The 56,458-nt window shown below is 71.0% G+C and carries 56 protein-coding genes, 1 tRNA gene, 1 pseudogene and 1 riboswitch (2 of these 59 cut by a window edge); of the genes and pseudogenes, 35 read left to right on the top strand and 23 right to left on the bottom strand.

The window, feature by feature from the left end:
* The 3 genes in view from cobA to cobC are tightly spaced (each overlapping or abutting the next) and all read right to left on the bottom strand, a layout consistent with a single transcriptional unit that may run on beyond the window.
* Positions 1-1,023: the 5' portion of a uroporphyrinogen-III C-methyltransferase gene (gene cobA, locus J2S42_RS15335; protein WP_307239731.1), read on the bottom strand. 237 nt of this gene lie to the left of the window's left edge; only the first 1,023 of its 1,260 coding nucleotides appear in the window; it begins with the start codon at positions 1,021-1,023; its stop codon lies beyond the left edge, outside the window.
* Entirely contained in the window at positions 1,020-2,066 is a 1,047-nt protein-coding gene (gene cobT, locus J2S42_RS15340) for a nicotinate-nucleotide--dimethylbenzimidazole phosphoribosyltransferase (protein ID WP_307248777.1), read from the bottom strand. The genes cobA and cobT overlap by 4 nt, the downstream gene beginning before the upstream one ends.
* Positions 2,066-3,163: an Rv2231c family histidinol phosphate aminotransferase CobC gene (gene cobC, locus J2S42_RS15345; protein ID WP_370879189.1), complete on the bottom strand. Its 1,098-nt coding sequence runs from the start codon at positions 3,161-3,163 to the stop codon at positions 2,066-2,068. The genes cobT and cobC overlap by 1 nt, the downstream gene beginning before the upstream one ends.
* A 101-nt stretch (positions 3,164-3,264) precedes the next feature.
* On the opposite strand from cobC, the gene J2S42_RS15350 reads away from it, so the two are divergent.
* On the top strand, positions 3,265-5,469 hold the full coding sequence (locus tag J2S42_RS15350) for a transglycosylase domain-containing protein (RefSeq protein WP_307239735.1): 2,205 nt from the start codon (positions 3,265-3,267) through the stop codon (positions 5,467-5,469).
* A gap of 6 nt (positions 5,470-5,475) precedes the next feature.
* On the opposite strand, the gene J2S42_RS15355 is transcribed toward J2S42_RS15350, so the two are convergent.
* The gene (locus J2S42_RS15355) at positions 5,476-6,039 is read right to left on the bottom strand and encodes a GNAT family N-acetyltransferase (RefSeq protein WP_307239737.1); all 564 of its coding nucleotides are present in this window, start codon (positions 6,037-6,039) and stop codon (positions 5,476-5,478) included.
* Between the two features lie 153 nt (positions 6,040-6,192).
* On the opposite strand from J2S42_RS15355, the gene J2S42_RS15360 reads away from it, so the two are divergent.
* Complete coding sequence (locus tag J2S42_RS15360) at positions 6,193-7,014, top strand: SURF1 family cytochrome oxidase biogenesis protein (RefSeq protein ID WP_307239739.1); 822 nt, start codon at positions 6,193-6,195, stop codon at positions 7,012-7,014.
* A gap of 118 nt (positions 7,015-7,132) precedes the next feature.
* Here the strand turns inward: J2S42_RS15360 and J2S42_RS15365 are convergent, their stop codons facing one another.
* Entirely contained in the window at positions 7,133-8,731 is a 1,599-nt protein-coding gene (locus J2S42_RS15365) for a methyl-accepting chemotaxis protein (RefSeq protein WP_307239742.1), read from the bottom strand.
* A 309-nt stretch (positions 8,732-9,040) separates the two neighbouring features.
* On the opposite strand from J2S42_RS15365, the gene J2S42_RS15370 reads away from it, so the two are divergent.
* From J2S42_RS15370 to J2S42_RS15390, 5 genes are all read left to right on the top strand, one after another.
* Positions 9,041-9,676: a YceI family protein gene (locus tag J2S42_RS15370; protein WP_307239744.1), complete on the top strand. Its 636-nt coding sequence runs from the start codon at positions 9,041-9,043 to the stop codon at positions 9,674-9,676.
* A gap of 85 nt (positions 9,677-9,761) precedes the next feature.
* Positions 9,762-10,871 carry a M48 family metallopeptidase gene (locus J2S42_RS15375; RefSeq protein ID WP_307239746.1) on the top strand — a complete coding sequence of 370 codons (1,110 nt, stop codon included), beginning with the start codon at positions 9,762-9,764 and terminating at the stop codon, positions 10,869-10,871.
* Between the two features lie 10 nt (positions 10,872-10,881).
* The gene (locus tag J2S42_RS15380; RefSeq protein ID WP_307239748.1) at positions 10,882-12,246 is read left to right on the top strand and encodes a dipeptidase; all 1,365 of its coding nucleotides are present in this window, start codon (positions 10,882-10,884) and stop codon (positions 12,244-12,246) included.
* An 18-nt stretch (positions 12,247-12,264) separates the two neighbouring features.
* Entirely contained in the window at positions 12,265-12,474 is a 210-nt protein-coding gene (locus J2S42_RS15385; RefSeq protein ID WP_307239750.1) for a hypothetical protein, read from the top strand.
* A gap of 29 nt (positions 12,475-12,503) precedes the next feature.
* Positions 12,504-14,042, top strand: a complete 1,539-nt coding sequence (locus tag J2S42_RS15390) for an ATP-dependent DNA ligase (RefSeq protein WP_307239752.1) — start codon at positions 12,504-12,506, stop codon at positions 14,040-14,042.
* A 39-nt stretch (positions 14,043-14,081) separates the two neighbouring features.
* On the opposite strand, the gene J2S42_RS15395 is transcribed toward J2S42_RS15390, so the two are convergent.
* The 5 genes from J2S42_RS15395 to J2S42_RS15415 all read right to left on the bottom strand — a co-directional run bounded on the left by J2S42_RS15395 (position 14,082) and on the right by J2S42_RS15415 (position 18,710).
* Positions 14,082-14,987, bottom strand: coding sequence for a LamG domain-containing protein (locus J2S42_RS15395; protein ID WP_307239754.1), 906 nt, complete (start codon positions 14,985-14,987; stop codon positions 14,082-14,084).
* 47 nt (positions 14,988-15,034) lie between these two features.
* Positions 15,035-15,859: an IS3 family transposase gene (locus J2S42_RS15400; RefSeq protein WP_307239756.1), complete on the bottom strand. Its 825-nt coding sequence runs from the start codon at positions 15,857-15,859 to the stop codon at positions 15,035-15,037.
* A gap of 86 nt (positions 15,860-15,945) precedes the next feature.
* Positions 15,946-16,257, bottom strand: a complete 312-nt coding sequence (locus tag J2S42_RS15405; RefSeq protein WP_253244027.1) for a transposase — start codon at positions 16,255-16,257, stop codon at positions 15,946-15,948.
* Between the two features lie 765 nt (positions 16,258-17,022).
* Positions 17,023-17,096, bottom strand: a tRNA-Arg gene (locus J2S42_RS15410).
* Positions 17,097-17,654: 558 nt separating this feature from the next.
* A complete protein-coding gene (locus tag J2S42_RS15415) occupies positions 17,655-18,710 on the bottom strand; it encodes an alpha/beta hydrolase (RefSeq protein WP_307239759.1) in 1,056 nt (351 codons plus the stop codon).
* Between the two features lie 150 nt (positions 18,711-18,860).
* On the opposite strand from J2S42_RS15415, the pseudogene J2S42_RS15420 reads away from it, so the two are divergent.
* The 5 genes and pseudogenes from J2S42_RS15420 to J2S42_RS15440 all read left to right on the top strand — a co-directional run bounded on the left by J2S42_RS15420 (position 18,861) and on the right by J2S42_RS15440 (position 24,727).
* Positions 18,861-19,672: pseudogene (locus J2S42_RS15420) on the top strand (single-stranded DNA-binding protein).
* 417 nt (positions 19,673-20,089) lie between these two features.
* Positions 20,090-21,160 carry a cobalamin biosynthesis protein gene (locus J2S42_RS15425; RefSeq protein WP_370879396.1) on the top strand — a complete coding sequence of 357 codons (1,071 nt, stop codon included), beginning with the start codon at positions 20,090-20,092 and terminating at the stop codon, positions 21,158-21,160.
* A 94-nt stretch (positions 21,161-21,254) separates the two neighbouring features.
* On the top strand, positions 21,255-22,805 hold the full coding sequence (locus J2S42_RS15430) for a cobyric acid synthase (RefSeq protein WP_307239763.1): 1,551 nt from the start codon (positions 21,255-21,257) through the stop codon (positions 22,803-22,805).
* Positions 22,806-23,144: 339 nt separating this feature from the next.
* Complete coding sequence (locus J2S42_RS15435; RefSeq protein ID WP_307239765.1) at positions 23,145-24,296, top strand: serine hydrolase domain-containing protein; 1,152 nt, start codon at positions 23,145-23,147, stop codon at positions 24,294-24,296.
* 47 nt (positions 24,297-24,343) lie between these two features.
* A complete protein-coding gene (locus J2S42_RS15440; RefSeq protein ID WP_307239767.1) occupies positions 24,344-24,727 on the top strand; it encodes a DNA methyltransferase in 384 nt (127 codons plus the stop codon).
* 427 nt (positions 24,728-25,154) lie between these two features.
* Here J2S42_RS15440 and J2S42_RS15445 read toward each other — a convergent pair whose 3' ends face one another.
* Complete coding sequence (locus J2S42_RS15445) at positions 25,155-25,496, bottom strand: winged helix-turn-helix transcriptional regulator (protein ID WP_307239769.1); 342 nt, start codon at positions 25,494-25,496, stop codon at positions 25,155-25,157.
* A 76-nt stretch (positions 25,497-25,572) separates the two neighbouring features.
* Between J2S42_RS15445 and J2S42_RS15450 the strand changes: the two genes are divergently transcribed.
* The 7 genes from J2S42_RS15450 (at position 25,573) to J2S42_RS15480 (ending at position 32,539) form a co-directional block, all read left to right on the top strand.
* Positions 25,573-26,445: an alpha/beta hydrolase gene (locus J2S42_RS15450; protein ID WP_307239771.1), complete on the top strand. Its 873-nt coding sequence runs from the start codon at positions 25,573-25,575 to the stop codon at positions 26,443-26,445.
* A gap of 69 nt (positions 26,446-26,514) precedes the next feature.
* On the top strand, positions 26,515-27,216 hold the full coding sequence (locus tag J2S42_RS15455; RefSeq protein WP_307239773.1) for a YqeB family protein: 702 nt from the start codon (positions 26,515-26,517) through the stop codon (positions 27,214-27,216).
* Between the two features lie 11 nt (positions 27,217-27,227).
* Positions 27,228-28,691 carry an MFS transporter gene (locus J2S42_RS15460; RefSeq protein ID WP_307239775.1) on the top strand — a complete coding sequence of 488 codons (1,464 nt, stop codon included), beginning with the start codon at positions 27,228-27,230 and terminating at the stop codon, positions 28,689-28,691.
* 34 nt (positions 28,692-28,725) lie between these two features.
* The gene (locus J2S42_RS15465) at positions 28,726-29,307 is read left to right on the top strand and encodes a class I SAM-dependent methyltransferase (RefSeq protein WP_307239777.1); all 582 of its coding nucleotides are present in this window, start codon (positions 28,726-28,728) and stop codon (positions 29,305-29,307) included.
* Positions 29,308-29,428: 121 nt separating this feature from the next.
* On the top strand, positions 29,429-30,301 hold the full coding sequence (locus J2S42_RS15470) for a sigma-70 family RNA polymerase sigma factor (RefSeq protein ID WP_307239779.1): 873 nt from the start codon (positions 29,429-29,431) through the stop codon (positions 30,299-30,301).
* Between the two features lie 85 nt (positions 30,302-30,386).
* Positions 30,387-32,048, top strand: a complete 1,662-nt coding sequence (locus tag J2S42_RS15475; RefSeq protein ID WP_307239781.1) for an MDR family MFS transporter — start codon at positions 30,387-30,389, stop codon at positions 32,046-32,048.
* 194 nt (positions 32,049-32,242) lie between these two features.
* Positions 32,243-32,539 (top strand): antibiotic biosynthesis monooxygenase family protein, encoded by a 297-nt coding sequence (locus tag J2S42_RS15480; protein WP_307239782.1) that lies wholly within the window; start codon positions 32,243-32,245, stop codon positions 32,537-32,539.
* On the opposite strand, the gene J2S42_RS15485 is transcribed toward J2S42_RS15480, so the two are convergent.
* The gene (locus J2S42_RS15485; RefSeq protein ID WP_307239784.1) at positions 32,540-33,301 is read right to left on the bottom strand and encodes a GAF and ANTAR domain-containing protein; all 762 of its coding nucleotides are present in this window, start codon (positions 33,299-33,301) and stop codon (positions 32,540-32,542) included.
* Positions 33,302-33,702: 401 nt separating this feature from the next.
* Between J2S42_RS15485 and J2S42_RS15490 the strand changes: the two genes are divergently transcribed.
* Both J2S42_RS15490 and J2S42_RS15495 read left to right on the top strand, forming a co-directional pair.
* Positions 33,703-34,791: an S-(hydroxymethyl)mycothiol dehydrogenase gene (locus J2S42_RS15490; protein ID WP_307239786.1), complete on the top strand. Its 1,089-nt coding sequence runs from the start codon at positions 33,703-33,705 to the stop codon at positions 34,789-34,791.
* The gene (locus J2S42_RS15495; RefSeq protein ID WP_307239787.1) at positions 34,791-35,420 is read left to right on the top strand and encodes an MBL fold metallo-hydrolase; all 630 of its coding nucleotides are present in this window, start codon (positions 34,791-34,793) and stop codon (positions 35,418-35,420) included. Before J2S42_RS15490 ends, J2S42_RS15495 begins: the two co-directional genes overlap by 1 nt.
* A gap of 123 nt (positions 35,421-35,543) precedes the next feature.
* Here J2S42_RS15495 and J2S42_RS15500 read toward each other — a convergent pair whose 3' ends face one another.
* Positions 35,544-35,747, bottom strand: a complete 204-nt coding sequence (locus J2S42_RS15500) for a hypothetical protein (protein WP_307239789.1) — start codon at positions 35,745-35,747, stop codon at positions 35,544-35,546.
* Between the two features lie 285 nt (positions 35,748-36,032).
* Here J2S42_RS15500 and J2S42_RS15505 point away from each other — a divergent pair, with 285 nt between their 5' ends.
* On the top strand, positions 36,033-37,109 hold the full coding sequence (locus J2S42_RS15505) for a 3-deoxy-7-phosphoheptulonate synthase (RefSeq protein ID WP_307239792.1): 1,077 nt from the start codon (positions 36,033-36,035) through the stop codon (positions 37,107-37,109).
* A gap of 271 nt (positions 37,110-37,380) precedes the next feature.
* Here J2S42_RS15505 and J2S42_RS15510 read toward each other — a convergent pair whose 3' ends face one another.
* Together J2S42_RS15510 and J2S42_RS15515 are read right to left on the bottom strand one after the other, a co-directional pair.
* Positions 37,381-37,668, bottom strand: coding sequence for a DUF6158 family protein (locus J2S42_RS15510; RefSeq protein WP_307248779.1), 288 nt, complete (start codon positions 37,666-37,668; stop codon positions 37,381-37,383).
* 162 nt (positions 37,669-37,830) lie between these two features.
* A complete protein-coding gene (locus J2S42_RS15515) occupies positions 37,831-38,571 on the bottom strand; it encodes a MerR family transcriptional regulator (RefSeq protein ID WP_307239794.1) in 741 nt (246 codons plus the stop codon).
* Positions 38,572-38,677: 106 nt separating this feature from the next.
* On the opposite strand from J2S42_RS15515, the gene J2S42_RS15520 reads away from it, so the two are divergent.
* Positions 38,678-39,031 carry a large conductance mechanosensitive channel protein MscL gene (locus J2S42_RS15520; protein WP_307239796.1) on the top strand — a complete coding sequence of 118 codons (354 nt, stop codon included), beginning with the start codon at positions 38,678-38,680 and terminating at the stop codon, positions 39,029-39,031.
* 48 nt (positions 39,032-39,079) lie between these two features.
* Positions 39,080-39,406 (top strand): DUF3817 domain-containing protein, encoded by a 327-nt coding sequence (locus J2S42_RS15525; protein WP_307248781.1) that lies wholly within the window; start codon positions 39,080-39,082, stop codon positions 39,404-39,406.
* Between the two features lie 81 nt (positions 39,407-39,487).
* Here the strand turns inward: J2S42_RS15525 and J2S42_RS15530 are convergent, their stop codons facing one another.
* Positions 39,488-39,682: a DUF397 domain-containing protein gene (locus J2S42_RS15530; protein WP_307239798.1), complete on the bottom strand. Its 195-nt coding sequence runs from the start codon at positions 39,680-39,682 to the stop codon at positions 39,488-39,490.
* 684 nt (positions 39,683-40,366) lie between these two features.
* Between J2S42_RS15530 and J2S42_RS15535 the strand changes: the two genes are divergently transcribed.
* Together J2S42_RS15535 and J2S42_RS15540 are read left to right on the top strand one after the other, a co-directional pair.
* Complete coding sequence (locus J2S42_RS15535; RefSeq protein ID WP_307239800.1) at positions 40,367-41,233, top strand: helix-turn-helix domain-containing protein; 867 nt, start codon at positions 40,367-40,369, stop codon at positions 41,231-41,233.
* A 111-nt stretch (positions 41,234-41,344) separates the two neighbouring features.
* Positions 41,345-42,157 (top strand): helix-turn-helix domain-containing protein, encoded by an 813-nt coding sequence (locus J2S42_RS15540; RefSeq protein WP_307239802.1) that lies wholly within the window; start codon positions 41,345-41,347, stop codon positions 42,155-42,157.
* A 130-nt stretch (positions 42,158-42,287) separates the two neighbouring features.
* Here J2S42_RS15540 and J2S42_RS15545 read toward each other — a convergent pair whose 3' ends face one another.
* Positions 42,288-42,818, bottom strand: coding sequence for a DUF6232 family protein (locus J2S42_RS15545; RefSeq protein WP_307239804.1), 531 nt, complete (start codon positions 42,816-42,818; stop codon positions 42,288-42,290).
* Between the two features lie 740 nt (positions 42,819-43,558).
* Positions 43,559-43,697: riboswitch (cyclic di-AMP (ydaO/yuaA leader) on the top strand.
* A 9-nt stretch (positions 43,698-43,706) separates the two neighbouring features.
* Between J2S42_RS15545 and J2S42_RS15550 the strand changes: the two genes are divergently transcribed.
* Positions 43,707-44,720, top strand: a complete 1,014-nt coding sequence (locus J2S42_RS15550; protein ID WP_307239805.1) for a C40 family peptidase — start codon at positions 43,707-43,709, stop codon at positions 44,718-44,720.
* A gap of 46 nt (positions 44,721-44,766) precedes the next feature.
* Here the strand turns inward: J2S42_RS15550 and J2S42_RS15555 are convergent, their stop codons facing one another.
* The 4 genes from J2S42_RS15555 to J2S42_RS15570 form a co-directional block, all read right to left on the bottom strand.
* Positions 44,767-45,387: a DUF6642 family protein gene (locus tag J2S42_RS15555; protein ID WP_307248782.1), complete on the bottom strand. Its 621-nt coding sequence runs from the start codon at positions 45,385-45,387 to the stop codon at positions 44,767-44,769.
* Positions 45,388-45,573: 186 nt separating this feature from the next.
* A complete protein-coding gene (locus tag J2S42_RS15560; RefSeq protein ID WP_370879191.1) occupies positions 45,574-46,515 on the bottom strand; it encodes a sigma-70 family RNA polymerase sigma factor in 942 nt (313 codons plus the stop codon).
* A gap of 482 nt (positions 46,516-46,997) precedes the next feature.
* Positions 46,998-47,897, bottom strand: coding sequence for a MurR/RpiR family transcriptional regulator (locus tag J2S42_RS15565; protein WP_307239809.1), 900 nt, complete (start codon positions 47,895-47,897; stop codon positions 46,998-47,000).
* Positions 47,898-48,045: 148 nt separating this feature from the next.
* On the bottom strand, positions 48,046-48,753 hold the full coding sequence (locus J2S42_RS15570; protein ID WP_307239811.1) for a dTMP kinase: 708 nt from the start codon (positions 48,751-48,753) through the stop codon (positions 48,046-48,048).
* A gap of 257 nt (positions 48,754-49,010) precedes the next feature.
* Between J2S42_RS15570 and J2S42_RS15575 the strand changes: the two genes are divergently transcribed.
* From J2S42_RS15575 to J2S42_RS15600, 6 genes are all read left to right on the top strand, one after another.
* On the top strand, positions 49,011-49,715 hold the full coding sequence (locus tag J2S42_RS15575) for a SigB/SigF/SigG family RNA polymerase sigma factor (RefSeq protein ID WP_307248785.1): 705 nt from the start codon (positions 49,011-49,013) through the stop codon (positions 49,713-49,715).
* Between the two features lie 89 nt (positions 49,716-49,804).
* Entirely contained in the window at positions 49,805-50,428 is a 624-nt protein-coding gene (locus J2S42_RS15580; RefSeq protein WP_307239813.1) for a nucleotidyltransferase family protein, read from the top strand.
* Between the two features lie 15 nt (positions 50,429-50,443).
* Positions 50,444-50,728, top strand: a complete 285-nt coding sequence (locus J2S42_RS15585; protein WP_307239815.1) for a hypothetical protein — start codon at positions 50,444-50,446, stop codon at positions 50,726-50,728.
* Positions 50,725-51,483, top strand: coding sequence for a metallophosphoesterase family protein (locus J2S42_RS15590; RefSeq protein ID WP_307239817.1), 759 nt, complete (start codon positions 50,725-50,727; stop codon positions 51,481-51,483). The genes J2S42_RS15585 and J2S42_RS15590 overlap by 4 nt, the downstream gene beginning before the upstream one ends.
* A gap of 95 nt (positions 51,484-51,578) precedes the next feature.
* On the top strand, positions 51,579-51,731 hold the full coding sequence (locus J2S42_RS15595; protein ID WP_307239819.1) for a GPGG-motif small membrane protein: 153 nt from the start codon (positions 51,579-51,581) through the stop codon (positions 51,729-51,731).
* A gap of 234 nt (positions 51,732-51,965) precedes the next feature.
* A complete protein-coding gene (locus J2S42_RS15600) occupies positions 51,966-52,871 on the top strand; it encodes an MHYT domain-containing protein (protein WP_307239821.1) in 906 nt (301 codons plus the stop codon).
* A gap of 62 nt (positions 52,872-52,933) precedes the next feature.
* On the opposite strand, the gene J2S42_RS15605 is transcribed toward J2S42_RS15600, so the two are convergent.
* Together J2S42_RS15605 and J2S42_RS15610 are read right to left on the bottom strand one after the other, a co-directional pair.
* Entirely contained in the window at positions 52,934-53,422 is a 489-nt protein-coding gene (locus tag J2S42_RS15605) for a TspO/MBR family protein (protein ID WP_307239822.1), read from the bottom strand.
* A 28-nt stretch (positions 53,423-53,450) separates the two neighbouring features.
* Positions 53,451-54,182 (bottom strand): HD domain-containing protein, encoded by a 732-nt coding sequence (locus tag J2S42_RS15610; protein WP_307239824.1) that lies wholly within the window; start codon positions 54,180-54,182, stop codon positions 53,451-53,453.
* A 266-nt stretch (positions 54,183-54,448) separates the two neighbouring features.
* Here J2S42_RS15610 and J2S42_RS15615 point away from each other — a divergent pair, with 266 nt between their 5' ends.
* A complete protein-coding gene (locus J2S42_RS15615) occupies positions 54,449-55,789 on the top strand; it encodes an ABC transporter substrate-binding protein (RefSeq protein WP_307239826.1) in 1,341 nt (446 codons plus the stop codon).
* A gap of 89 nt (positions 55,790-55,878) precedes the next feature.
* On the top strand, positions 55,879-56,458 hold the 5' portion of the coding sequence (locus J2S42_RS15620) for a carbohydrate ABC transporter permease (RefSeq protein ID WP_307248787.1). 482 nt of this gene lie beyond the right edge of the window; the window shows 580 of its 1,062 coding nt (coding positions 1-580); its start codon is at positions 55,879-55,881; its stop codon lies off the right edge, out of view.

Genomic DNA, 56,458 nt, shown 5'->3' on the forward strand with positions numbered 1-56,458 from the left:
CACCGTGCCGCGCATGCCCCCCAGCGACGGCCAGTCGACCAGCGACGACGGATCATCCGGCGCCACATGCCCGGACACCACGGTGAACTCGTGCGCCACCCCCCGGTGCGTCACCGGGATCCCGGCCACCGCCGGTACCGCGATCGAGCTGGTCACACCGGGTACCACGGTGACCGGCACACCGGCCTCCGCACACGCGATCGCCTCTTCGCCGCCGCGCCCGAAGACGTACGGATCGCCACCCTTCAACCGCACCACGAACGACCCGGCGCGGGCCCGGTCCACGATGATCCGGTTGATCTCCTCCTGCGCCTTCGCCGGCCCGTACGGGATCTTGGACGCGTCGACCAGCTCCACCTCCGGCCGCAGCTCGTCCAGCAGCAGCCCGGGCACCAGACGGTCCGCGACCACCACGTCCGCGGCCGCCAGCAGCCGCCGCCCCTTGACCGTGATCAGCTCCGGGTCGCCGGGCCCGGCGCCGACCAGCACCACCCGCCCGGGCGCGGCCGCGGTCTCCGGGCCGGGCCCGCGGAACCCGGCCGGCGTCTCCGGCACGTGGCAGCCGGGCAGCGTGCCGTCGGCCAGCCCGTCCCGGATCGCGTCCCGGACGACCTGCGCGCGATGCGGGTCGCCGCCGGCCGTGACCGCCACCGTGACCTGCCCGTGCCGGGAGACCGCGGGCGTCCACGCGGTCGCCGCCTCCCGGTCGTCCGCCCGGACGCAGAACACCCGGCGTTCCAGCGCGGCCGCGCTGACCGCCGCGGCCGCGAGATTGTCGTCGACCGCGACCTGGACCAGCCAGGCCCCGTCCACGTCCTCGGGCTGGAAGCGGCGGGCGAGCCAGGTGATCCGGCCCGCGTCGACCAGGGACTGGAGTGCGGGCGTCAGGTGCGGTGAGACGAGCAGCACGCGGGCGCCCGCGGAGATCAGCGCGGGGACACGGCGGGTGGCGACCGCGCCGCCACCGACGACGAGGACCTTGCGGCCGGTCAGCCGCAGCGCGAGAGGATAGAGTTCGGTCACTTCTCGGTCACTCCGGCGGAGTCGAAGGTGGCGACGTCGTGCAGCACACGGACGGCGGCGGAGACGATCGGCAGCGCGAGCACCGCGCCGGTGCCCTCCCCGAGCCGCATGCGCAGGTCGACGAGGGGTTCGAGGCCCAGGTGGGCGAGGCCGGCGGTGGCGCCCGGCTCGACGGACCGGTGTCCGGCGACGAGCGCGGCGGTCACGCCGGGGTGCAGCGCCGCGGCGGCGAGCGCGCCCGCGACCGTGTTCACCCCGTCCAGGACCAGCGGTACGCGGTGCGCCGCCGCCCCGAGCGCGAAGCCGGCGATCGCCGCGTGTTCCAGCCCGCCGACCTCGGCCAGCACGCGCAGCGGGCCGGCATCGGCCGGCAGCCGGCGCAGCGCCGTCCGTACCACGGCGATCTTGTGGTGGTGGGTGTGGTCGTCGATGCCGGTGCCCCGCCCGGTCACCTCGCCCGCGTCCCGGCCGGTGAACGCCGCGATCAGCGCGGCCGCGGGCGTGGTGTTCGCGATGCCCATGTCGCCGGCGACCAGGATCCGCGCGCCACCGCCGACGAGCTGCCCGGCGACCCGGATGCCGGTCTCGATCGCGGCCTGCGCCTCGTCGAGCGTCATCGCGGGACCGGTGGCCAGGTCGGCGGTGCCGGGCCGGATCTTCGCCTGGATCAGACCGGGCGCGTCGTCGATGGCGGTGGCCACGCCCACGTCCACCACGTGCACGTCCGCGCCGATCTCCCGGGCGAACGCATTGATCACCGCTCCGCCGGCCAGGTAGTTCGCCACCATCTGCACGGTGACCTCCTGCGGCCACGGCGAGACGCCCTGGGCGTGCACGCCGTGGTCACCGGCGAAGACCGCGACCGCGGCCGGTGCGGGCAGCGGTGGCGGACAGGTGCCGGCCAGCCCGGCGAGGCGGATCGAGAGCTCCTCCAGCGTGCCGAGCGAGCCGGCGGGCTTGGTCAGGCGGTCGTGCCGTGCCCGCGCGGCCGCCATCGCCTCCTCGTCCAGCGGACGGATCGCGTCCAGCGTCTCGCGCATGATCAGGCCTTTCCCTCAGAACCCACGAGGATCTCGTGGAACACCGCTACGAAACGGTCCGTGGTGGCAGTGTCCCGCACCGCAACGCGTACGTAATCCGGCCCCAGCCCCGGGAACGTGTCGCCGCGCCGCACCGCGAAGCCGTTCTCCCGCAGCACCAGCCGGAGTTTGTCCGCCCCGGCCACTCGGACGAGCACGAACGCGCTGGCCGGCTCGCCGATCACGGTCACGCCCGGCAGTGCGCGGAGCCGGCGCACAAGGTATCGCCGATCGCCGGCCAGCCGTGCGGCGATCTCACGTTCGGTGGCGACCGCCACCCGGGACGCGCACGCCTCCGCGGCCGCGAGCGCGGGCGTGGAGACCGGCCAGAGCGGCTGCACGGCCCGGCACCGCGCGATCAGGTCGGCCGGTCCGAGCAGGTAGCCGACGCGCAGCCCGGCGAGGCCCCAGGTCTTGGTGAGGCTGCGGACCACGACGAGCCCGGGCAGGTCGCGCCGCTCGGCCAGCGACTCCGGTTCGCGGTCGAGCCCGGGCCGGTGCGCACTGTCCGCGAACGCCTCGTCCACCACCAGCACCCGGCCGGGCGCGGCCAGCGCGGCGATCCGCTCCGCCGGGTGCAGTACCGAGGTCGGGTTCGTCGGGTTGCCGATGAAGACCAAATCCGCCTCGGGCGGAAGCGCACAATCCGGCGGAAGGGCAAAATCACCGGAGAGTACGACCCGGCGTACGTCATGGCCGGCACCGCGCAGCGCCGCCTCCGGCTCGGTGAACTGCGGGTGCACCACGACCGGGCACCGCGCGCCGCGCAGCGCCTGGGCCAGCAGCACGAAGCCCTGGGCGGCGCCCGCGGTGAGCAGCACCTCGTCCGGCGGGCGGCGGTGCCGGGCGGCGATCGCCGCGGTGGCCGGCCCGGGGTCGGGGTACGCCGCGAGCGTGGACATCGACGCCATGATCGGTGCGGACAGCCAGTCGGGCATCGGGTCGCGGCGCACGTTCACCGCCAGGTCGACCAGCCCGGGCGCCACTTCCGCGTCGCCGTGATGGCCCAGCTCCTCGCCCAACCCGTACCCCCTTCGCCGATGCAGAGTCCACAACAGCATGCGGGACCGGTACGGCGCCCTCACAGACCGCCAGGCGAGATGTGAGGAGCGGTTCACTCCTTTCCGCCCTCACATAAGCGAATATGTCCTACTTTTGGGGTATGGAGCGCACAACCTCCGCGGTCGGCCGTCTCGCAGCCCTGCTTCGTACCGGGATCATCGTCGGGGTGATTCTGGCGGGCATGGCGTACCCGCTGGCCGCCCTCGCGGGCCTCGGGGCCAAGGCCGGCATCGAGAAGGTGCGCGAACTGCCGCACGAGCTGACCGTGCCACCCTCCGCGCAGACCAGCTACGTCTACGCCGCGGACGGCAAGACGCTGATCACGATGTTCTACGAGGAGCATCGCAAGCCGGTCGCGATCGCCGACGTCTCCGAGCACGTCCAGCACGCGATCATCGCGGCCGAGGACACACGCTTCTACGAGCACAACGGCGTCGACATGAAGGGCGCGGCCCGCGCGTTCGTGGCGAACCAGCGCGCCGGCGGCGTCTCCCAGGGCGCCTCCACGCTGACCATGCAGTACGTCCGGATGGCGCTGCGCGACGGCGCCGAGTCCCCGGTCGAGGCGCTCGCCGCCACCGAGCAGACCACCGGCCGCAAACTGCGCGAGATGCGGCTGGCGATGGAGATCGAGAAGCGGATGTCCAAGGAGCAGATCCTGGAGGGCTACCTCAACTCGGCCTATTTCGGGCACCGTGCGTACGGCATCGCGGCCGCGTCCGAGGTCTTCTTCTCCAAGGACGCGAAGTCGCTCACCGTCGCCGAGGCCGCGCTGCTGGCCGGCCTGGTCAAGGCGCCGTCCGCGTACGATCCGGCCGGCCGGGACGCGGAAGCCGCGATCGCCCGCCGGGACTACGTGATCGACCGGATGGCCGAGGCCGGCTTCATCACCGCCCGCGAGGCGGAGAAGGAGAAGAAGACGCCGATCGCTCTGAAGCTGACCGACCCGCCGAACGACTGCGTCTCGGTCGCCGAGGACGTCAACGACTGGGGCTTCTTCTGCGACTACGTCAAGAACTGGTGGATGCAGCAGGACGCGTTCGGCGCGGACCCGGCCGCGCGGCTGGACCGGCTGCGCCGCGGCGGCTACCGCATCGTGACCACGCTCGACCCGGCCGTGCAGGCCAGCGCGCTGAAGAACGTGCTGGACAAGGAGCGCACGCGCAGCCGGTTCGCGCACGGCTCGGTTGCGATCGAGCCGGGCACCGGGCACGTGCGCGCGATGGCGGTCAACCGGGTCTACTCGCTGGACCAGAAGGACAACGGCAGGCACAGCGACCCGCGGCAGCGCCGGGCCGGACTGCTCGGCAACTACCCGAACACGGTCAACCCGCTGCTCGGCGGCGGCGACATGCCCGGATACCAGGCGGGCTCCACGTTCAAGCTGTTCACCATGCTGGCCGCGCTGGACGAGGGCATGCCGCTGAGCACCAGCTACTACGCGCCGCCGCGGCTCAAGACGAAGTACCCGGCGGACTGGGGCGACCCGACCAAGTGCGGCGACCGGTGGTGCGTGCGCAACGCCAGCAGCTCGATGACCGGGCGGAAGAACATGTGGTCCGGCTTCGGCCAGTCGGTGAACACGTACTTCGTGCAGCTGGAACAGAAGGTCGGCGCGCACCGCGCGGTGCGCATGGCGGAGCGTCTCGGGCTGCGCTGGCGTACCGAGATCGACCGGGTCCAGGCCTCGCCGGAGCGGGCGCGCGGCTGGGGCGCGTTCACGCTCGGCGTCGCGGACACCACGCCGCTGGAGATGGCGAACGCGTTCGCGACCGTGGCCGCGGACGGCCGGTACTGCGAGCCGCTGCCGGTGCTGTCCGTGACGAGCCCGGACGGCACCCCGGCACGGCGGACCGTGGACGGTGCCCCGGTCGACGTGGCCGCGCCGCGCTGCCACCAGGCGATCCCGGCCGACGTCGCGCGCGCGGCGACGGACGCGGCCCGGTGCACCACCGGCTCCTCGGACAGCGGCCGGTGCGGCGGCTGGTCGACCGCGCCGGACGTGCGCGGCACCGTCGACCGCCAGGTGGCCGGCAAGTCCGGCACCACGGACAACTACCAGGCGTCCTGGTTCGTCGGGTACGTCCCGCAGCTGGCCGTGGCCGCGTTCCTGGCCGATCCGGACAATCCGCAGCACCGGGTCGGCACCAGCAACGGCTACAAGTCGCGGGTCACGGTCGCGGAGACGCTGCGCGACGCGATGAAGGACCAGCCGGTCGAGAAGTTCACCCCGCCGTCGAAGGAGCTGACCCGCGGTTCCGACTGGGACCGGGATCGCTACCGCTACCGCGACCGGTGGCGTTAGAGCGCTCTAGCGCAGGTCGGCCGCGACCAACGACCACACCTCGAGGTCGGCGCGGTCGCCGAGCACGTGCCCGGCGCTGCGCAGCACGCCCTCGTAGCTGAAGCCGGCCTTCTCCGCGACGCGCCGGGCGGCCACGTTGCCGGGCGGCACCCGGATCTCCAGCCGCGCGAAACCGTGCTCCATGATCAGGGCGAACGACACCGCGATCACCGCCTCCGCGGCCAGCCCGTAGCCACGCGCGGCCGGCTCCAGCGCCACGCTGAGCTCGGTCACCCGGCCGGCCCAGTCGGTGCGCTTCGTCCAGAGGCTGCCGATCAGCCGGTCGTCCTCGCGGCGGACGATGCCGAGGTGATCGCCGGCCCCACTGTCCCGCCGCTCCTGCGCCTCGTCCGTGCACCACTCCAGGCCGTCGATCGACTCCTCGCCGAACGGCAGCCAGCGCCGGGTCAGGCGGTCGCTGAAGACGGCCCCTATCTGCTTCGCGTCGGCGCCGGTCAGTGCGCGGACGAGCAGACGAGGGGTGGAGACGGTCAGCGCCGGGAACGTGCGCACCGCCACAAGGCCAGTCACTCGGAGGACCCTACCGGCCGGGTACGACACTTCTCCCCGAATATTCATGGCTTTTCACCGTAAACAGTCCGCTTTGATCGTGCGAAGAGGCCGAAAACCGACAGATCACCACCGCCAGGAGCGGCCTTATCATCCGCGAGTAGCCTGCGAGGTGTGTACCGCTTCCTGTTCACCCCCCGCTGGCTGGGCTACCTCGCGCTCGCCCTCGCCGCGGCCGCGGTCATGGTGCTGCTCGGCAACTGGCAGCTGAGCCGCTATCAGGAACGCACCGCGATCAACGACCGGATCGACCGGGCGGACAGCGTCGCACCGGTCCCGCTCGGCGAGACCGTGGCCGCACCCACCGCGACCGGCACCCCAGGGCCCGCGCCCGGCCAGGACGCGGAGTGGACCCGCGTCACCGTCACCGGCGTCTACGACCCGGCCCACGAGATCCTGGCCCGCAGCCGTACCGTGGCCGGTCAGGTCGGTTTCGAGGTGGTCACGCCGCTGCGGCTGGCGGACGGCACCGCGGTGCTCGTCGACCGCGGCTGGATCCCGCCGGCTGACGGCGGCGCGCTGGCCCGCCCGGCGATCCCACCGGCGCCGGCCGGCACCGTCACGGTGATCGGCAAGATCCGCCTGTCGGAGAGCAAGGCCGGTGCGGTCGAGCGGCTGGACGGCCGACTGGAGACCCGGCGGATCGGCCTGGCCATGCTCGCACCGGAGCTGCCGTACCCGATCTATGGCACGTTCTTGCAGCTCACCGAGCAGCAGCCGGCCGCCGACCCGATCTTCACGCAGATCGAGGCGCGCCACGAGAACGCCTGGCAGAACGGCGGCTACGCGGTCCAGTGGTGGCTCTTCGCCGCGCTCACGCTGGTCGGCTTCGCCTGGGCCGCCCGCCGCGAGGCCCGTGGCCCGGTCACGCCGGCCGGCAGCCGCCTCGCGGAGGACGCCGAGCACTACGCGAACGTCGCTTCCGAAAAACCCTGAAGTCGCTTTTCCCGCTTCCGGCGTGGTCACCGTCCGTACGCTCCCGCGGGCACCGGTCGGCCGCGGGCGGCCTCCCTGTCAGTTCCGTCGTGGGTCGCCGAAACCCGCGCCACGGTGATCAATACCGGAACAGCGCGAGGTTCCGCTGCAACGCGGTGGCCACCCGGGCCAGATCGGCCGACGCCTGCGCCGTGTCCGCGGCCGCGCCGGTCGTCTCGGCCGCCGCCTCCGCCACGCCGGTCACGTTCGCGCTGATCTCGGACGAGCCGGCGGCGACCTCGTTCACGTTGCGGCTCATCTCCGCCGTGGTCGCGGTCTGCTCCTCGACCGCCGCCGCGATCGCGCTCTGGGTCGCGTTGATTTGCTCGATCACGCCGCTGATGTCGGCGATCGCGGCCACCGCGGCCGCCGCGTCGCTCTGGATCGCCGCGACCCTGGTCGAGATGTCGCCGGTCGCCCGCGCGGTCTCCTGCGCCAGGTCCTTGACCTCGCTGGCCACCACCGCGAAGCCCTTGCCCGCGTCACCGGCCCGGGCCGCCTCGATCGTGGCGTTCAGTGCGAGCAGATTGGTCTGCTCCGCGATCGCGGTGATCAGCTTGACCACGTTGCCGATCTCCGCGGACGACGCGCCGAGCTGGTCGAGGATCTCGCCGGCGCGCGCGGACGCGGTCACCGCGCCGGCCGCGACGTCCGCGGCGCTGGACGTGGACCGGGCGATCTCCGAGATCGACGCGCCGATCTCGTCACTGCCGGCCGCGATCGTGGAGATGTTCACGCTGATCTGCTCCGCCGCGGACGACGCGGCCTGTGCCTGCGCGGAGGAACGCGTGGCCGAGTCGTTGACCCGGCCGGCGACCGCGGACAGCTCCTCGCTGGAGGAACCGAGCGTGCCGACGTTCGTGCCGATCTCCCGCATCGCGCCGGCGATCCGGTCCAGCGCGGTGTTCAGCGACGTGGCCATCCGGCCCACCTCGTCCCGCCCGGTCACGTCCAGCCGCTGGTCGAGACCGCCTTCGGCCAGCTCGGTCAGGACCGACACGGTACGGCCGAGCGGTCCGGCGATCATTCGGCTGATCACGATCACCACCGCCACGCTGAGCGCGATCGCCCCCGCGATCAACCCCCAGATCAGCGTGGCGGCCGCGGACGAGGCGGCGGTCGCGTCGTCCAGCGCGGTCCGCGCGGCGGCATCCTCGATGCCCTGCAGGTCGTCCAGCGCCTCGCTCATCGCGCGCTCCAGCGCCCGGCCCCGCGCGTCGTACGCGGTGAGGAACGCGTCGAAGTCGCTCGACTCGGCGGCCGGGATCAGCTCCTCGGTCCGGGCCTGCCGGAACTCGGTGAGCGCGGCGGCGAACCGGTCCCGCGCCTCCTCCCGGCCGGTCATGTCGGTGGCGGTGTAGAGTGCCCAGTTCTCGTCCAGCTCCTCGTCGGTCGCCGCCATCTCGTTCGCGACCTCGGCCGTCGCGGCCTCGGTCGGCGCCAGCGCGTAGTTGAACAGCTCCCGGCCGATCTCCTGGTTGGCCGTGTCGACCAGGCCGAGCCAGTAGATCGCCTGCAGGCTGTCCCGGTACATGCCCTGCAGCCGGTCCTGCGCCCGGTGCAGCTGCACCATCCCGACCAGGCCGATCACCAGCGACAACAGCAGGACCACCGTGAAGCTGAGCGCCAGCTTGCCCGCGACCCGCAGGTCACGGAACGCGGCCACCGGTCCCCTCATCGCCCCTCCTCAGCACCACCGTTCCGGTTCGAATATGGCATTCGCCGGGATCACGATCCGGAGTTCCGGGCAACTCGCACCGAGGTAGCGGGTGATCGATATCATGAGGAGGCCCACCGTCGCATTTGCCCCGTTTAACGATGTCCACCTATCCGACAACCCGTAAATCCACGGTTAACAGCTCGAAACATCCACGAAATAGGACAATATGGGCGACGGAATTGCTGTGGTCTAATCGGACGAAGAGTCACAGCGATTTCGGGGGTACGCGTAACCATGGCCGACAGCCCGACACGGGAGTGGAATGGCATGGTCATTCCGTCGCCCGGGACATACGAGCTGGACGAGGCGCACAAGCGGGTGGGCTTCACGGCACAGCACATGATGGTCAGTCCGGTGCGCGGCGAGTTCACCCAGGCGCGGGCCACGATTACGGTGGCGGACGACCCGCTGCAATCAACTGTGACGGCCGTCATTCAGGCGAACTCTATCGACACCACCAATCCGGAACGTGACGCGCATCTCTCCGGCACCGATTTCCTCGACGTCGAGACGTTCCCGACGCTCGAATTCCGGAGCACCGGCGTGAAATACGAGGAGCCGGACGACGCCATCTTCTCCTGGGCGAAGATGCGGGCCGGCAACAAGCTCACCCGCCGTTCCATGGCCACCGTGCCCGAGCCGGCCGGCAAGCGGTCCGGCAGGTTCGTGCTCTCCGGCGACCTGCGGATCAAGGACGTGACCCACCCGGTCGAGCTAAAGGTGGAGTTCGGCGGCGCGCGGCGCGATCCGTACGGCCGGGACATCGTGGGTTTCAGCGCGCACACCGAGATCAACCGCGAGGATTACGGCCTGCTCTGGAACGTGGCGCTGGAGAGCGGCGGCGTCCTGGTCGGCAAGAAGGTCCGGATCGAGATAGCCGGCGAGGCCATCCGCGCGGCATGATCCGCCCTAGGGGGAAGCTCAGGGTCGCCAGGCTTGCCGTGCTGGGGCACGATCGCAGGGAGTCCGGCTATCTCGGGAGCGTGACATGACGACCGACCCCACAGGCAACACCCCGGCTCGGCGACGGGTGACGCTCACCGGCATCAGCTCGCGGGCCTGGGAGCACCCGGCCGACCGGGGCGCGCTCACCGCGCTGCGCGAGCTGCGCGGCTTCGACGACGTGGTGAAGGCGTTCTTCGGCATGTGGAACGAGCGCGGTTTCCGCCTGTCGTACCTGGCCGGCGGCATCCGCGTGGACCACCGGCAGTACCCGTCGGTCTACGCGCGCTACGCGGAGGCCGGTGCCGCGCTCGACATCGAGGAGCTGCCCGAGCTGTACGTCGAGCAGAACCCGATGATCGGCGGCAAGGCGATCGGCCTGGACCGCCCGTTCATCGTGATCACCACCGGCGCGGTCCAGCAGCTCGACGACGAGGAGCTGCGCACGCTGCTCGGGCACGAGCTGGGCCACGTGCGCAGCGGCCACGCGGTCTACAAGACGATCCTGATGGTGCTGACCCGCTGGGCGACGAACATCGCCTGGCTGCCGGTCGGCGCGATCGCGATCCGGGCGATCATCGCGGCGATGTACGAGTGGTGGCGCAAGGCCGAGCTCTCCGCGGACCGGGCCGGTCTGCTCGCCGGGCAGGACCCGGCCGCGGCGCTGCGCCTGCTGATGAAGCTGGCCGGCGGCGGCGACCTCAGCCAGATCGACACCACCGCGTTCCTGGAGCAGGCCGCGGAGTACGCCGGCGGCGGCGACGTCCGGGACAGCCTGCACAAGCTGCGGATGACCGCGTGGAGCAGCCACCCGGTGCCGGTCGCGCGCGCGGCCGACCTGCGCCAGTGGACCGACTCCGGGGCGTACGCGCGGATTCTCGGCGGCGACTACCCGCACCGCGACACGGACGGCGACGCCAAGGTCAGCGACGCGGCGAAGGAGGCCGCGGAGTCGTACCGCGAATCCTTCGCGAACTCGACCGATCCGCTGGTCGGCCTGGTCCGGCGGGTCGGCGGCGGCGCGGCCGACATCGGCGAGTGGGCCGGCAGCCAGGCCGGCAAGGCACGCGACTGGGCGAGCACCGCGGCGGACTCCGCGGCCCGCGCGGCCCGGCGCCGCCCGCCGGGCACGAACGGCGGCGCCGACCAGCAATAAGATTGTCCGCATGACGGATTCGATCATGGATGAGGCGGCCCTCCGCGCGGCGATCCTGCGGGAGATGCCGGGCGTGCGCGCCGACCTGGAACGGCTCGTGCGGATTCCCGGAATCGCCTTCGAGGGCTTCGACTTCTCGCACGTGGAGGCCTCTGCCGAGGCGGTCGCCGAACTGCTCCGGGCCGAGGGCCTCCAGACCCGGATCGTGCGGGCCGGTGGTCAGCCCGCCGTGATCGGGACCAAGCCGGCCCCGCCCGGCGCGCCGACCGTGCTGCTCTACGCGCACCACGACGTGCAGCCGATCGGCGACCGGAGCATGTGGCAGAGCGACCCGTTCGAGCCGGTCGAGCGGGACGGCCGGCTCTACGGCCGGGGCGCCGCCGACGACAAGGCCGGCGTGATGGCGCACATCGCGGCGCTCCGGGCGTACGGTGACGCGCTCCCGGTCGGCGTGGTGCTGTTCATCGAGGGCGAGGAGGAGTACGGCTCCGAGTCGCTGGACGCGCTGCTCGAGGCGCACCGTGACGAGCTCTCCGCGGACGTCATCGTGATCGCCGACTCGGCTAACTGGGACGTCGGCGTGCCCGCGCTGACCACCTCGCTGCGCGGCATCGTGAACGCGTTCGTCGAGGTCCGCACGCTGGACAGCGCGGTGCACAGCGGCATGTTCGGCGGCATCGCGCCGGACGCGCTGACCGCGCTGGTCAAGCTGCTCGGCACGCTGCACACCGAGGCCGGCGACGTGGCCGTGGAGGGCCTGTTCGGCCGCGCCGCGTCCGCGCTCGACTACCCCGAGGACCGGCTGCGCGCCGAAGCCGGGATGCTCGACGGCGTGCAGTTCGTCGGCACCGACCGGCTCACCGACCGGATGTGGACCAAGCCGGCGCTGGCGATCCTCGGCATCGACGCGCCGCCGACCGCGGAGGCGCCGAACGCGCTGGTCCCGTCCGCGCGTGCGAAGCTCAACCTGCGCCTCGCGCCCGGCGACGACCCGAAGACCGCGTTCGCCGCGCTCAAGGCCCACCTGGAGAAGCACGCGCCGTGGGGCGCGCAGGTCACGGTCACGCTGGAGCAGGACGGGCACCCCTCGGTGATCGACGCGACCGGCCCGGCGTTCGACGCCGCGCGGGACGCGTTCCGTACCGCGTGGGACGGCGTCGAGCCGGTCGACGTGGGCATCGGCGGATCGATCCCGTTCATCGCCACGTTCCAGCAGCTGTTCCCGGGCGCGGCCATCCTGGTCACCGGCGTGGAGGACCCGCACTCCAAGGCGCACGGCCCGAACGAGAGCCTGCACCTGGGCGAGTTCCAGCGCGCCTGCCTCGCCGAGGCACTGCTCCTGTCGACCGTGGCGAAAGCACTCCACAAAGGGTAGATGCGCTAGCATTCGTACATGAGTACGAATGATGTGATCGCGCGGCTGGACGCCGCCGTGAGCGCGCTGGGGGACGTGGACGTCTCCGGGTGGGACGACACCGTCCTCGCCGAGCACCTCGACGACCTCTCCGCCGCCCTGGTCGCGGTGGACAGTCAGCTCGCCCGCCTCGCCGACGCGGTCCGGGCGCGCGGTCTCCGCGTCGTGGAACCGCCCGTTGCGGCATAAATGTCAGAGGTGGCTGCCAGGATGGACCCGTGAGGTTCATCGACCTGGCAGCCACCTCTTCCGCTGTCGCGGCCACCTCGGCGCGTAAGGCGAAGATCGAGCTGCTCGCCGACGCGCTGCGCCGGCTCGACCCGGGCGAGGTGACGGCCGGTGCCGCCTACCTCGCCGGTGAGCTGCGACAGCGCCAGACCGGTGTGGGCTATGCGAGCCTGCGCGACCTCCCGCCGCCCGCGACCGAGCCGACGCTGACCGTGGCCGGCGTCGACGCCGCGATCGCGGAGCTGTCCGCGGCCTCCGGCACCGGCTCGCAGGCCAAGCGCCGCGCGCTGGTCGGCGCGCTCTTCGCCGCCGCCACCGCGGAGGAGCAGCGGCTGCTCACCGGCCTGTTCAGCGGCGAGCTGCGCCAGGGTGCCCAGGCCGGCATACTCGCGGATGCGATCGCGAAGGCTGCCGACGTGCCCGCGCCCGCCGTTCGCCGCGCGCTGCTGCTCAGCGGCGACCTCAAAACCGTGGCCGCGGCCGCGCTGCACGGCGGCGCACCCGCGCTCGCCGAGTTCTCACTCCAGGTCGGCCGCCCGCTCGCCCCGATGCTGGCGCAGAGCGCACCCACGGTCGAGGCGGCGCTTGCGAGCACCGGCGTGCCCGCGATGGTCGACGTGAAGCTCGACGGCATCCGCATCCAGGTGCACCGGGCCGGCGACGACGTCTCCGTCTTCACCCGCAGCCTGGACGACATCACCGGCCGCATGCCCGAGGTGGTCGCGGCCGTCCGCTCGCTGCCGCCCGGCGACCTGGTGCTGGACGGCGAGGCGATCGCGCTGGACGCGACCGGCCGCCCGCGCCCGTTCCAGGAGACGTCCGCCCGCGCCGCCACCCGCACCGGCGGCACCGTCTCCGCGACCGGCACCGTCCTCACGCCGTACTTCTTCGATCTGCTGCATCTCGACGGCACCGATTTGCTGGACGCGCCCGGCACCACCCGCTGGGCCGCGCTCGCCGACACGCTGCCGCCGGAGCTGATCGTCGGCCGCGAACAGGCTCCTGATGCCGAGCGCGGCACCGAGCTGTTCGCCACCGCGATCCGCGCCGGCCAGGAGGGCGTGGTGATCAAGTCGCTGGACGCGCCGTACGACTCCGGCCGCCGCGGCGGCGCCTGGGTCAAGGTCAAGCCCCGGCACACGCTCGACCTGGTCGTGCTCGCGGTCGAGTGGGGCAGCGGCCGCCGCAAGGGCTGGCTGTCCAACCTGCACCTCGGCGCGCGGGACGAGGAGACCGGCGGCTTCGTCATGCTCGGCAAGACCTTCAAGGGCCTCACCGACGAGCTGCTGCGCTGGCAGACCGAGCGGTTCCTGTCGCTCGCGGTCGACCGCGGCGACTGGGTGGTCACGGTCCGCCCCGAGCAGGTGGTCGAGATCGCGTTCGACGGCGTCCAGACCAGCCCGCGCTACCCCGGCGGCGTCGCGCTGCGCTTCGCCCGCGTGCTGCGCTACCGCGACGACAAGCCCGCCTCCGAGGCCGACACGATCACCACGGTCCGCGCCATCCACGCGGGCCAGCGGTCCGCCTGATCTGCGGGAGGACCGTTCCTCCCGCAGATCAGGCGTCCGTCAGAGGTGCGTCTGTTCCGTGCGCCCGGCCAGCGACTGAACCATCGGCGTGGTCGCGACACCGGCGTATACCCGCACGTCGTCGACCACACCGGCGAAATACTGGCCATACGCGCCGCCGGTCATCGCCCGGCCCACCTGCAGACCGCCACCGGCGGCCCAGTCGGACGAGTGCGGCACAGTGGCCGCGGCGCTCAGCGCGCCATCGACGTAGAGCGAGACCGTGTTCAGGAATGCGTTGTAAACCAGTGCCCGTCCACTGCTGTTGGTGCTCACCGGGACTCCAGTGTCGATCACCGTCTCCGCCGAGCCGGTCGCATCGTCCTGCGCCAGGACCGCCTCCCAGCGGCCGGTGGCACCACACCTGATCACGAACCCACTTGCCTTGGTCCCGGCCCGCGAGATCGCCGCGCGGCCAGAGCCGCATTGCGCCGACGAAGGCAACACCCGCATGGATACGGTGAAGCTGCCGTCGGTCGCGGCGACCGGCCCGGCCGTGTACGCGTGGTCGTCGACGCCGTCCAGCACCAAGTGGCCCGCCCCGACGAGCGCCGGCATCGCGGTCGGGTCTTCATCCGTATCCGGGGCACAGAGCACCGGCCCGCCGGCCAGCGTCAGATCCTGCCCCGGCGTGGTGTCGTCGTCGCTGTAGTACGGCGACGTGTCACCAGCGGCCGAGTTCAGCGTCCAGTAGCCGACCCGGCGAGGCGACAGCTCGGCCAGTTCCCTGATCTGGTCGGGCATCACGATCCGGTCGAAGAGCGCCACATCCGCCACCTCGCCCTTGAAGAAGTCGCGGTAACCGGCCTTGTTGTACCGGCGGCCGATCTGCACCGGCCCGTCCGCGTACCAACTCGCCTTGACCGTGACGTAGCCCTGCACCACGCCATTGACGTAGAACGTCATCTTGCCCGTCGGCGGATTGAGTTCCCCCCGTTTCGACGGAGCGGTGGTTACCTGCTTCCGGTCGGGGCGGGGGTGAGGTTATCTGGCTCGGTCTGGGCGTGCCGGGCCGCCTCGTATTCGTTGGGGCTGAGGTAGCCGAGTTCGCGTTGGATGCGGCGGGTGTTGTACCAGCCGTCGATGTATTCGAAGATCGCGTTCTCGGCCTCGTCGCGGGTCCGCCAGGACGTGCGGTAGACCAGTTCGATCTTCAAGGTCGACCAGAAGTTCTCCATCAGCGCGTTGTCGTAACTGTCGCCGACCGAGCCCATCGAGGGACGGATTCCGTTGTCCTGCAGGCGTTGTGAGAAGCGGAAGCTCGTATAGTTCGACCCGCGGTCGCTGTGATGTATCAGCTCGCCGTCGCGGACGTCACGCGACCAGATACCGTACTCGAGCGCGGCCAGAATTAGATCGGTGTCGCACCGGTCGGAGGTCTTCCATCCGACGATCCGGCGGGAGAACACGTCGCGGACGGCGGCCAGCCAGAACACGCCCTCGCCGGTCGGGATGCGGGTGGCGTCAGCGACCCAGAGCCGGTTCGGACCATCAGCGGTGAACTGGCGGTTGACCAGATCCGGCGCCGGCGTGTGCCGCGGATCCTGCCGGGTTGAGCCGCCGCGCCAGCCACGCCGCAGGAAGGCCCCGTGCCAGCCCTGCCCGGCCATCAGCCGCTCGACCCGCTTGCGGCCCACCCGGATCCCGTCGCGACGCAGTTGCCGATGCACCCGGTCGGCGCCATAGGTGAACCCGGAGGCTTCCCAGATTTCATAGATGTTGGACAGCAGTCCCAGGTCGACCAGGTCCCGGTCACACGGCTGCTCAGCCTGTTTCACCCACTGCTAGTAGGTCGACTCGGCGATGTCCAGGACCCGTAGCAGGAGCGCGACCGCGAAGCGGTCACGGTGTTCGTCGATGAACCTCATGACCGTCGCCGGGTCGGGCCGAGCTCCGACGCGAAATAACTGCTGGCGGCACGCAGGATCTCGTTGACCCGGCGCAGCTCAGCAACCTCTTCACGCAGCCGGCGGTTCTCCTCGGCCATCTCGGTGGTCGGCCGGTCATGACGTTCGCCCGCGTCAGCCTCGGCTTGACGGATCCAGTTCCTGAGCGCTTCGTGATGCACGTTCAACTGCTCGGCCAGACGCCGGATGGTCGGCTTCGGGTCCGACTCGCGATACAGGCGCACAGCCCGCGCCCGTAGTTCGTCGGGGTACTTCTTCGGTGCGGCCACGGATACTTCCTCCCCATGATCAGTCGATCATGTTTGAGAAGCTCCGCCAAACCGGGGGGAACTCAACGCTGGCGCCGCCAGATGGTCGAACACGGGCGCCGACTGCTCGGCGACGCCATCGACCTGCCCTACCACATGCGCGCCCACCTCAAGCGGATCGACGTCATTCACCTAGTCGAGGAGGAACTGCTCGGCACCGAGGCCAGCCACGAACTCGACCCGCCCCACGCTCGACACCATCCGCGTGACACAGTCGCGATAACCGCCTTTGATGCGGTCAGACCAGAACGCCCCTTTCCGGAGCACCCAAGCCTCTATCATGATGCGCACTGCCTCATGCAGTCCAGCTTCGTCCGACAGCTCGCCGAACCGTCTGGCCAGGCCTTCCCCGAGGCAGTTGCCCGAGAGCTCGGCGAAATATCGAAAAGCTCCTCTCAAGGATTGCGTCGACCACCCGGCCCTTCGCCGCATCCTCAAATCCGGAACAGCCGACTCAGGGGCGCCGCATCGTCATAGAGGTCCGTCATATGACCAGTCAAATCTTCGTGAGGATAGCGCGCAAAGATTGCATAGCCGTCGTCGCCCATTTCCGACAGAAGGCCGAGTCTCTTGCCGCCGACTTCTGGAGACCTGCTGCGGCTCGCCGACGCAGACAGGCCGCGCCTGGCATGTCGCAGCGCACAGTGATCCCGTCCGTGCGCCCACGGCGAAATCCCGGGTCTGCGAAGATCCTACGCGACCACTGTTTTGGCTGGTGAATCCCGGTGCGCCCAGCAGGACTCGAACCTGCGACCGGTGGATTAGAAGTCCACTGCTCTATCCAACTGAGCTATGAGCGCGCGATGTCGACGTGTGCAGGTTACCGCCGGTGCCCGGCCCCGCGCGGGAGGGGGCATGGATCACCGTGCAGGGACATACTAGGTTTTCGAGCGTGCAGGTGACGAGTACGACCTATTTCCCGATCCTGATCTCTGCCCGGGAAGCGGAGTTTCACCCGGATTGGGTGCTGGACCGCTTCATCCCCGGCCTGGCCGTCGGGTACAGCTTCGGCCCGCCGTTCGGCGAGACGATGGTGACCTGGCCGGACCTGGAGAAGATGCGGGTCAGCCGGCGTACGGTCAAGCGGCAGGCCGAGGAGACGCTCTACTCCGCCATGTCCCAGCTGCGGATTCACGGTCAGCCGCCGTCGCTGATGCTCTCCTTCGAGGGGCTCGAGTCAACCGTCCTGCTCGTCGAGGAGTTCTGGAACGACCTGGCCGAGCAGGTCCCGGGCGAGCTCGTGATCGGCGTACCCGCGCGGGATGTGGTGATCGTCACCGGCTCCGGGTCGACGGCCGGCCTGGAGAAGACCCGCCGTGCGGTGGAGCGGATGTTCTTCGCCGGTGGCACCCAGTTGCTCATGCACGATCTGCTGGTGTGGCGAGCGGGCGGCTGGGTGCCGCTTCCGCGCCCGGAGGAGGAGACGACTCCGGAGATCCCGCTCCCCGATCTTGATCTTCCGGAGCCCGAGCCGGTACATACACCCGAGCCCATCGATCAACCTCGGTGAAAACGCGTTCCCGCACCTCCGGGCCGGACAGCGTCAGGTCGTGCAGGCCACCGTCGAAGCGCACCAGCGTGAGGTGGCCGCCGAGGTGCGTCGCCCACTGAGCGATGTGCTCGACATTGAGCACCGCGTCGGCCAGCCGGGCCGCCTCGTCCCAGCGCGCGCCCCGGAAGCTGCGGGCCGAGCAGGCCAGCAGGATCGGCGCGTCGACGTCCAGCCCGCGGCGCAACCGGGCCTGGGCATCCCGGATCGCGTTCAGCCAGCCGTACCGCACCGGGAAGCCGGCCAGCGGCTTCCACTCCAGGTTGTAGTTCCACTCGCCGCGGTGGTCGGCGTGGATGCTCTCACCGTAGATCTGGTTCAGGCTCTGCGGCAGCGTCCCGTAGGGGTTGCGCCGCGTCGCCCGGCACACCGCGGACAGCAGCGGCCGGCGCACCACCCAGGGCACGTTCAGGTCGAAGAACGGGCTGTTCAGGAACAGACCGTCGACCCAGCCACGGGTACGTCGTGCGTCCGCCCACAGCGAGGCGATCAGTCCACCGGTGGAGTGCGCCGCGACCAGCATCCGGTCGTGACCGTCCTCCTCGCGGATGATCCGGGCCGCCTCGTCCAGCTCGGGGAAGTACTCGTCCAGGCTGCGGCAGAAGTTCGGGGTCTGGTGCGGCAACAGGCTCCGGCCGTATTTGCGCAGGTCCAGCGCGTAGAAGTCCCATCCGCGGTCGGTGAAGAACTCGGCCAGGTGGGTCTGGAAGAAATAGTCCACGAACCCGTGCACGTAGAGCACGGCCCGGCCGTCCGAATGGTCGCTGCGGCGGCGCACCAGCGTGGCGACGACGGGTCCCTCGTCGTCCTGCCCGAGGTCGATCGTGCGGCGCTCGTAGGGCTCGCCGAGAACGTCAATCTCCACGTCAGCGACCCTACTCGCAGTCCCTCCCCGTAGCAGATCATCCGGTCGGCCGGATGGCTGTCCACAGGCGGTTCCGTCCTCCACAGGCAGCACCACTTCACGACGGTACGGCGGAAGGCTGGACCCCACACATCCGAGCAAGGGGGTCCCATGTTCGACACCTACGTCACCGTGGTCGGCAACGTGCTGACCGCACCCGAGTGGCGGGTCACCCAGAAGACGAAGACCCGAGTCGCCCACTTCAAGATCGCGTCTACGGCCCGCAGGATGGACCGTGAGACCGGCCAGTGGGTCGACGGTAACGCGCTGCGGGTCCGCGTCACGTGCTGGCGCAACCTCGCGGAGGGCGTGGCCGCATGCGTGATGACCGGCGACCCGGTCATCGTCACCGGCCGTCTCTACACGCGCGACTGGATCGACCCGGAGGGCACCCACCGCGTGCAGTACGAGCTGGAGGCCGTCGCGGTCGGTCACGACCTGTCCCGCGGCCAGGGCACGTTCAAGCGCACCCGGGCCGGCAATCTCGCCACCGGCAGCGTCGAGGACGCCACCTCCGACGCCCGGATCGGTGGCGAGACCACCGATCCGCTCACACCCGGCGACGCCGCCGACCTCGGCGACGACCCGCAGGCCGTCCCGGAGGACGACTACGACTACGAGCCGCCCTCCGCACCGCTCGGCCGGCCGGAGGACCCGCTGGCCGACGAGGACCTGGAGACCGCACTGGGGGAGCTGGACGGCGACCGGGCGCTCGCGTCCACCCGCTGACCGGCTCCGGCTCCACCGCCGGCGTTCCCCGCGACGCGGCGGTGGCCACGCCACCCACCGGCCCACGCCCGGGCAGGGCCTCGCCCCCGCCGCCGGGATTCGCGACACCCGGCAGGCATCCGGCCGGGCCGGTGGGTGGCTTCTCCCACATCCGAAGATCAGCCTCCGCCGGAGACCCCACACCCGATCGATAGGCTGCCCGCCGGAGGTGACCAGTGCTCACGACAGCAGGACCCGCCCGCCGGCGGCCCCGGTCCACGACCGCCGGCCCGGCCCTCACGGCGCGGCCCGTCAGCCCGGCTCCCCCGCCGCACAGCCGCCCCGCTCCGGCCCTCGACAACGGCAGCCGCACAACATCCCGCCCCACCCGGCGCGCGGCAGCCAACCGCGATGGTCACCCAGCAGCCGGCCGCGTCGGCCGCTCAGCGACCGGTTGGAGCGGGCGTGCGACAGCCGGCGGGAGCGGGTTTGCGGCGGGCCGCGACGGTCGCCCGGCAGCCGACCGCCTCGGCCGCTCAGCGACCGGCTGGAGCGGGCTCGCGGTAGCCGGCTGGAGCCGGTTGGCGGCGGGCCGCGGCGCGCGTGAGCGGCGGCCGGTGAACGCCGGCCGGCTGCGGGTCGCGGAGGCGGTCGGGATGCTCGCCGGCTACGGGCTGGACGCGGTCTTCGGGGACCCGCGGCGGTGGCATCCCGTGGCCGGATTCGGCACGGCCGCGTCCGCGCTGGAGAAGCGGGTCTACGCGCCCGACCGGGCCGCCGGTGCCTGTTTTGCGGCCGTGGCCGTCGGCACGCCGGTGCTGGCGGGTGCCGCGCTCGCCGGGCTGACCCGGCGGCGCCCGGTAATGCGTGCCGTGGCCGTCGCGGCCGCCACCTGGACCGTGCTCGGCGCCCGCACGCTGCGCGCCGAGGCACACACCATGGCGGGCGCGCTGGACCGCGGCGACATCGAGGCCGCCCGAGGCCGGCTCGGTCACCTGTGCGGCCGGGACCCGTCCGCGCTGGACGAGCCCGAACTGGCCCGCGCCACCGTCGAATCGGTCGCGGAGAACACGTCGGACGCCGTCGTCGCCCCGCTCTTCTGGGGCGCGGTCGCCGGCCTCCCCGGCCTGCTCGGCTACCGCGCGGCGAACACGCTGGACGCGATGGTCGGTCACCGCTCCACGCGCTACGTCCGGTTCGGCACGCCGGCCGCCCGCCTGGACGACGCGCTCAACCTTGCCCCGTCCCGCCTGACCGCCGCGCTCACCGTCGCGCTCGCCCCGCTGGCCGGCGGCGACCCGGCACGGGCGCTGCGCATCTGGCTGCGCGACGGCCACCACCACCCCAGCCCGAACGCGGGCCAGTGCGAATCCTCCATGGCCGGTGCGCTCGGCATCCGCCTCGGCGGCCACAACGTCTACTTCGGCCGCTCCGAGTTCCGCCCGCACCTGGGCGAGGGCACTCCCCCGCTGGCTCCCGACATCGCCCGCGCCGCCCGCCTCTCCGGCGCGGTAGGCCTCGCCGCCGCCACCCTGGCCGCCACCTACCGCCTCACCATCGCGCTCCGCGCCCGCCGCAGCACCACCACGTCCACCGCCAGTGCGACCATGCGCCCTGCCGCCGGCCCGGCCGGGAGGCGTGCGATGAGCGGGCGGCAGTCCGCCACCACGCGGGCCGCGGGCCGGGCGGGAGACGTGCGATGAACCGGTGGTGGTCAGCCGCCCCGGGCGGAAGGCGTGCGATGAGCGGGCGGTGGCCTGCGACCACCCGGGCCGCGAGCCGGCCGGGAGGCGTGCGATGAGCGGGCGGCGGGCCGGCGGGCTGCTGGTGGCCGGGACCACGTCGGATGCCGGGAAGAGTGTGTTGACCGCCGGGATCTGCCGGTGGCTGTGGCGGCAGGGCGTGCGCGTGGCGCCGTTCAAGGCGCAGAACATGTCGAACAACTCGGCCGTGGTGGTCGGGCCGGACGGGCGGGGCGGCGAGATCGGCCGGGCGCAGGCCATGCAGGCCGCGGCGGCCGGGCTGGCGCCGGACATCCGGTTCAACCCGGTGCTGCTGAAGCCCGGCAGCGACCTGCACAGCCAGGTGGTGCTGCTCGGCGAGGCGGTCGACACGGTGAGCGCGGGCAGCTACCGCGCGCTGCGGCCGAAGCTGGCGGAGACCGTGTTCGCGACGCTGGACGAGCTGCGGGCCGAGTTCGACGCGGTGATCTGCGAGGGCGCGGGCAGCCCCGCCGAGATCAACCTGCGGGCCGGAGACTTCGTCAACATGGGTCTCGCACGCGGCGCACGGCTGCCCGCGATCGTGGTCGGCGACATCGACCGGGGCGGGGTGTTCGCGGCGCTGTTCGGCACGCTCGCGCTGCTCTCCCCGGAGGATCAGGCGCTGCTCAGCGGCTTCGTGATCAACAAGTTCCGCGGCGATCTCGGCCTGCTCCGGCCGGGCCTCGACATGATCACCGGCGCGACCGGGCGTCCGGTACACGGCGTACTCCCCTACGACCACGACCTCTGGATCGACGGCGAGGACTCGCTGGCCTACGGCAGCACGCTCGGGCGGCCCGCGCCCCCGGTCGGCCGTGACTGGCTGCGGGTCGCCGTGGTCCGGCTGCCGCGCATCTCCAACGCCACCGACGCGGAGGCGCTGGCCACCGAGCCGGGCGTGCGGGTGCGGCTGACCGGCACACCGGCCGACCTGCTGGACGCGGATCTGGTGGTGCTGCCCGGCTCCAAGTCCACGGTCGCCGACCTGCGCTGGCTCCGGGAGACCGGGCTCGCGGACGCGGTCACGGCGCACGCGGCCGCGGGCAAGCCGGTACTCGGCATCTGCGGCGGCTTCCAGATGCTGTCCCGCGTCATCCACGACGACGTGGAGAGCCGCGACGGCACAGTGCCCGGCCTCGGCCTGCTGCCCACCGAGATCACATTCGCGCCGCGGAAGACGCTCGGTCTGCCGTCCGGCAGCGCGTTCGGCGCCGAGAGCGTCTCCGGCTACGAGATCCACCACGGCGTGGTCTCCGCCGCGGACGAGAACACCCGCCCGTTCCTGCACTACGGGAACGGCCGACCCGAGGGTGCGATCGCCGGCCCGGTGTTCGGCACGCACTGGCACGGCGCCTTCGAGTCCGACGGCTTCCGCCGCCGCTTCCTGACCGAGGCCGCCCGTCTGTCGGGTCGGCACGGGTTCACGGTCGCACCGGACACGTCGTTCGCCACCGCGCGCGCCCGCACGCTGGACCGCCTCGCCGACCTGGTCGAGGAACACCTCGACACCACCGCGCTCCGGCACCTCATCGAGTCCGGACCGCCACCCGGCCTCCCGTTCATTCCCCCCGGCGCCCCAGCCTGACCGCCGTCACCGCCAAGCCACGCTTCCCGACCGGACAACACGGGGCACGCGTCACGGGGCCCCCTGGCGCAACCATCGAGAACGGCAGTCATCACGACGGAAAGCGGGTGACCGAGGGCAACACGTGCGGTCGACACTATGCGTCACCGAGGATTCCCCGCCGTAGGAACGCGTCAGCCATCGCACGTTTGAGGAATCTCAGGGCCGAGTCGGCGCGCATCAGGGAACCCCCGGAGCCGAAATCCCAGGGCCGCGGCCAGGGAAAACCTCCGATCCGCTTCGACCGGTGTCTTTCTAGGCTCGAAGCCGTCAGACCCCGACGAACGGAGCACACACACCATGCACCGACGCATCGGACGCGCCGCCGCGCTGGTCGCGACGGCGACGGCAGCCGCGACGCTGACCACCGCGGTACCCGCGGTCGCGGGCCCGGCCTCCGCGCACTCCGACCGCCGCCTGCTTCAGCAGGCCGTCGACGACCTCGCCGGGTACGGCATCACCGGCGTCCAGGCCCTGATCCGGGACGGCCGCCGCACCGCCGAGGCCCGGGCCGGCGTCGCGGACATCACCACGAACCGGCCGGTGCCGAAGAACGGCTATTTCCGGATGGGCAGCAACACGAAGACGTTCACCTCCGTCATCCTGCTGCAGCTGGTCGGCGAGGGCCGGCTCCGGCTGGACGACACGGTCGAGCGGTGGCTGCCCGGTGTGGTCACCGGGAACGGCAACGACGGCGCCGCGATCACGGTCCGCCAGTTGCTGCGCCACGAGTCCGGCCTGGCCAACTACACCGACTATCTCGCGCTGCAGACGCCGGAGGACTTCGAGGCCCACCGGTACGACCACTGGGAGGACGCGGATCTGGTCCGGCTCGCGCTGGCCCACCCGCCGCTGTTCGCGCCCGGCACGGACTGGAGTTACTCGAATACGAACTACACGGTGGCCGGCATGATCATCGAGCGGGTCACCGGCAAGCCGTGGCACGCCCACCTGCGCCAGCGCATCCTGCAGCCGGCCGGCATGACGCAGACGTCGTTCCCCGGCGACGACCCGGACCTGCCGGACCCGCACGCGCAGGCGTACGAGAGTTTCCCGCCGGACGTGCCGCGCTACGACGCGACCCGGTGGAACACCACGGCGGCGGGCGCGGCCGGTGGCCTGGTGACCACGCCGACCGATCTGAGCCTGTTCTGGCAGGCGCTGCGGCAGGGCCGGCTCCTGCGCCCGGCAGAGTTCCGCGAGATGCACCGGACCGTGCAGATCTCCGAAAACGGCTCCGGGTACGGCCTGGGCGTCTTCCGCATCCCGTCGGAGTGCGGTGAACTGTGGGGCCACGACGGCGGCACGCCCGGTATGTACACGATGGACGCCGTCACCCCGGACGGCGACCGCTCCGTGATCATCTCGATCAGCTCGGCGCCGACCGACCCGGCGAACGCGTCCGCCCGCGCCACGCAACTGATCAACGACGCGCTCTGCCAGGCCCGATAGGACGACGCACCCCGCCGTGACCGGTGGACGGACCACGCTCGACCGACGTGACGCATCCCCCGGATCGCACCACGGAGGAGTCCCACGGCACCGGTGAGACACGAACGGGCCGCAACGCGACGCTGCTCGCGGGCCTCTTTCCCGGGTGCGTGACGGAGACGCGGGATCCGGACGGCTCGGTGCGCATCGCGATCGATCTCGATCGGCTGCGCACCGAGCTGGGCGAGCACCTGGTCGACGGCGCGATGCTCGCCGCTTGGGGCAGCGCGTTCTCGTACCTGAAGCCGGTTTTCCTGATCGAGTTCCTGATCCGCACGTTCAGCGCGCCGCACGACGACGCGCTGATACTGGACTTCTTCGCCGGCTCCGGCACCACCGCGCACGCGGTCTCCGGGCGAACGCGGCCGACGGCGGCAACCGCCGGCTCGTGATCTGCCTGCTCAAGCGCGGCGACAGCACGATTTCCCGCCGCCAGGAGGTCGGCCACGGCCTGCGCCTCGCGGTCGACCCGGACAGCGAACACCTCACCGACCCGGCGCTCAACGAGCTGACCGTGATCACCCTGGAGTCGTACCGCGACTTCGTGGCCGGCCTGCAACGCGAGTTCCCGCGCCCGCCCGCGGTCCGCGACACCGCCCCGCGCCCCACCACCGCACCGGCGCCGCACCGGCCCGCTCGGCACCACCGGCCACGACCTGCTCGCCGACCTGGCCGGGCGCACCGGCCTCACCGGGCGCACGATCGCCGCGATCCTGGCCGCGATCACGCCCGCCGCGTTCGCCGGCTTCGCCCACGACCCGAACGCCTTCCTCGTCGAGACCGCGCGCATCCTGACCGATCAACGCCGGCGTGCCGAGATCACCCCGCGGCCGGAGAAGCACCGGCGGCCGCCCACTCGCAGATCGCGGTCAGCGGCTCCCGCAGCGTCGAGCCCAGTTCGGTCAGCGCGTACTCCACGTGCTGCGGCGCCGCCTCGCGCAGCACCCGGCGTTCGACCAGTCCGTCCGACTCCATGCCGCGCAGCGTCTCGGTCAGCACCTTCTGGGTGATCCCGGCCAGCCGCCGGCGCAGCTCCGCGTGCCGCTGCGGCCCGGCCAGCAGCGCGTAGATCACCAGTACCCGCCACTTCGACGCGAACCGCTCCAGCGCCTGCCGGGTGGCGCAACCCTCGTCGAGCACGTCCGGAACCACCAACGCCATGACCACGACTTCCCCGTCATGGGCACCGAAAAGTGCCTTCTGGTCCACGCCGGACAGTCAGCCTACCGTGACCGGCATGACAGACCCACGGGTGGAAGAGATCACCTTCGACGCGGACGGCGTCCGGCTGGCCGGCGTCCTGCGCATCCCCAACGGCGCGGACGGCCGGGCCGTCGCGCTGACCGGGCCGTTCACCGGCGTCAAGGAGCAGGTCACCGGCGTTTACGCGGACCGCCTCGCCCGCGCCGGTGTGATCACGCTGACGTTCGACCACCGCGGCTTCGGCGGCAGCGATGGCCGCCGTCAGCACGAGGACGCCGCCGGCAAGCTGTCCGACCTGCGGGCCGCGGTCACGGTGCTGGCCGGCCGCGCGGAGGTGGACGCGGACCGGATCGGCCTGGTCGGCATCTGCCTCGGCGGCGGTTACGCGGTGCGCGCCGCCGCCACCGATCCGCGGGTACGCGCGGTGGCCGGCATCGCGGGCGCCTACAACAGTCCCGCGTGGTTCGCCGACCGGTCCGGCATCACGAACTACCGCGCCGCCCTGCGCTCTTTCATCGCGCGCGCCGACGAGATGATCCCCGCGGTCGCGCCGGACGGCGGCGAGGCCGCGATGGGCGGCGACGAACCGTTCGCCTACTACGGCACCGCCCGCGGCGCGGCCCCGAACTGGCGCAACGAGGTGACCCGCGGGTCCCTGCACGCGCTGATGACGCTCGACGCGCTCGGTGCCGCCCCGCTGCTGGCCGAGACGCCGCTGCTGGTCGTGCACGGCACGAACGACGACTACTGCTCCCCCGAGCTGGCCCGCATGCTGCACGAGCGCACGCCGGGTGAGCGCGAGCTCCGCTGGCTGGAGGCGGACCTGCACATCGACCTCTACGACAGCGCGCCGCACGTGGCGGCCGCGACCGAAGCGACCGCGGAGTTCCTGCGCAAGCACCTGTGAACTTTGGTCTACGGCCGGATCGACCAATGCCGGTCGCGGCCGCGGTGCCGGCCGGGGCAGGCTGAGGCCGTGATCACGGTGAAACGGTCGTTCTGGGATCTCGCGCTGGTCGGTGCCGGTTTTCCGGTGCTCGGCACCGGCCTCGGCCTGCTGGTCCACCGGTTCTGGGACTGGCTGAACGGCCTCGCCTGGCTGCCGCTGCACGGCCTGGTCCGCTGGGTCGGCGGCTGGCCGGAACCGTGGGCGCTGGCCGGCTTCACCGGCGGCGGGCTGGCGCTCGGCCTGGCACTGACCGCGTCCGCGTTCTGGGGCTACACCATGATCGGCGTGGACGGCGACGAACTGGTGGTCCGCCGCGGCGACCGGACCAGGCGGGCCCGGCGGGCCGCGATCGGCACCGTCTGGGCCGACGAGTCCGGCGGCCTGACCAGCAAGGAACTGGTCGTGCTGGGCCGGGACGGCATCGAGCTGTGGCGGGTCCGCGGCGATCTCCCGCCGCGCGGCAACATCCGGGACGTGCTGACCGCGCACGGCTTCCCGTGGCGGGACGGCGGTGATCCACACGCGTCGTCGTACCGTCGCTGGGTCGAGGATCTTCCCGAGGACGACGCCCCGGACGGCCTGCCCCGCGGCGCGAACGCGCTGCTCGCGGCGCGACAGCGCGCGCTCGGCCGGGACGATCACGACGACGCGGACGCGCTCCGGCAGGAACTGGCCCGGCTCGGCATCTCGTTGCGGGACGAGAAGAAGCGCCAGTACTGGAGGCGGTAGCTTGATCCGCGATGAACGCGGATGTCCGACTCGGCCGCCCCGCCGGCCGCTGGGTCCTGCTCGCCACCGTGCTCGGCTCCGGCCTGGCCTCCATCGACGCCACCGTGGTCAACATCGCGCTGCCCCGGCTCGGCGAGGAACTCGACGCCGGCGCCGCCGCGCTGCAGTGGACCGTGAACGGGTACACGCTGAGCCTGGCCGCGCTGATCCTGCTCGGCGGCTCGCTCGGTGACCGGTACGGCCGCCGCACGGTCTTCGTGCTCGGCGTCGCCTGGTTCGCGCTCGCGTCGCTGCTCTGCGGCCTCGCGCCGAACGTGGAGACGCTGATCGCCGCGCGCGTACTGCAGGGCGTCGGCGGCGCGCTGCTCACGCCGGGTTCGCTGGCGATCCTGGAGGCCGTGTTCGTCCGCGAGGACCGGGCGAAGGCGATCGGCGCATGGTCCGGGCTCGGTGGCGTGGCCGGTGCGATCGGCCCGTTCCTCGGTGGCTGGCTGGTCGAGGCCGCGAGCTGGCGCTGGGTCTTCCTGATCAACGTGCCGCTCGCGGTGCTGGTGATCGGCGTCGCGCTGCGGCACGTGCCGGAGACCCGGGACGCGGACGCGCCCCGGAGGCTGGACATGACCGGCGCGGTGGCCGGCGCGGCCGGGCTGGGCGGCCTCACCTACGGCTTCACCGCCTGGCCCACGCTCGGCGGCGGTCACTCGGCCGTGCTCGGCACGCTCGCGCTCGGCGTGGCCGGTCTGGCCGCGTTCGTCCTGGCCGAGCGCGTGTCGCCGCATCCGATGCTGCCGCTGACCGTGTTCTCCTCGCGCGCGTTCTCGGCCACCAACCTGTCCACCTTCGCGGTCTACGCGGCGAACGGCGGCGTGTTCCTGCTGGTCGTGCTGAACCTCCAGGTGGTGACCGGGTTCAGCCCGCTGGCCGCGGGCACCGCGATGCTGCCGGTGACCGCGCTGATGCTGGTGCTGTCGTCCCGGGCCGGTGCGCTCGCGGAGCGGATCGGGCCGCGCCTGCCGATGACGATCGGCCCGCTGATCTGCGCGGTCGCGCTGGTGCTGTTCGCCCGGATCGGCCCGGACGCGGACTACCTGCGCGACGTACTGCCGCCGGTGCTGGTGCTCGGCCTCGGCCTGTCCGCGACCGTGGCGCCGCTGACCGCGACCGCGCTCGGCTCGGTCGACGCCCGGTACGCGGGCGTGGCCAGTGGCGTGAACAACGCGGTGGCGCGCGCGGCCGGGCTGCTGTCCGTGGCCGTGCTGCCGCTCGCGGCCGGGATCGGCACCGGCAGCCTGACCGACCCCGCCGCGCTCGCGCCCACGTACCGGTCCTCGATGTGGATCTGTGCGGGCCTGATGGTCGCCGGTGCGCTGATCGCGCTCCTCGGCGTGCCCGGCCGCACCCGCGCGGCGGACACCCCGGTGCGCACCCATTGCGCGGTGGCGGACACGCCGCTGCACCCGTCGGAGCGGCTCTGAGAGGCTTGTCCGACCACGCACAAAAGGAGTTTTCATGGCCAACGGCCTCTTCCTGCGCGAGTTCCTCCGCGCGCCCGCGCGCACCGGGGCGATCGCACCCAGCTCGCGCCGGCTCGGCACCGCGGTCACCGCACCGATCCCGCAGAGCGGTGACCCGGTCGTGGTCGAGCTGGGCCCGGGCACCGGCGCGTTCACCACGGTCATCCAGGAGCGCCTGGCCGGTCGCGGCCGGCACCTCGCGGTCGAGCTGAACCCGGCGCTCGCCACGCACATCGCGGAGCGGCACCCGGCCGTCGAGGTGATCAACGACAACGCGGCGGACCTGCCCCGGCTGCTGGCCGAGCGCGGCGTCGAGCGGGCCGACGTGGTGATCAGCGGGCTGCCGTGGGCGTCGTTCCCACTCTCCGCGCAGCGGTCGATCCTGGACGCGGTGTGCGCGACGCTGAGCCCGGACGGCGCGTTCACCACGTTCGCGTACACGATGGCGGCCCGCACCCCGGCCGCGCGCCGGTTCCGCCGCATGCTGGAGGACGCGTTCGAGGAGGTCGTGCTGGGCCGCACGGTGACCGCGAACCTGCCGCCCGCGTTCGTCTATTACGCGCGACGCGCCCGCTGACCGCTCCTGAGCGTTCCCCACCCGGTACAACCGAATAGCAACCGTCCGCAACCGGTTTCGCACCCGTGCGATTCGAGAGTTCTCCCTGGCCAGCGCGCCACGACTTCCAGGGGGAACGCAGATGAGCACGACCACGACGATCGCGTCCGCACCGATGAGCGACCGGGACCGCGAGGACCTGATCCGCGCGAACATGCCCCTGGTCGGTCATCTGGTGCGCGAGATGCTGGGCCGGGTCCCGGCGCACGTCAACCGTGACGACCTGACCTCGGCCGGACTGGCCGCGCTGGTCACCGCCGCACGCGGTTTCGACCCGGAGCGAGGCATCCCGTTCCACCGGTTCGCCGCCACCCGGATCCGCGGCGCGCTGCTGGACGAGCTGCGCGGGCTGGACTGGGCCTCCCGCTCGGTCCGGCACCGCGCCCGGCAGACCGACCTCGCCCGCCAGCACCTGACCGCGATGCTCGGCCGCACCCCGACCGCGTACGAGCTGGCCGAGCACCTCGGCATCGCGGTCTCGGAGATCACCTCGGTCGAGGACGACGTGCAGCGCGCGGTCGTGCTCAGCCTGCAGGGCTTCACCACCGGCAGCGCCGAGGACATGGTCACCGAGCCGACCATGGGCCCGGAGGAGATGCTGGTGCACCGCGAGAAGATCGGCTATCTGCACCACGCGGTGGAGGCGCTGCCCGAGCGTCTGCGCGTCGTGATCACCCGGTACTTCCTGCACGACGAGCCGATGGCCGTGATCGCGGCCGAACTCGGCGTCACCGAGTCGCGCATCTCCCAGCTCCGCGCGGAGGCGTTGGTGCTGCTCAAGGACGGTCTGAACAGCCACCTCGACCCGGACCAGGTGAAGAGCAACGGCCGCCCGGACGGCTGCGTGGCCCGCCGCCGCGCCGGATACTTCGCGCAGATCGGCGACCGTGGCACGCTCTCCAGCCGGCTGGCCCGCACCAACCACCACGGCCTGCCGGTGCAACGAGTGGCCTGAACCACGTCGCTCCGTCGGGGAAACGAACGAGCCGAGCACCGAACATGTGTAGGGTGCAACCAAATCGATCTCTCCGGGAGCACGCGTGAGCGCCTCTGCCACCACCTCCGCCTCGCCCGCCGCCGAGGGCGACTTCACCCACCGCCAGATCATGACGATCCTGGGCGGGCTGATGATGGGCATGTTCCTGGCCGCGCTGGACCAGACCATCGTCGCCACCGCGATCCGGACCATCGCCGACGACCTGCACGGCTTCTCGGTCCAGGCGTGGGCCACCACGGCGTTCCTGATCACGTCCACGATCTCGACGCCGCTCTACGGCAAGCTCTCCGACATCTACGGCCGCCGCCGGTTCTTCCTGGCCGCGATCGGCATCTTCGTGATCGGCTCCGCGCTCTGCGGGATGGCCGGTGACATGTACCAGCTCGCCGCGTACCGCGCGGTCCAGGGCGTCGGCGCCGGTGGCCTGATGTCACTGGCGCTGGCGATCATCGGGGACATCGTGCCGCCCCGCGAGCGCGCCAAGTACCAGGGCTACTTCCTGGCCGTCTTCGGCAGCGCCAGCGTGCTCGGCCCGGTCCTCGGCGGCCTGTTCGCCGAGGCCGACGACCTGCTCGGCATCGCCGGCTGGCGCTACATCTTCTACATCAACGTGCCGCTCGGCCTGCTCGCCATGGTCGTCGTCGCCCGCGTGCTGCACCTGCCGCACCACCGCACCGACCACCGGATCGACTGGCCGGGCGCGCTCACGCTGATTCTCGGCCTGGTCCCGCTGCTCACCGTGGCCGAGCAGGGCCGCGACTGGGGCTGGAGCTCCGGCCGCGCGATCCTCTGCTACGCGATCGGCGCGATCGGGCTGGTCGCGTTCGTGTTCGCCGAGCGCGCGTACAAGGACGAGGCGCTGCTCCCGCCGCGGCTGTTCCGGATCCGCACGTTCGGCGTCGGCGCGGCCAGCAGCTTCGTGGTCGGCATGGCGATGTTCGGCGGGCTGATGATGGTGCCGCTCTACCTGCAGATCGTGAAGGGCTCGTCGCCGATGGTGGCCGGCCTGCAGATGATCCCGTTCGTGCTCGGCATCATGACCGGCTCGATCGTCTTCGGTCAGATCATCTTCCGCACCGGCCGGTACCGTTTCATCCCGATCGTCGGGTCCGCGCTGATGCTGATCGCGCTGTTCCTGTTCTCGTTGATCACCGCGGACACGCCACTCCCGCTGACGATGGGCATCATGCTGCTGATGGGCCTCGGGCTCGGCGGCAACATGCAGCCGATGGTCACCGCGGTGCAGAATGCGGTCTCCCCGCGCGAGATCGGCACCGCCACGTCCGCGGTCACGTTCTTCCGCCAGATGGGCGGCACGCTCGGCACCGCGGTGTTCCTCTCGGTGCTCTTCGCGGCCGTCCCCGGCAAGATCCGGGACGCGTTCGGCAGCGCACAGGCCGACCCGGAGTTCCAGGCCGCGCTGCGCGACAACCCGGCGCAGGCCCAGGCGCTGCAGGCCGGCCAGTCCGCCGAGGGCCTGAACGACACCTCGTTCATCAACACGCTGGACGACGTCATCGCCCACCCGTTCAAGGTCGGCTTCTCCGAGTCGATGAGCCTGGTCTTCCTGATCGCCGGCATCGTCATGATCGTCGGCCTCGTGGTGGTCCTCTTCCTCCCCGAACTCCCGCTCCAGAACCGCTCCGCCGCCGCGGCCCGCGCCGCCGAGGCCGCCGAAGCCCGGGCCGCCGCCGAAAACAGCTGATCACACCGATTTTTCCGCTTCCGGCGTGGTGCGGCCAGCATGCTCGCAGCGGGCCAACCGCGCGGAGGCCTCCGACTCCGCTGGCTCCGCTCCGGCCGCGCGGCGGAGCCGGTCCCGCCGCCGGTCACCGGAAAACCCCCGGTGGCCGCGTCCCGTCCGGACGCGTATCCCGGAATCGGTTCTAGGCTCTCGGTATGGCTGTTGTGAAGATCAACGCGATTGACGTGCCGGACGGCGCGGGCCCGGAGCTGGAGAAGCGGTTCGCCGCGCGGCAGGGCGCGGTGGAGAACGCCCAGGGCTTCCTGGGGTTCGAGCTGCTGCGCCCGGTGAGCGGCGAGACCCGGTACTTCGTCTACACGAAGTGGGAGACCGAGGAGGACTACCAGGCCTGGGCGCAGGGCTCCGGGCGTGCCGCGCACGCCGGTGAGCGGGCCCGCCCGGTGGCGGGCGGCGCGAGCCTGCTGGAGTTCGAGGTGGTGCAGAGCGCCTGATCAGGGCGCGGAGCGGCGCTGGGCGGTCTCGAGCAGGCGTTCGGCGACCACCCGGGGGCTGACCGCCAGCCGGGTGGCGGTCTCGTCGATGACCTCGAAGGCCTCGGCGGGACCGCACCCACGCTGCGCCATGATCAGGCCGACCGCGTGGTTGACGGTCGCGTCCGAGGGCTCCTGGGCGGACAGCGGCGGCGTGGTCTCCTCGGCCCGGCGCAACACCTCGCCGAGCAGCAGCGCGGCCTGCCCGGCGATGGCCATGGCCGCGACCATCCGGCCGGGCCCGGCCGCGTCCGCCTCGGTGAGGTAGAGCGTGAGCGCGCCGACCGCGTCCCGGTTCACGTCGATCGGGAGCGCTATAGCGGTACGCAGCCCGGTGCCGACCGCGGCTGGCTGGAGCGCGGGCCAGCGCTGGTCCGCGTGCAGATCCGCGCTGACCACGGGCTCGCGGGTGTGGATCGCGTCCAGCGACGGGCCGGCCGCCTCGTCCTGCTGCACGTCGTCGATCTTGCGCCGGCTGGTCTCGGAGGCCGCGGAGACAGCGGGACGCCCCTCGGTGATCAGCAGGGCCGAGCAACGGACGACGCCGGGAACGGCGAAGGCGGCGAACCGGGACAGATCAGCGAGCGCCGACTCGATCTCCGTGGCGCCGAGCAGCATCGCGGTCAACTCGTGCAGCAGCCCCACCAGCTCCACGCTGTGCGGCCCGGAGGACTCGGAGCGTCCGGCTGTATCAGCCCCATCGTCGTCGACGGCGAAAATCACCCGGCAACGTTACCAGCGCGCCCGCCGCGCCGACGTGCGCGTGATCGGCATCTGTGACAAGGTCGCGGGTTTAGGTCCTGTATCGAAGTGGATGGCCGGGCTGCGGCGAGGCCCAGGCGCCGCCTGGCCACACGTCGCAAAAGCCCACATACAACACCGGTACGAGGGCTTCCGCGCCGCACACCCGGACGACACCCGGACCACGCCTCGCTCGACCCCCACTTCGATACAGGATTTAGTGTCCGGCGCTCCCGTACCGCCGGTGGGCCCGCACGCACGGCACCACGCGCGTCGCGGCGAGACAACGGCCGAAGCGATTAATCCGTCCAAGAACCTCCGATTTCAAGATCGCTGTGTTACGGATTGACGGCGAAAATGACAAGACGGAGGAGGGCCGCACCATGAGCCAGACAGTCCGCGGGGTCATCGCCCGCGCCAAGAACGCACCGGTCGAGGTGGTCCCGATCATCGTGCCCGACCCGGGCCCCGGCGAGGCCGTGGTGAAGATCCAGACGTGCGGCGTCTGCCACACCGACCTCCACTACAAGCAGGGCGGCATCAACGACGACTTCCCGTTCCTGCTCGGCCACGAGGCGGCCGGCACGGTCGAGTCGGTCGGCCCGGGCGTGACCGAGGTGGCGCCCGGCGACTTCGTGGTGCTCAACTGGCGCGCGGTCTGCGGCGACTGCCGGGCCTGCCGCCGCGGCCGGCCGCAGTACTGTTTCGCCACCCACAACGCCAAGCAGCCGATGACGCTGGAGGACGGCACCACGCTCTCCCCCGCGCTCGGCATCGGCGCATTCATCGAGAAGACGCTGGTCGCGGCCGGTCAGTGCACCAAGGTCGACCCGGCGGCCCGCCCGGCCGCGGTCGGCCTGCTCGGCTGCGGCGTGATGGCCGGCATCGGCGCCGCGATCAACACCGGTAACGTGCAGCGCGGCGACTCGGTCGCGGTGATCGGCTGCGGCGGCGTCGGTGACGGCGCGATCGCGGGCGCGGCGCTGGCCGGTGCCACCACGATCATCGCGGTGGACACCGACGACCGGAAGTTGGAGTGGGCCAAGGGCTTCGGCGCCACCCACACGGTCAACGCGCGCGAGGGCGACGTGGTCGAGGCGATCCAGGGCCTGACCGGCGGCTTCGGCGCGGACGTGGTGATCGACGCGGTCGGCCGCCCGGAGACCTGGAAGCAGGCGTTCTACGCCCGTGACCTGGCCGGGACCGTGGTGCTGGTCGGCGTGCCCACGCCGGAGATGAAGATCCCGGAGATCCCGCTGCTGGACGTGTTCGGCCGCGGCGGCGCGCTCAAGTCCAGCTGGTACGGCGACTGCCTGCCCACCCGCGACTTCCCGATGCTGACCGAGCTCTACCGCCAGGGCCGGCTGGACCTGGACGCGTTCGTCTCCGAGGAGATCGGCCTGGAGCAGGTCGAGGAGGCGTTCACCAAGATGCACCGCGGCGACGTCCTCCGCTCGGTGGTGGTCCTCTGATGGCCGCGCGCATCGACCACACCGTCACGTCCGGCACGTTCTCGCTGGACGGTCAGACCTTCGACGTCGACAACAACGTCTGGGTGCTCGGCGACGACGCCGAGTGCGTGGTGATCGACGCCCCGCACGACGTCGACGCGATCCTCGAAGCGGTCGGCGGCCGTACCGTGAAGGCGATCCTGGCCACGCACGCACACGACGACCACGTCCGTCAGGCCCCCGCGCTCGCCGAGGCGACCGGCGCCCCGATCTGGCTGCACCCCGGCGACCAGGTCGTCTGGCGGCTCACCCATCCCGAGGTCAAGACTGACGGCGAACTCTCCGACGGCCAGACGATCGACGTCGGCGGGGTCACACTGCACGTGCTGCACACGCCCGGCCACGCCCCCGGCGCGTGCTGCTTCCACGTACCCGCGCTGGGCGTGGTCTTCACCGGCGACACGCTGTTCCAGGGCGGCCCGGGCGCGACCGGCCGCAGCTTCAGCTCCTTCGACACGATCGTCGAGTCGATCAGAACAAAGCTGCTGACCCTCGCACCGGAGACGGTCGTACACACCGGTCACGGCGACAGCACGACGATCGGCGCCGAGGCCCCCCACCTCGACGAATGGATCAAAAGGGGCCATTAACCCATATTCCCGCTTCCGGCGTGCCCACGTTCCCAGTGCTCCCGCGGGCTCAAGATCCGCGGTGGTCCCGCAGATCAGAAACCCGCGGGCGCCCGGCTCGCTGTTCCAGGCGGGACCGCGGGGTCAGTCCGGCGGCTCCTGGCCCGCGCCGGCGGCCTCGACCGACGTGCGGTGCTCGACGAACGAGTCGGGCGCCGCCGTCGTGTCGGCGGTCCGCTCGTCCGACTCCAGCAGGATCTCCTCCGCCTGCGCCTCCACGTCGTCGCTGCCGACGCGGCGCTCCTCGGGCAGCAGCGACGCCGCCCGGCTCTCCACCCGATCAGTCATGCCCGCTCAGTACCCACGATGTGACTCTTCAGTCACCATCACGACCCTGCTGGCAGACGGACGCGGCCGGACGCGGTAAGGTATCCGGCGTGACGACGTCCTTTTATTGGTTTGGGTGGCCGGCCCTGAGCGCCGGTGACTCGGCCTTGGTCTGACGTCACCACAGCCTTCAGAGAGCCGGCAAGGGCAGGGAGCTTCTTCCCTGCCCTTTTCGCATGCGACGAACACGCTGCCCGGCTCTCCAGGTCACCGGCCCTGGGGCGGGCCGGTGAAAGGAAATCTGCAATGACGTCCGCACGACGGGTCACCGACCAGCGGATCGACAAGGTCGTTCCGCTGATGACCCCCGATCTCCTCCACCACCACCTGCCGTTGAGCGAGGAGCTGGCCGACCGCGTGGTCGAGGGCCGCCGCGCGGTCGCCCGCGTCCTCGACGGCGAGGACGACCGCCTGCTCGTCGTGGTCGGCCCGTGCTCGGTGCACGACCCGGCCGCCGCGCTGGACTACGCCCGCCGGCTGCGCCCGGTCGCCGAGCGCCTGGCCGACGACCTGCTGATCGTGATGCGCGTCTACTTCGAGAAGCCGCGCTCCACGGTCGGCTGGAAGGGCCTGATCAACGACCCGGCGCTGGACGGCTCCGGCGACGTCAACACCGGCCTGCGCGTCGCCCGTCAGCTGCTGCTCCAGGTGCTGGAGCTGGGCCTGCCGGTCGGCTGCGAGTTCCTCGACCCGATCACGCCGCAGTTCATCGCGGACACCGTGGCCTGGGGCGCGATCGGCGCGCGCACGGTGGAGAGCCAGGTGCACCGCCAGCTCTCGTCCGGCCTGTCGATGCCGATCGGCATGAAGAACCGCCCGGACGGCGCGATCAGCACCGCGATCGACGCGATCAACGCGGCGGCCGTGCCGCACGTGTTCCCCGGCATCGCGATGTCCGGCACGCCGGCGATCCTGCACACCCGCGGCAACGCGGACTGCCACCTGGTGCTGCGCGGCGGCAACGACGGGCCGAACTACGACGCGGAGTCGGTCGGCGGCGCGCTGGCGCTGCTGCGCAAGGCCGGCCTGCCGGAGCGGCTGATCATCGACTGCAGCCACGCGAACAGCGGCAAGGACCACCGCCGCCAGCCGCTGGTGGCCGCGGACGTGGCCGAGCAGCTCAAGGCCGGCAACCGGGGCATCTCCGGCGTGATGCTGGAGTCGTTCCTGGAACCGGGCCGGCAGGAGCTGGACCCGACGCGCGAGCTGACCTACGGCCAGTCGGTCACGGACGCCTGCCTCGGCTGGGACCAGACCGAGTCGGTGCTCGACGTGCTCGCCACCGCGGCCGCCGCCCGCCGCGCCGCGGTCGCCGTCGCCTGATCGGCCCTCCGTGAGCCACCCGGTGCCGCGACACGACCGCGCTGCCTCGGACACAGCGACGCCCCGCCGGAACGATCCCGGCGGGGCGTGCACTGTAAAGGGTGTCGGTGTGCCGGTCGCCTCTCGGCGAGTGGCGCGACGCGGCTCCTGCCGAACGGTATTCCGCGAAGGCTGTTAGGTGAGGCCCGGGGACACTGCGCACACCGACACCTGACTCAACCATCGGCCATGGGTGCCTGTTCCTGAGGCCGATGTATCGGGAATCACATGATCAGCCGTCCCGCAGCCGCTGCGGGTCGACCTCGCGGCCCGGGTGCCGGGTGAGGTACTCGGTCTCCAGGTCCGCGGTGCGGCGCAGGTGGGTGGCGAGCGCCGCGTCGGACGCGTGCCGCAGCGTGTCCAGCCGGGTGCGGTGCAGGCTGGCCATCTCGCGGGTCAGGTCCTCGTCGGACAGCTCGGCCGGGTCCACCCCGATCTCGTCGGGCGAGGCACCCGCCGGTCCCTTCCGGTGATCGCCGTCCCACTCGTCGACGCGTTGCTCCGGGCTCGCGTCCGGCAGCGTCGTCTGCTCCGGAGTGGGCGGCCCGTCCGGGTTCGGGTGGAACGCGGTGCCCGAGGCCGACGGCGAACCATCGCTGTAACGCACTGAGTCGGTCATCACTGCCCCTCTCCTCAATGAGTCAACGGTTGCCCGATCGGCACCGGCCCAAACCCCTGGCAGCTAGAGGCTGGCCTGGGCGTACACCGTGATCGCATCCCGCAGGAACTCGGCCAGCCGGGCATCCCGCGCGTCGAACCGCGCCCGGAAGTCCGGACTGTCCGTGTAGAGCTGTCCCAGGCCGGTGTACGACTCGCGGTCCGGCGTCCAGTGCCGCGTGATCCACCGGTAGTGGTCTGCGATCACCGCCTGCACCGCCGGTGAATCCGGTGCGGAGTCGAGCAGCGCGACCAGCCGGTCCTCGATCCCGGCCCACTCCGCCTGCAGCTCGGCGCCCTTGCCGGCGGTCCGCGCCTTGCTCTCCGCGATGGCCGTGGCGGCACCGTCGCCGTACCGTTCGATCAGCTCCGCCTCGTAACGGGCCTGCCGGTCCGCGTCGAAGCCCTCGAAGAGCTGTTCCGTGCTCATCCGTGTTCCACCTTCCAGCTGGGCGATGGTGGCCGCGACCGTGTCCGCGAGCCGGCCGAACCGGTCCCGCTCCTCGATCAGCCACCGATGATGACGGCGGAGCTGGTCGACCCGGTCGGCCTCACCCGCGACGACGGCGCCGATCGTCTCCAGGCTCATGCCGAGCTCGCGCAGCAGCATGATCTGCTGCAGCCGCAGCAGCTGCTCCCGCTCGTAGTGCCGCAGCCCGCCCGGGCTCACCCGGGACGGCCGCAGCAGCCCGATGTCGTCGTAATGCCGCAACGTCCGGGACGTGACCCCGGCGATGCGCGCCACCTGTGCCGTCGACCAACTCACCGGAACGACGCTACGAGTTGACGCTGCGTCAAGCGCAAGCCTTTGCGGCACGCGCTACTACGACGCTGTGTCGGAGACACCGGACCACCCCGGTACGCTCGCCTGTATGAAGCGGCTCTGGACACCGCGGTGGATCGCGGTCCACCTCGCCACGGTGCTGCTCGTGATCGCCTTCCTGGCCCTGGGCTGGTGGCAGCTGTCCCGGGCCGAGGCCGGCGGCAACCCGTCCAGCTGGGGCTACATGCTGGAGTGGCCGGTCTTTGCCGCCTTCGTGATCTTCCTGTGGGTCCGCGAGGTCCGCGCGGTCCTGCGCCGCGACGCGCCCCCGGCCGAGCCGCCCACCCCAAAAACCGAAGATCCAAATCAGCTGACGGTACGCCGTCCGGTGCGCACCGAGGCCGTCCGGCGTGCCACCGAGCGGTCCGCCTACGGCCCGGCGCGTCCCCCCGCCGACGACTGACGACACGTGACTACCCCGGCGCTCGCGCCGGACGAAGGGAAGGCCGCGGTGCGCGGAGCACTGACCCGCTATCGGACGATCGCCTACATCGTCGGCGTGGTGCTGATCCTGCTCGTGGTGATCGGCATGCCACTGAAGTACATCTGGGACCAGCCCGCCGTCGTCCAGGGCATCGGCCCGGCCCACGGCTTCCTCTACATGGTCTACCTGATCGCCGCGTTCGACCTCGGCCGACGCGCGAACTGGCCGCTGAAGCGCATGCTGCTGGTCATGCTCGCCGGCACGGTGCCGTTCCTGTCCTTCTACGCGGAGCGCATCGTCACCGCGCGCTGGGTCCCCGCTCCGGCCCGCACGGACCACCAGCCCATGCACTGAGCACCCGCGACCACCCGAAGACGCGACCGCCCGGCCGAGCTGACGGCTCGCCGGGCGGTGTGGTTCGAGGGCGGTGCGACGTCAGAGCTCCCCGTTACGCACGGTGCGCACGAAGGCCTGCCAGGCCGGCCCCTCGAAGCTGATGCGAAGCTCGGGGCGGGTCGAGTTACGGACCGCCATGCGGCCGCCGGGCGCCTCGGCCACCTCGAGGCAGGTGTGCGACTCGCAGCGGCTGCTCTTCCGCCACGCCATCTCACCCGCGGTCGACGTGATCATTTGTCACTCCAGTCCGGCGCGGGCAACGTTGGCCGCGCACGATCGAAAACTATCGCATTAAATGAACAATTGCTGCTTAAAAGCAAGATTTGAGCAAAAAGGACCAACCGCGCGTTGATCACGCGATCGGACAGATGCCCGCGCGAGCGTAGCGTCTAGCCAGGCCCGGGACCAAGACCAGTCCCGCGCCGCCCCCCGTACTCTCCGTGACAAACGGCGCCGCCCTCGCCGGGTTACCGTGAAATACCCGCAGCTCACGCAATCGTGCTCACACCCGTTCGCGTGACCGCCGATCCCGACTCGTCCGGCCTGGAATATGCATCCATGCGCGAGTAACCTCTGTGTCATTGGCTCATTGACAGGAGGCCATCCGCCAGGTGGCAACCGCGCATTGCAGCCAGGTGGCAACCGCGCATTGCAGGCAGGTGGCAACCGCGCATTGCAGGCAGGTGGCAACCGCGCATTGCAGGCAGGTGGCAACCGCGCATTGCAGGCAGGTGGTGACCGGCTTGGACCGGTCGGCTACGTGGCGGATCGACGGCGTAACGCAGGCACATGGCACCTCGCAATATCAGGTCTGCCGGGTGGCACCGACAAGCCGGTGCCCGACAGCGCACCGCCCGGCCGGCCGTAAAGTATCGGCCGTCACAGCGGGCGACGTGCCCGTGAGCGCAAGGAGGCGCCATGTCCACCGCCCACGGCCCTTCGGGCGGCCGGCGGCAGCTCCGAGCCCGGCTGCGCGCGGCGCGCGACGCGGCGGGGCTGACGCAGGAGCAGGCCGCCGAGGCGATGGACTGGTCGCTGTCGAAATTGATCCGGATCGAGGCCGGCACCGTCTCCATCTCGACGAACGACCTCAAGGCGCTGCTCCAGCACTACCGGGTGGACGATCCCGGCACGGTCACGGAGCTGCTCGCCCTGGCCCGGCTGGCCCGCCAGCGCGGCTGGTGGGTGCAGTACCGCGAGATCTTCGAGCGCGAGCGCGCCTACTACGACTACGTCGGCCTGGAGGCGGAGGCGGCCACGCTGCGTGTCTTCCAGCCGATCGGCATGCCCGGCCTGTTGCAGACCGAGTCGTACGCGCGGGCCTACATCAGCGCAGCCGTACCGTCCCAGGTCGAGCCGGACGACGTGACGGTCCGTGTCGGCCTGCGCCTGCGCCGCCAGGAGGAGCTGTTCTCCCGGCCGGTCCCGCCGACGCTGCAGGTGATCCTGGACGAGGCGAACCTGCACCGGCACATCGGCGGCACCGCGGTGCTCCGCGAGCAGCTGGAAAGGCTGCGCACGGAAGGCACGAAAGACCACGTGACGCTCCAGATCCTGCCGTTCACGGCGGAGAGCTACGGCGCCACCGGGCAGTTCAACCTGCTCTCCTTCGAGGCCGGCACGCCGGACGTCGTCTACATCGAGTCGACGCCGACCGTCGCGCTGGTCGACCAGCCCGCCGAGGTCGAGACCTACCGGCAGACCTTCGCCCGACTGCAGAAGCTCGCACTCAACCCCAGCGAGTCCCTCGAAATGATCAACAAGATGGTCACCCAGATGGTCTGACCAACCCTTTGAGTCAGGTGCGGCCCCGCGATGACACACGATCAGAGCGAAGACCCCGGCCACGCGGAACGACCGGCGAAACGGGCGCCGACGGCACGACAGGGCCCTTCGATGGGCAGGCGGCGACTGAGCCAGGCGCTGAAGGTGGCCCGGGAGTCGGCCGGTAAGACGCGGGCGGAGGTGGCGGCCGCGATGGACTGGTCGCTGTCCAAGGTGATCCGGATCGAGGCCGGCACGGTCGGCATCTCCACCATCGACGCCCGCGCACTGACCGGGCTGTACGACATCACCGAGCCGGAGCGGGTGGAGGAGATCCTCTCGCTGGCCCGCAACTCCCGGCTGCGCACCTGGTGGTCGGCGTTGCGGGACCGGGTCAACCCGTCCTACTACGCCTACATCGGGCTGGAGGACGAGAGCGTCGAGGTGCTCTACTTCGCGCCGACCACGCTGCCCACGCTGCTGCAGACCCGGGACTTCGCGGCGGGTGGCACCTCGGTGCGGCCGACCGAGGAGGAGATCACCGTCCGGCTGCGGCGCCAGCAGGAGATCCTGAACAAATCACGCCCGCCGCGGATCACCGCGATCATCGACGAGGCCGTGCTGCACCGCATCGCGCACGCACCGGCGCGGGCACCGGAGCAGCTCAGCCACCTGCTGTCGCTGAGCGCGTCGCCGCACATCACGATCCAGGTGCTGCCGTTCAGCGCGGGCCCGCCACCGGTGGTGGCGCCGTTCGCGATCCTGCAGTTCCCGGATCCGGACGACGCGGACGTGATGTACGTGGAGAACGCGGTCACCGACGAGGTCATCGACCGGCCGGAGGACGTCCGGCCGTATCTGCACGTCTTTCACGAGTTGCGGGACAAGGCGCTGGACCCGGCCGAGTCGCTGGCGATGATCAAGGGAATAGCCGAGGACGGCTGAGGAAATGGATCATGGGCGCGCCCGGGGAAGCGCGCCCATGATTTCCGGTGGAGCTATCTCAAGGGGTCATGTCGTGCCCGCCAGACCCCGGTCCGCAATTGTCATGTGGGCACGGACATCGTGCTTCGACTCACATCCCGTACGGATTGATCGACGATACCGGTGCGCGCACGCCGCCGAGTCTGGCGATCTCCTGTGCGCGCACCAGCGCGCGGGAGATCTGGCCGTACTGCCTCTCGCTGTCACTGACGAAGAGCCGCACCGACATGCCCTGGTAATCGCCCCAGAGTTCGTAGACGCGCGGCCGGGTGCGATTGCCGACCACACCGAGCAGCATCGGCACGAACGCGGCCGCGCCCATCACGACGTACGCGGCCGGGCCGAGCGCGTGCAGGCCGTTGCCGAAGCTGAGCGCCGCGAAGATCGCCAGGAGGCTCACCCCGGACGCGGCGACCGCGCGCACTGTGAGCTGGTCGAACGGGCCACGCACGGTCCGCAGCCCGGCCAGCTCGCTGGTCGGCCAGCGTCGGCCGGCGACCTGGAAGTACTCCGGCGTCACGATGACGTCGGCCGTGTCGAACGCGACCCGGCTGCGCGGCGCGGCACCGGGAGAAGCGTAGCGACGGGTTGAACGCGGCGAGTAACGAGCGCTATTCTCCATCGGAGTCCTCCTGCGGCTCTTTAGGAGTTGGTCTTTTGTTTACGGCGGTCGCGGTGCCGAATTCGGCATGTTGTCGAATTCGGCATGTGGCGTTCCCGGTTGCCGCCGGTCACCACACCGCGTCCGCCGCGATGGCTCCCCCGCCCCCGGGGAAAGACGGTCTCCGGAGTCCCGTGGCGTGGACTCCGAGGACCACGTGATGCTCTGAATACGTCAGCGCGCGCTGCGGAAGGTCGCCAGGGTGAGAAGTGCTTCCCTTGCGGGAGAACCCTGAGACCTCCCTAACAGCCATACTCCCAACCGCACGCCACTAATGGGAAGAGGGCAATCTGCCAGGTGGCAGATTTCCACCCGTCAGAGAAGGCCCGGCACGCGGTTTCCCGACGTATTCCTCCGCATTTGCCCGAGAGGCGCGGCACCAAGCGCCCGCGAAAACACGCAAATAGTTGTTTTCGGGCGTACACCGCCGGCCCGGTGCGGAGCGGTTACTTCAGGAAATCATTCCTTCACTCTGAGCGATCCGGAAATTTGCCTTATTACCGGCGAAAGCGCACAGATGACCGCCATCACCCTTTCGATCCTCCGAGATGGTCGTTACCGTGGGTTCGCCGGACCTGGTCTTCAGTCACTCCCCCCGGAATGACGCCAGCCCGGCGCCGCCGAATCGCCCGGCCCGGCCGCCGGTGCTCCCCCGCACCGTTCGCGCCAGGCCCGCCGATCGCCGGTCGTGCCGGGCCCACCCGACGCGGCCTCCGAGCGGCGTTGCGGCGAACCGGGGACCCATCAGAGTCCCACCGGGGTGAATCCGCGCTCGCGCGGTAGGGCGTCCTTCTCGCCCGAATCCGTCAGCTAACCCGGTAGGCGGCAAGCGAAGAAGGGTCCACCCCGTTGTCAGCTTCGCGTGCGATCCTGCGCGCCGTCGTGCTGGCGGCCGTCGCGGTCGGCGTTCTCGCGCCGACCTCCGCGGCCCTGGCCGAGCCGTCAAGCGCCGAACTCACCAAGCAGATCGACAAGGCCTCCCATGAGCTGGAGGTCGTGATCGAGTCCTACAACAAGATCAATGAAGAGCTGAAGGCCACCCAGGCGGCGGCCAAGGACCTCAGCGAGAAGACCGCCGCGCTGGAGCAGCAGGTCGAGCAGGCCAGCACCAACGTCGGTCAGCTGGCCAGCCGGGCCTACAAGTCCGGCCGGTTCAGTGACGCGAACACGCTGCTCACGCTCAACGACAGCCAGGACCTGATGGCCGGCCTGAGCGTGCTCGAGCAGCTGGCCCAGGCGCGCAACGACGAGGTCGCCGCCTACACGGCCACCGAGGCGAAGTACGCCGAGGAGAAGGCCAAGCTGGACGCCGCCGAGAAGAAGCAGAAGGCGCAGAAGGACGAGGCCGGCAAGCGCAAGGCCGGCATCGAGGGCGAGCTGAAGAACCTGTACTCGCTGCGCAAGGCCGCGTACGGCCGGGAGCAGGAGCAGGCCGCCGCGGCGCCGGTCAGCAACGGTGGCGGCAACAGCGGCGGCGGTGGCAACAGCGGCGGTGGCGGTGCCGCACCGAGCGCGCCCGCCGGGTCGAGCGCCGTGGTGCAGTTCGCCTACGCCCAGCTCGGCAAGCCGTACATCTACGCCTCCGCTGGCCCGACCGGCTTCGACTGCTCCGGTCTGGTGAAGGCGGCGTGGGCGAAGGCCGGCAAGTCGCTGCCGCACAACGCGGCGATGCAGTACAACGCGACCGCGCGGATATCCGCCTCCCAGGTCGTCCCCGGTGACCTGGTCTTCTACAACGGGCTCGCGCACGTCGCGATCGCGATCGGCGGTGACAAGGTGATACACGCGCCCAGACCGGGCGAGGTGCTCACGATCGCACCGCTCAACATGATGTCGATCGTCGGGTACGGCCGGGTCAGGTAGCCGGAACCGGAACGGAGAAGGGCGGGGAGTCTCTCCCCGCCCTTCGTCATGCCGCGGTGGCCTGCGCCGGCACCCGTGGGCGGGTACCCGGTCGCCACGTCCGCCCGTTCGCGTAGACGATCCGGAAGCCCAGGTAGGCCGCCAGCTCGCGCCACGGCCCGGAACCCATCCGCTTCTCCGCCGCGTTCACCAGCGCGCCGTTCGCCAGCACGTCCAGCAGCACGGTCTCGAACGCGGCCGAGTCGACCCAGTCCACCTCCCGGGTGTAGCCGCACACCATCGCGGCCCCGGAGACGTCCAGGAAGTCCAGCAGCGTGGCGTCCGAGGCCTTCAGCACGGAGCAGGAGCCGAAGTAGAGCCGCTTGTCCTGGCAGCGACCGGCCAGCTGCTCGGCTACGTCGTCCAGCTCGACCGTGGCCCGGTCGGTGAGGCAGAGCCGGCCCGGCTCGCCGTGCATCGCGAAGAAGCCCACCCGGTAGTCGCTGTACTGCTTCAGCAGCCATCGGTCCAGGAAGTAGCTCAGCTCCTCCGGCGTGGCCACGTCCCGGTAGATGAACCGGATCCGGCGCAGCCGCTCCAGCAGCTCGAGCGTGGGGATGACGGAGCCTTGCTCGGAGAGGTCCCGGTGCCACTGGCCCTCCACACAGAAGATGCCGCCGCGCGCCACATCGCCTCCCCCGAGCTGTGGTTTCATACCCCGCAGGCGACCATACCCACCCCGCGCCGCCGTGCCCATCGCCGACGCGGGGGCTGACGCGACCGGAAGACGTCACAGTGACGAACGCAACGGCCGGCCCCGGGTATGGGACCGGCCGGTTCGTTCGTACCGCCGAGGGGTGTGTGGGGTTGTGGGTTATGCCGCCTGGAGGCCCTCCGCGCGGGCCAGCTCGCGCAGCCGGCCGAGTGCCTGGATCTCCAGCTGGCGGATCCGCTCGCGGGAGAGCGAGAACCGCGAGGCCACCTCGGTCAGCGAGTGCTCACGGCCGTCCTCCAGCCCGTACCGCGCGCGCATGATGCCGGCGGAGCGGTCGTCCAGGTGGTTGAGCAGGCCCTCGATACGCTGACGCTCCAGCGCGGTGAGGACGATCTCCTCCGGCGACGGCGCGTCCGAGTCGGCGACCAGGTCGCCGAGGTTGGTGTCGCCGTCGTCGCCGACCGGGGTGTCCAGCGACACCGTGTCCTGCGACCAGCGGATCAGCTCGGACACCCGTTCGACGGTCACGCCCAGCGCGGTCGCGATCTGCGCCGGCTCCGGGTCGGAGCCGAGCTCGCGGGTGAGCTGGCGGGTGACGTTGCGCATGCGGTTCACGTCCTCCACCAGGTGGACGGGGAGCCGCACGGTGCGCTCCTGCTGCGCGATGGCCCGGCTGATCGCCTGGCGGATCCACCACGTCGCGTACGTCGAGAACTTGTAGCCGCGCTCGTAGTCGAACTTCTCGACCGCTCGCACCAGGCCGGTGTTGCCCTCCTGGATCAGGTCGAGCATCGGCATGCCGGAGCGGACGTAGCGCCGGGCGATCGAGACCACGAGGCGCAGGTTGGCACGGATGAACTCGTCCTTCGCGCGGTTGCCGTCGACGACGACGCGCTCGAGCTCCTCGCGGCTCACGCCGGCCGGAAGCTGGTCGGCGTCGAGCAGGTGCTCGGCGTAGAGCCCCGCCTCGATCGCCTTGGAAAGATCAACCTCACGCGCCGCGTCGAGCAGAGGTGTCCGGGAGATCTCGTGCAGGTAGACTCCGACGAGGTCGCGCTCCTCGGCGACCTCATCCGTTCGCAACACCATGCTTTTTTCCATGTCGCCCACGGTCCCCTCGTTGACCCCATTTGCCTTCTTGCGGGCCGTCCCTGTATCCATCAGGCCCTCCCCGGTAATCCGCGTCCCCAGCGGTGCCCCTCTAACAACGGCGCACGTCCCCAGCTGATTCCGGCATTCGGATGGAATCTCGTTGTCGTACGATTGAAGCTGTCACGAATGCCTGAAATCTGGCTGTGAGCGCGGTGCGTAGTTCCTGAATCGGCTCGGCTGGCGGGGGATGAAGTGTTACCGGCCGGTCGATGCGCTCAACGGGTGCTTACCCCTGGCCCGTCAAATCACACCATCCGGGACAGTTGAGTCGCAGCGACCCAACTCACTGGTCCCGTGCGATCCCTGTCACCCAAGACTTACGGGAAACGTGATCGGAGGGTTCAGCCCACCAGGGAACCTTCCCGGTCGCCACCGCATTCCCAGCGGACCGGCAGTGCGCCACCACCCCGACGAGGAAAGATCATCCCAGCTCAGCGCGGCTTTCGGCGACCACCGGGCGCGCGCAACGACGCGGTCGCCTCATCGGCCGCGGCGAGTGCCTGCCCGGCCCGTTTCCGGTTACGCACAGCGACGCCGACGAAGATGCAATCGACGACCATCAACTGAACGGCTCGGCTGGCGAACGCGCCCGCCCGGTACGTCGTCTCGCGCGCCGCCGTGGTCAGCACCAGATCGGCCGCGTCCGCGATCGGCGAGCGCGGGAAGTTCGTCACCGCGACCGTGACCGCGCCGCGCCGCCGCGCCTGCGCCAGCACGTCCAGCACGCCGGCGCTGGTGCCGCTGTGCGAGATGCCGATCGCCACGTCGCCCTCGGCCAGCAGCGCGGTGGAGGCCAGGGCGGCCTGCGGGTCCGGCCAGTAGGCGACGCTGCGGCCGATGCGGTGCAGCTTCTGTTGCAGGTCCAGCGCCGCGCACGCGCTGGTGCCGGTGCCGTAGACCTCGATCCGGCCGGCGCCGTCCACGGCCTCCACGACCTGTGCGCAGGCGACCGCGTCGAGCTGAGCCGCGGTCTCCTCCAGTGCCCGCGCCTCGTTGAACGCGATCGTCGCCACGATCCGGGCCAGGTCCGCGTCCGGCGGGATCTCACCGCCGGCCACGTGCGCGTCCGCGGTGCGTGCGCGGCCGGCCGCCCCGGCCGCCTCCGCCGCCAGCCGGAGGCGCAGCTGCGGGTAGCCGGCGATGCCGATCGAACGGCAGAACCGGATGACCGTGGCCTCGGATGTCTCCGCGGCGGTGGCCAGACCGGTGATGGTGTGGCCGGCCGCGTCGGCGGGATCCGACACGACCAGGCGCGCGACACGCTGTTCGGCGGGTGACAGCGAGGGCAGGAGCGCGTTGATGTGCACGAGCAGCCCAGGCGAATTCACCACGGTCCGAGTTTGTTTGCGCACTTCGTACCCGTCAACGAAACCTGCCCCGTGGTGTCTGTTACGGGGAACGACTTCGACGGAACGGGCAGTCCGGCCTGTCCGGAGAGCGGAGGTTACGGGTGGCCGATGTCACCCGTGACCTCCGGTGTCAGGCCGCCGCGACCTCCGCCGGACGGTGCTGGGGGTCCGGCAGCCGCACCACCGTCGGCTCCGGCCGCACGGGCAGCATGTGTGCCAGGATCTCGGCGGCCACCTCGTCCTCGGTGCCGTCGCCGTCGATCAGCACGAACGAGTCGTGCTCCGGAAGCGAGGCGTAGGACGCGGAGGCGCGCGTCAGGTACTCGATCGTCTCGTGGTCGGTGCCGCGCGCCTCGATCCGCCGGTACGCCGCACCCGGGCTGACGACCAGCAGGAACGTGACGTCCGGCGCCGGGAACAGCCGGTACGCGAAACGGGCCAGCCGCTCGGCGGCACGCCCCCGGCCGAGCTGGGTGCGGATGCTGGCGTACTGGCAGTAGCTGTACCGGTCCATCACCGCGATCCGGCCGGAGTGCCGGTTGCGCAGCAACGTGCGGGCGATGGCGAGCCAGCGGAGCACCGACTCCACGACCGGCCAGCCGCGCCGGCCGAACAGGTGCTGCGCGTCGTCCACACCGAGTCGCTGGGCGACCCTGCCGAACCAGGCGCGGCCGCCCGCGTTCTGCAGGTAGTCGGCGGGCAGGCCGGCTGCGGTGAGCGCGTCCGCGAGGCGGTGCGCCTGGGTGGTCTTCCCGGAGCCGTCGACGCCGATCAGCGCGACGATCTTGGGCGGATGTCCGGAGTCGTCGTCACGGGTGGATTCAAAGATCGGCGCCATACTCCGACACGGTAGCGAGTCGAGGCATCTTTTCGCTGAAAGTCATAGTCGGCCATCCGCTATTTTTTCCGGCAAATCACCTTAAAGAAGCCTGGATATCTATCATCCTTTCGGCTGGATTTCCACCGTCCAACCGGACTAAAGTTGTTTGCTGTACGCGAAACGATCCCCGACCCCCTTCAGTGGGGAGGCCGTTCGTGAGCACACCCCCGGAACGCCGGCACCGCGCCGTCCGCCTGCTGGCCACGCTGTCCGAGATGCCGTCGCGGCATCCCGACCGCGCACGCGTCCGCGCGGAGGTGATCGAGGCGTGGCTGCCGCTGGCGCATCACCTGGCGAACCGGTTCGCCGGCCGTGGCGAGCCGCGCGAGGACCTGGACCAGACCGCGATCGTCGGGCTGATCAAAGCGGTCAACCGGTACGACCCGGACCGCGGCGTGGAATTCGCGGCGTACGCGATCCCGACCATCGCCGGCGAGATCAAGCGGCATTTCCGGGACCGGTGCTGGGACGTCCGGGTGCCGCGCCGCCTGCAGGAGCTGCGCGCCGCCACGTCCGAGGCGACCACCACGCTGACCCAGACGCTGGGCCGCTCCCCCACCGTGGCCGAGCTGGCGGAGCACCTGGACCGCGGCGAGGAGGAGATCCTGGAGGGACTGGAGGCGTCCCGGGCGTACAGCGCGATCTCGCTCTCCGCACCGGCGGGCGAGGGCGAGACGCCGCTCGGTGACCTGCTCGGCGCAGAGGACGAGGAGCTGGCGACCGCGGAGCTGCGGGTGGCGCTCGGGCCCGCGCTCGCCGGGCTCGACCCACGCGAGCAGCGCATCCTGACGCTGCGCTTCTACGGCAACCTGACCCAGTCGCAGATCGCGGACCGGATCGGCATCTCCCAGATGCACGTGTCCCGGCTGCTCGCCCGCGCGCTGACCAAGCTGCGGGGACGGCTCGCCGACGACTTCTGAGGCGTCCGAAATGCCGGTTTCCCGGTGTGTGAAGCGGTGTCCCGCCGGGTAGGTGGACAGGACACCGCCACACACGACGGGAGATCGCCATGCCGTACCGGGTGGACGCCGGGCTAGTCAATACGCTCAAGCGCGTCGCCGCCATCTTCAAGCAGGCCGACGTGCCGTTCGCACTGGGCGGGAGCTTCGCGGTCTACGCGCACGGGGGCTACTCCAGCGACCACGACGTGGATTTCATGATCCGCGAGCAAGACGTGGACCGCGCGCTGGAGGAGCTGACCGCCGCGGGCTTCACCAGCGAGCGGCCACCGGAGGACTGGCTGGTCAAGGTCTACGACGACGGGCGGATGGTGGACCTCATCTTCCGGCCGGTGGAGACGCCGGTGACGGACGAGACGCTGGCCGACTCCGTGGTCCGGCCGGTCGACGCGATCCAGATGCCGTGCATCTCCGCGACCCAGCTGATGGTGCACAAGCTGCTCAGCTTCTCCCAGCACTACTGCGACTTCGCGCGCGGCCTGCCGGTCGCCCGGTCGCTGCGGGAGCAGATCGACTGGGCGCGCGTGCGCCACGAGACCGCGGACTCGCCGTACGCGGAGGCGTTCCTGGTGCTCCTCGACCGGCTGGACGTGGTCTCCACCGAGGAGTCGGACACGCCGGACGCGGAGGGACACGGTCAGCGCAGCACGCTCCGCCTCGCCGCCACACAGTAAGGAAGGTGACATCACGTGACGACACAGCATCATGCGGACATCGGGACCAACCGCCCGCTGGACGAGTACGCCGAGGCCGAGGTGCAGCGCCTGCTGACCGAGGACGGGCGGGTGGCCGAGCAGGGCCTGACCGTCTCGCGGCGCGAGCACACGCTGATCCTCTGCGGTGACGTGGAGAGCGCCCAGCGGCGCGACGAGATCGTCCGGCTGATCCGGGAGCAGTTCCCCGGCATCGACCTCCAGGTCGACATCGGCCTCACCCGGGCGAACGCGCCGGCCGAGGCGGAGGAGCTGTCGTGATCCGGATCGCGGCCGTCGGCGACGTGCACATCGACAAGGACGTGGTCGGGCGTTACCGGCCCGCGCTGGAGGAACTGCCGGACAAGGCGGACGTGCTGCTGCTGGCCGGCGACCTGACCCGGCACGGCACGGAGGACGAGGCGCGCTGCGTGGCCACGGAGTTCGGCGGGCTCGGCGTACCGGTGATCGCGGTTCTGGGTAATCACGACCACCAGTCGGACCAGCCGGACGCGGTCACCCGGGTGCTCACCGACGTCGGCATCACCGTGCTGGAGGGCACCGGGACCGTGCTGGACTGCGGCGGCACCCGGCTCGGCGTGGCCGGCGTGAAGGGCTTCGGCGGCGGCTTCGCCGGGCGGTGCGCCAGCAACTTCGGCGAGCCGGAGATGAAGGCGTTCGTCGGGACCACCGAGCGGATCGCGGACAGCCTGGCCGACGCGCTGCACGCGCTCGACTGCGACGTGAAGGTGGCGCTCACCCACTACGCGCCGGTGCCGGACACGCTGGCCGGCGAGCCGCTGGAGATCTATCCGTTCCTCGGCTGCTACCAGCTGGGGCGGGCGATCGACTCGGCCGGCACCGCGCTGGCGCTGCACGGGCACGCGCACCATGGCACCGAGCGCGGCACCACGCCGGGCGGCGTCCGGGTGCGGAACGTGGCACACCCGGTGATCAAGCAGGCCTACAGTGTCTACCACCTCCTCCGCGACGAGGCAGACATCGACAGTCATTCATTGGTCCACGCCGGACAGTAGCCGGGCGTGCTACCCGGCAGAGGCGGCCTACGGGCCGCCTTTTCGCTGCTCACAGCGATGTTTTGCGATCCTGGCGGTCGGGTACAGAACAGAACATGGGAGCTTTCGATACTCTTCTGTGGATCCTGGCAGTGGTGCTCGTGGTCGCCGGCGTGGTCTCGCTCGTCCGGCGGCAGATTCTCTGGGGAATCGTCCTGATCGTGGTGGGCCTGCTCGTCGGTCCCGGTGGTGTCAGCATCTTCACGTAGGCCGCCCGCATCCCGCCCCGCCGACCCCCGGGGTCGTCGCACATCGGACCGGAGTCCTCCCCCGACCGGCCGGTCCACCGCGACGACCCCGGCCCCATGTCCGCGATCAGCGCCTCCCCCGTCCGTGCGGGCCGGACGAGATGTGCGACGGACGGCACCCGCGATGTGACTGAATCTTCGACCGAATGACCCTGATGTCCGATCGGGTCTTATTTGTCGAGGTGTCAGCGCGCGATGGCCGAGGTCCACCACTTCACGCACGGGGCGTTCAACCCCATCGTCTCCTTCCTGATGGCGTTTCTCGGCTCACTGCTGGGGCTCGCCTGCACGGTCCGCGCGCGTGAGTCACAGACCCGCGGCCGGCGAGCACGCTGGCTCGGAATCGCCGCGTTCGCGATCGGCGGCGCCGGCATCTGGCTCATGCACTTCATGGCCATGCTCGGCTTCGACGTGCCGGACTCCACGCTCCGCTACGACCTCGGCCTCACGCTGGCCAGCGCGGCCATCGCGGTGGGCACCGTCGGGTTCGGACTGTTCGTGGTCGGCTTCGGCCCCCGGTCCTGGCAGCGCATCCTGACCAGCGGCGTGCTGACCGGCGCCGGTGTGGTGGCGATGCACTACACCGGCATGCGGGCGATGCGCGTGGTCGGCGTGATCCACTACGACCCGGGCCTGGTGGCCGCGTCCTGCGTGATCGCCGTGGTCGCCGCGACCGTCGCGCTCTGGTTCACCGTCACGATCAAGGGCTGGGGCCCGATCATCGTCGCCGCCGCGATCATGGGCGTCGCGGTGACCGGCATGCACTACACCGGCATGGCCGCGATGCGCGTCGAGCTCTGGAACGACGGCCGTGGCCACGTCGAGGGCCTGGCGCCGTACATCCTGCTGGTCCCGATCACGCTGCTGGCCGCCGCCACGCTGATCGGCATGGCGTTCAGCGGCCTCCAGGCGATGACCCAGGAGGAGTTCGCCGCGGGCGCACCGGTCCTGCCGCTCCGCTCGCACGGCGCCCACGCCGAGCAGACCTGGTCCGTCCGCGCGACCGAGCCGGTCATCCCACCGGCGCCCGCGGTCGACCGCCTGGCCACGTCGTCCGCCGCCGCGGCCGCCACCGCCGGGGCCAGCCGCGCCCGCACGTGACCGACGGTGAATCGGGGTGCCGGCCGGACGGCCGGCACCCCGCACCGGACGGAGAAACGACGTCAGTTCATCGACCAGATGGCCGCGTTGAGCGCGGTCGCGTAGGTGACCCACAGCAGGTACGGCACCAGCAGCAGCGCGGCGACGGCGGAGATGCGGCGGAAGAGCGCGATCGTCGCGGCGATGGCGAGCCACAGCAGGACGATCTCGGCCAGCGCGAGGCCGTACTGGCCGGCGCCGAAGAACAGCGGGGTCCAGAGCGCGTTCAGGGCCAGCTGCACCGCGTAGACGGTGAGCGCGGTGGTCCAGCCCGCGCGGCGCCAGGCGAGCCAGCCGGCCAGCGCGATCATGACGTAGAGCACGGTCCAGACCGGACCGAACAGCCAGGACGGCGGCGCCCAGGAGGGCTGGGCCAGGCTGTTGTACTCGGCGGCCGTACCCTGGACGCCGAGGCCGCCGATCGCCGCGGCCGCGAACGCGGCGAGCGCGAAGCCGGCGAGGGCGAGCCATGGGACGGGACCATGATGGTGGCGGGCGCTCAGCGTGGACATGTGCGCATAGTTCCCCGTGGCCGGGCCGTCAATCCAGGATCGCGGCGAACCGCTCCTCGGCCAGATCGAGCTGGTCCATGATGTGCGACCTCGCCTCCGGCGCCAGCGGCGTGTCCGGCCGGGAGATCAACTCCCGGAACGTGGGCACCAGCGGGCGGTACTTCCGGGCGCTGGACTCCAGCTTCGGCCCGGTGGTGTGGATGATGCCGACGCCGTTGTCGGTGAAGTCGCTGACCTTGATCACCCGGGCCCACGGGTCGCGGTCCAGGCTCTCCGCCACGTGTTCCCGGTACTGCTCGTAGCGGTCCCGGCCGGGCTCGTACGCCGGATTGGTGACCGAGCGGACCAGGTCGGCGACGCGCTTGTTGAACCGGCGGGCGACCTCGGCGAGCGCGGCCTCGGTGGCGGCGTCGTGCGGCTGCGGCTCCGGCAACCCGGCCAGCTCGCACGGGTGGTCCTCGACCGCGTCGTGCAGCAGCGCCGCACACAGGACGTCCACGTCCTCGACCCGGTAGTAGCACATGATCCGCAACGCGACCCGGAGCAAATGGTTCAGATACGGCTCGCGCACCCGGCGGTCGTCCCGGTGGAGGTGCGTGGCGAGCGTGAGCGCGTCGGTGAGCGCGTCCCGGTGCGCGCCGGGGAAGCGGGCGATCTCGTCGAGGAAGCGCTGCCGCAGACCGGGCTCGCCGTACACCTCGGTGATGGCGTGCAGCGGCATGGTGCGCAGGATCTCGGATTTCAGCGTCTGGCCGGACATGGCGCCCACATATACCCGATATTGCCTGGTCAGGGTAGCCGCCATATCGCCGTTAACCACCACGAAGACGCACGTTTGAGACGAGAATGGTCCTGTGACGCAGAGCGGTCCACGGTCCTTGCCAGGTTTCTGAATTGTTACCGATCAAGGTCTGCCGACCGCTGGACTAAAGATCCTGCAAGCGCTTACATGTGAGGACGCCCACAGGAACGGGATCCGGCGGACGGGCTTCCATTGCCTCGCGCCGGCTAGGGAAGGAGGACGCCATGGCGGTCAAGTCTCGACCTCGCCAGGCCCTTGCGGTCGCCACCGCTCTCGGACTGGCGCTGACCGCCGCCGCGTGCGGCGGCGGAGACGACAACAGCAGCGCGGGCACCGGCGACTGCTCGACATACGACGCCTACAAGCACGACGGCACCGAGGTCTCCATCTACGCATCGATCCGCGACACCGAGGCAGATCTGCTGGAGGAGTCGTGGTCCGAGTTCAGCGAGTGCACCGGCATCACGATCAACTACGAGGGCAGTGGCGAGTTCGAGGCGCAGTTGCAAGTGCGCGTGGACGGCGGCAACGCGCCGGACATCGCGTTCATCCCGCAGCCGGGCCTGATCAAGCGGTTCGCCGACTCGGGCAAGCTCAAGGCCGTCTCGGCGGACACCAAGACCCAGGCCGAGGCGAACTACTCGGCCGACTGGCTGAAGTACGCCACGGTCAACGGCCAGTTGTACGGCGCCCCGTTCGGCTCGAACGTGAAGTCCTTCGTGTGGTACTCGCCGAAGACGTTCACCGAGAAGGGCTACAAGGTCCCGACCACCTGGGACGAGATGATCGCGCTGAGCGACCAGATCGCGGGCACCGGCGAGAAGCCGTGGTGCGCGGGCATCGAGTCCGGTGACGCGACCGGCTGGCCGGCCACCGACTGGCTCGAGGACGTCATGCTGCGCACGCAGACGCCCGAGGTCTACGACCAGTGGGTCAACCACGAGATCCCGTTCAACGACCCGAAGATCGCGGAGGCGCTCGACCGGGCCGGCACGATCCTGAAGAACGACAAGTACGTCAACGGTGGGTACGGCGACTCCAAGTCCATCTCGACGACCGCGTTCCAGGAGGGTGGCCTGCCGATCCTCGAGGACAAGTGCACGCTGCACCGCCAGGCCTCGTTCTACGCGAACCAGTGGCCCGAGGGCACCAAGGTGGCCGAGGACGGCGACGTATACGCGTTCTACTTCCCGGCGATCGACGCGGCCGGTGGCAAGCCGGTGCTGGGCGCCGGCGAGTTCACCGTGGCGTTCGCGGACCGTCCCGAGGTCCAGGCCGTGCAGACGTACCTGGCCAGCGGCGAGCACGCGAACACCCGCGCCAAGCTCGGCAACTGGGTCTCGGCGAACAAGAAACTGGACATCAACAACGTCCAGAACCCGATCGACAAGCTCTCCGTGGGCATCCTGCAGGACGCCTCGACCGTGTTCCGCTTCGACGGTTCGGACCTGATGCCGGCCTCGGTCGGTACGGGCACGTTCTGGAAGGGCATGGTCGACTGGATCAACGGCGGCAAGGACACCGCGGGCACCCTCAAGTACATCGAGGATTCCTGGCCCAAGTAGGGCACCCGATCCGGGCCGGGCGCTGGGCGCCCGGCCCGGATCTCTTTACCGGTACAAGAACCCGCATGGGTCAGCTCTGGGGAGCGGTGATGAACTTCGACCTCGCCGATCAAGCCGATAAATTCGTGATGTTGCTGGGCGGCCTGATCGCCTTCGTGGTGCTGGTCGGCGGCCTGCTCCTGGTCCTGGACGTGATCCCGACCAAACTGGCCGAGCGCCGGGAAGCCCGGCTGGCAGCCGCGGCCGAAGCCGGTGCGCCGATTCCGGCCGGTGCCGCCCGCGGCCGGGAGGGCTGGCTGGCGTTCGGCTTCCTGGCGCCCGCGCTGCTGCTGCTGTCGATCGGCCTGATCTTTCCGGCGATCCGCACCACGATCCTGTCGTTCATGAACGGCAACAGCACGGAGTGGGTGGGCTTCGACAACTACACCTGGATGTTCGGCCAGCCCGACATCCAGAACGTGCTGCTGAACACGCTGGTCTGGGTGCTCGTGGTGCCGGCGTTGGCGGCCACGATCGGCCTGCTCTACGCGATCATGGTGGACAAGGCGCGCGGCGAGGCCGTGGCCAAAGCCCTGATCTTCCTGCCGATGGCGATCTCGTTCGTCGGCGCCAGCATCATCTGGAAGTTCGTGTACGCGTACCGGTCGGGCGAGCAGGACCAGATCGGCC

This window comes from Catenuloplanes indicus (genome assembly GCF_030813715.1).
In the GTDB taxonomy this organism is placed as follows: Bacteria; Actinomycetota; Actinomycetes; order Mycobacteriales; family Micromonosporaceae; genus Catenuloplanes; species Catenuloplanes indicus.

Bases quoted from the DNA above. Each gene is read 5' to 3' on its own strand.
- cobC (WP_370879189.1), bottom strand. From the start codon at position 3,163: ATGCTGTTGTGGACTCTGCATCGGCGAAGGGGGTACGGGTTGGGCGAG.
- J2S42_RS15350 (WP_307239735.1), top strand. From the start codon at position 3,265: ATGGAGCGCACAACCTCCGCGGTCGGCCGTCTCGCAGCCCTGCTTCGT.
- J2S42_RS15365 (WP_307239742.1), bottom strand. From the start codon at position 8,731: ATGAGGGGACCGGTGGCCGCGTTCCGTGACCTGCGGGTCGCGGGCAAG.
- J2S42_RS15370 (WP_307239744.1), top strand. From the start codon at position 9,041: ATGGTCATTCCGTCGCCCGGGACATACGAGCTGGACGAGGCGCACAAG.
- J2S42_RS15375 (WP_307239746.1), top strand. From the start codon at position 9,762: ATGACGACCGACCCCACAGGCAACACCCCGGCTCGGCGACGGGTGACG.
- J2S42_RS15380 (WP_307239748.1), top strand. From the start codon at position 10,882: ATGACGGATTCGATCATGGATGAGGCGGCCCTCCGCGCGGCGATCCTG.
- J2S42_RS15385 (WP_307239750.1), top strand. From the start codon at position 12,265: ATGAGTACGAATGATGTGATCGCGCGGCTGGACGCCGCCGTGAGCGCG.
- J2S42_RS15395 (WP_307239754.1), bottom strand. From the start codon at position 14,987: ATGACGTTCTACGTCAATGGCGTGGTGCAGGGCTACGTCACGGTCAAG.
- J2S42_RS15430 (WP_307239763.1), top strand. From the start codon at position 21,255: ATGAGCGGGCGGCGGGCCGGCGGGCTGCTGGTGGCCGGGACCACGTCG.
- J2S42_RS15435 (WP_307239765.1), top strand. From the start codon at position 23,145: ATGCACCGACGCATCGGACGCGCCGCCGCGCTGGTCGCGACGGCGACG.
- J2S42_RS15445 (WP_307239769.1), bottom strand. From the start codon at position 25,496: ATGGCGTTGGTGGTTCCGGACGTGCTCGACGAGGGTTGCGCCACCCGG.
- J2S42_RS15450 (WP_307239771.1), top strand. From the start codon at position 25,573: ATGACAGACCCACGGGTGGAAGAGATCACCTTCGACGCGGACGGCGTC.
- J2S42_RS15460 (WP_307239775.1), top strand. From the start codon at position 27,228: ATGAACGCGGATGTCCGACTCGGCCGCCCCGCCGGCCGCTGGGTCCTG.
- J2S42_RS15465 (WP_307239777.1), top strand. From the start codon at position 28,726: ATGGCCAACGGCCTCTTCCTGCGCGAGTTCCTCCGCGCGCCCGCGCGC.
- J2S42_RS15470 (WP_307239779.1), top strand. From the start codon at position 29,429: ATGAGCACGACCACGACGATCGCGTCCGCACCGATGAGCGACCGGGAC.
- J2S42_RS15480 (WP_307239782.1), top strand. From the start codon at position 32,243: ATGGCTGTTGTGAAGATCAACGCGATTGACGTGCCGGACGGCGCGGGC.
- J2S42_RS15490 (WP_307239786.1), top strand. From the start codon at position 33,703: ATGAGCCAGACAGTCCGCGGGGTCATCGCCCGCGCCAAGAACGCACCG.
- J2S42_RS15495 (WP_307239787.1), top strand. From the start codon at position 34,791: ATGGCCGCGCGCATCGACCACACCGTCACGTCCGGCACGTTCTCGCTG.
- J2S42_RS15500 (WP_307239789.1), bottom strand. From the start codon at position 35,747: ATGACTGATCGGGTGGAGAGCCGGGCGGCGTCGCTGCTGCCCGAGGAG.
- J2S42_RS15505 (WP_307239792.1), top strand. From the start codon at position 36,033: ATGACGTCCGCACGACGGGTCACCGACCAGCGGATCGACAAGGTCGTT.
- J2S42_RS15520 (WP_307239796.1), top strand. From the start codon at position 38,678: ATGAAGCGGCTCTGGACACCGCGGTGGATCGCGGTCCACCTCGCCACG.
- J2S42_RS15530 (WP_307239798.1), bottom strand. From the start codon at position 39,682: ATGATCACGTCGACCGCGGGTGAGATGGCGTGGCGGAAGAGCAGCCGC.
- J2S42_RS15535 (WP_307239800.1), top strand. From the start codon at position 40,367: ATGTCCACCGCCCACGGCCCTTCGGGCGGCCGGCGGCAGCTCCGAGCC.
- J2S42_RS15540 (WP_307239802.1), top strand. From the start codon at position 41,345: ATGGGCAGGCGGCGACTGAGCCAGGCGCTGAAGGTGGCCCGGGAGTCG.
- J2S42_RS15545 (WP_307239804.1), bottom strand. From the start codon at position 42,818: ATGGAGAATAGCGCTCGTTACTCGCCGCGTTCAACCCGTCGCTACGCT.
- J2S42_RS15560 (WP_370879191.1), bottom strand. From the start codon at position 46,515: ATGGAAAAAAGCATGGTGTTGCGAACGGATGAGGTCGCCGAGGAGCGC.
- J2S42_RS15570 (WP_307239811.1), bottom strand. From the start codon at position 48,753: ATGGCGCCGATCTTTGAATCCACCCGTGACGACGACTCCGGACATCCG.
- J2S42_RS15575 (WP_307248785.1), top strand. From the start codon at position 49,011: ATGCCGTCGCGGCATCCCGACCGCGCACGCGTCCGCGCGGAGGTGATC.
- J2S42_RS15580 (WP_307239813.1), top strand. From the start codon at position 49,805: ATGCCGTACCGGGTGGACGCCGGGCTAGTCAATACGCTCAAGCGCGTC.
- J2S42_RS15595 (WP_307239819.1), top strand. From the start codon at position 51,579: ATGGGAGCTTTCGATACTCTTCTGTGGATCCTGGCAGTGGTGCTCGTG.
- J2S42_RS15600 (WP_307239821.1), top strand. From the start codon at position 51,966: ATGGCCGAGGTCCACCACTTCACGCACGGGGCGTTCAACCCCATCGTC.
- J2S42_RS15605 (WP_307239822.1), bottom strand. From the start codon at position 53,422: ATGTCCACGCTGAGCGCCCGCCACCATCATGGTCCCGTCCCATGGCTC.
- J2S42_RS15610 (WP_307239824.1), bottom strand. From the start codon at position 54,182: ATGTCCGGCCAGACGCTGAAATCCGAGATCCTGCGCACCATGCCGCTG.
- J2S42_RS15615 (WP_307239826.1), top strand. From the start codon at position 54,449: ATGGCGGTCAAGTCTCGACCTCGCCAGGCCCTTGCGGTCGCCACCGCT.